Here is a 57,509-nt window from a genome sequence, read left to right as displayed (position 1 = left end):
TTATTGTTCGTACAGCAGCAAATTCAGAGCAAATGGATCGCTTACTAGAGCGCGAAAACTTCCACTTGATTGTATTAGATTTAATGTTGCCGGGTGAAGATGGTCTTTCAATTTGCCGTCGTTTACGTCAAAAAGAAAATGACATTCCTATTGTAATGCTCACAGCAAAAGGCGATGAAGTTGATCGCATCATTGGTTTAGAGCTCGGTGCAGATGATTATATTCCTAAACCATTCAATCCACGTGAGTTACTTGCGCGCATCAAAGCAATTTTACGTCGTCGTGCTAAAGAAGTGCCGGGGGCCCCTGCTGCCGAAGAAAACGAAATTAGTTTTGGTGAGTTTACTCTTAACCTTGCGACCCGCGAAATGAGTCATGGTGACAAAACAATGTCGTTAACCAGTGGGGAGTTTGCTGTATTGAAAGCCTTGGTAACACATCCTCGTGAACCGCTTAGTCGCGATAAGCTAATGAACTTAGCACGTGGCCGTGATTACAGTGCACTTGAGCGCAGTATCGATGTTCAGGTATCGCGCTTACGTCGTATGATTGAAGTTGATGCGGCTAATCCTCGTTATATACAAACAGTATGGGGCTTAGGCTACGTATTTGTGCCAGATGGTGAAAAATAATAGCAATGGGCATGTTTCCACGTAGTGCGTTTGGACAAACGGTATTTTTGGTTGCGGCCCTGCTGTTAATCAATCAAATAGTCTCTTATATCACGGTCAGTTTTTATGTTGTTAAACCAACTATAGAACAAGTAAACCTGATCCTATCTAAACAGGTGAAAACCGTGTTTATCGAATGGGAAGAGGGCGTTGAGGTAAGCAAAGAAGCCTCTGACAAGTTTTTTGAGATCACCGGTATCGAAGTGATGACCCAGCGCCAAGCGATGAGTGAGGGGTTAGCTGAAACTCGTGAGTACTCAATGCTATCGCGGAGCATGTCGAAAGAGCTTAATGGCTCTGCTCGGGTACGAATTAGTCAAACCGATCCACTGGTTTATTGGGTTGAAGCACCGCAAGCACCGGGTTATTGGGTGCGCGTGCCGCTCACCGGCCTGCAAGAAAACAACCTGAAGTTCTTAACCTTTTATTTATCGAGTATTGGCTTTTTAAGTGTACTCGGTGGGTGGTTGTTTGCCCGCCATCTAAATAGACCTTTAAAAGCATTGCAACAAGCTGCTGTGAAAGTCGGCGTGGGTGACTTTTCTACCAAATTAGAAGAGCAAGGCTCTACTGAAGTGATTGAAGTAACCCGTGCGTTTAACCAAATGTCGCGTGGTATTGCAGCTCTTGAGAACGACCGTCGGTTATTAATGGCAGGTGTTTCCCATGACTTGCGCACGCCGCTTACACGTATTCGCCTTGCCACCGAAATGATGTCGGACGATGAAGATTACCTTCGTGAAGGGATCATTCATGATATTGAAGACATGAATGCCATTATTGACCAATTCATTGAATATTTACGCCATCACAAACGTGAAGAGCTTGAGTTAGAAGATTTAAACGCGATCGTTTCTGAAGTTGTCGAAGCTGAACAAAAACATCACCGCACTATTACCTTTAAAGAGAACCCGAGCTTAAGCGAAGTGCCAGTGAGTATGGTAGCAATAAAGCGTGTTGTTACTAATATGATTGAAAACGCAATTCGCTATTCAGATGGTGATATAGAGGTTGAAACCCGCGTGAGCAGTAATAAAAAGTTTGCCATGGTCGTGGTTAACGATCACGGCCCAGGTATTCCCGAAAGCGAACTTGAAACTGTATTTGAACCGTTTAAACAAGGTGATGCCGCTCGCGGTAGCGAAGGCAGTGGCTTAGGGCTTGCGATAATAAAACGTATTGTCGATATGCACGGCGGCCGAGTACAACTACTTAATCGCCCAGAGGGAGGCCTCAGCGCGCAAATCTATTTGCCTTTTTAAAAGTATTTAGCTTTAAGCCTTAAGCTATGAGTTTCAAGCAGCCCGAGTGGGCTGCTTTTTTATTGCCATAAAAAAACGCGACATCAAATGCCGCGCTCTTTTTTACTTGAAGCTTAAAACTTACAGCTTTTAGCTTAGATTGCTTTAAATCGAATCGCTGTGCCGCCGCTGGTGGCAAGCTTTAATGTTAGCTTATCATCAGCAGTCACTATGCGTTTTTCTACTTTTAAGTCGTAAGGGTTATTTACCCATTCAGCTTTGTCGCCGTCACGGTAGATTTGCGCTTCAAACTTTTTACCTTTATCTAAGAAGTCTAACTTCACTTCTAAAGTGCGAGCTTTTTCGTCTGTAACAGCACCTAGATACCAGTCGTTACCTGAGTATTGATCACGCTTGCGTTCTTTACGTGCAAATACAACGAAATCGCCAACTTCACCTTGTAGTGCAATACTTTGTTGCCAATCAGTTGGTACATCCTGAATAAACTGGAATGCACCTGGCTTCGCTAAATAATTACTTGGTAAATCTGCGGCCATTTGAATAGGGCTGTACATTACAACGTATAGCGCTAATTGCTTCGCTAGGGTCGTTTGTGGGCGGTTGGTATCAGCACCTAAACCGTTAAAGCCCATATCAAAAATACCTGGAGTAAAGTCCATTGGGCCTGCAAGCATACGGGTGAAAGCTAGCATTGGAATGTGCTCTGGTGGGTTCGGCGGTGTACCCCATGCGTTAAACTCTTGACCACGGGCACCTTCACGAGCAATCCAGTTCGGGTATGTACGACGTAGGCCGGTATCTTTCACAGGCTCATGCGTGTTGATACTAATTTTATGTTTTGCAGCAAGTTTTACGTTGTGTAGGTATTCATTAACCATGAACTGACCATCGTGCCACTCTTTGCGGACAATGCCGTTCTCATCGATGCGCTTGATGTTACCACCGTCAGCGACATAACCTGTTTTAACTTGGCTTACATTTGATTTTTCGTATAACGCAAATGCATCTTCCATTTGGTTACGGTAGTTGGTCACATTGCCCGACGTTTCGTGGTGACCAATTAATTGTACGCCTTTTTCTTTGCCGTAACGTGTCAGCTCTTCAATATCAAAGTCGTCGTAAGGTTGTGTGAAGCTAAATACGTCACCGTTATAAAACCAGTCGCCATCCCAGCCAATATTCCAGCCTTCGACTAGCACGCCATCGAAGCCATATTTAGCAGCGAAGTCCATGTAATATTTAGTGTTTGCAGTGGTTGCACCATGAATTTTACCGCTACCCCAAGAATTTTCTTTGATGTGCATACCCCACCAAATACCTACGTATTTACCCGGTTTAACCCAAGATACATCACCCAGTTTATTTGGTTCGTTTAAGTTTAAGATGATATCTGAGTTGATTAAATCAACGGCTTCATCACCAATTTGAATTGTACGCCAAGGAGTATTAAATGCGCCTTGTTTTTTGACCGCTACACCGTCTGACCAAGGTGTTAGATCGGCTTGGAAGGTACCATCACGACGTTGATTTAAAACCATGCCTGCATAATCAACAAGGGCAGCTTCGTGAATACTGATATGCACACCCTCTTTATTTTTTATAGTAAATGGTGTGTGCACAAGTGCCGCTTTATGAAGTGGGGTGGTGTTATAAACATATTCATAACGGTTCCAACCACGAGCGGGGATCCACCAAGCTGTTGCATCTGATGAATCTGTAATAGCAAACTCTGTAAGCTCTTTAGTGATTTCTACATCATCATAACCAGCTTGTTTTGGTAATTCGTATCGAAAGCCGACACCATCATTAAAAGCACGAAAACGTACCGTAAACGTGCCACCTTGTGGTTGTGGCTTTTTAAAGGTAACAGCGACTTCGTTATGGTTATCAACCACAGTTTGGCGTTCACCCCAAGGTTGCTCCCAGCTACTTTTTACCGAATCAGTGGTTTGGCTGCTAATTTTGTAACCTTCGCTCATTGCTGGTTGTTGTTTAAAAACAAGGCCTAACGAAGAGTTAGCAATGACTTGTTTACCTGCAAAGCTGATTTCGTAGCTAGGTGTGTGTTGTTCATCTGAGATAGTTACTTTGATCTGCCCATCAGGTGAACTGACGGTTGTGGTTTGTGCTAGGCAAGTACCTGAAAAGGCTGCTAACATTAAGGCAGTTAATCGCATTGTTGTTCCTTGGCGGCTTATAGTTATGGATTGTTGTCATGTATTCACATATATCCTTAAAGCATAAAGTGACTTGCTGGTTAATACGAGAGATCTGCATACGTATTCAACAAAGTGAACGCGGCGATATCCAGCCCAGCACCTAAAAAGGTCTAGCAAAATGACAAGAATTACCCTGTTGCTACTACTATTGTTTAGTCAATGTTTATTGGCGCAGCAAATACAGATAGTTGATAAGCAGAATCAACCTGTCAAAAATGCCGTGGTTTGGCTTAAAGGCTCTAAACAACTTACATCTCTTGATAGTCATTACACTATGAGCCAAAAAAAACGTGCCTTTGTGCCTCATGTGTTGGCAGTGCCACAAGGGGCTAATGTTGAGTTTCCTAACCTTGATTCAATCATGCACCACGTTTATTCATTTTCTAAAACAAAGCAATTTGAGTTAAAGCTTTACCACGATAAACCAGAAAAGCCGATTAAATTTGCACAATCGGGGGTTGTTGAGCTTGGCTGTAACATTCATGACTGGATGCTGGGTTACATTGTGGTTGTCGATGGGGGTATTTATGGGCAAACAGATGAGCAAGGTATGGTTGAGTTAAGCTTACCAGAAGGTAAGTTTACTTTGGCAGTTTGGCATGACCGCTTTAATGATATCAGCATACCAGAAACCATCGATATTACTAACAATGCAAAGCCATTAAGCTACCAGCTAAAACAAGCCTTATTACCAAAACTAGAATTAAGCAGTGACGAGTTTGATGATTATGAATAAATGGCAAGCTTTAGCATTGGCGAGTGTTTTTGGGTTGCCCGCAGTGGCATTTGCTGAGCATGATGGGCTGGTAACAGTTTCGGTTGTGCGTGGTGACCAACTAGCTAGCTATCAGCGCAAAGGTATAGGCTTATACCGTTATGACCAAGAGCATGATGGTGTTGTGATATCCCAAGCTATGCTGAGTAGCCGTTTTGAGTTAACGAGTGATTGGTCTGCGCATACAGTGCTTAACGCCCATCCTGATCCTGAACTAACAGTCGGTTTTACTCAGGCTTATTTACAATATCAACCTCTCACTGCAAGTCGTTACAAATGGGCTGTTAAAGCGGGTGGCTTTTATCCAAAAATGTCACTTGAAAACCCACAAAGTGGTTGGATGTCACCTTATAACTACACTAATTCTGCTATTAATAGCTGGATTGGCGAGGAGGTGCGGGCCTTTGGTTTAGAGGCAAACATCAAGCGCCCAGGTAGAAAATTTAGAAGTAACCATAGTTTTGAAGGCTTTGCTGCGGTTTTTAAAGGTAACGATCCTGCTGGAACACTCCTGTCATGGCGAGGATTCGCTATGCATGACAGGCAAACCACGTTCAATGAACAAATCGACTTTGCTATTCCACATTCTTTTGAGTGGACGCAGTTAGATAAGCAAGCTGAGTATGTGGAGCCTTTCGAAGAAGTCGATGGGCGCTTTGGTTATTACGTCGGTGCACATTGGGATTATCAAAAAAAATCGCAATTACGTGTTTATTATTATGACAACAATGGCGATCCAGGTGCGTTGAATACCCGTACTGGTCAATATGCGTGGGATACACGTTTTTTAAGCGCGGCATGGTTGTATAAGTTTAATAAGCAAACCCGCATTATTGTACAGATCCTTAATGGTAAAACAGCGATGGGTACAAATCGTGGGGTAGACAATGATTTTTATAGTCATTTTGTTCTATTAAGTCACAAGTTGGACCAGCATCGTCTCACAATTAGGTATGATTATTTTAAGGTTAGCGATCATGATGATTGGCAATTTGATCCTAACCAAAGTCGTGGAGAAGCTTTAACCGCATGTTGGCGTTATCAACTGTCGACCAAGTGGCAAGTAGGTGCTGAATATTCAGTGCTGAGCAGTGACGCTCAAAATAGACCCGGTATGGGATTTAATGAGCATAACTCGCAGCAGCAATTGCAACTTTCAGCGAGTTGGCACTTTTAATTTCATACACTTTTTCAGTTTTTCTACTAACATTCTAATGAACGTGCTGATTAGAATTTAAATTAGGATAATGTATGAAGTTACAAAGCATTCGCGTCAAAAGTTCTTTGCCTATTGTGCTACTCGGCATTGCTATCGTCATTTTAATTGCTGGCTATACCTATCTAATTAACCTTCAAAAAGAAGCGATTGATGCACAGTCAGAACGCTTCTTAAATGCGGTTTCTGTGGTTGTTAATGCTGACCGAGACTTGTACCAAGCTAAAGTGGCAGAGCTGCAACTGGTTACCCAAATGAAAGGGAATAAGGGCCAACTTACTGACCATCAAGAAAATGCCGAGCAAGTTAAAGAGCGATTTAAGCAATATTTATCTTACATGTCGCCATACTCTGAGGTGACTGGTCAGTTTCGTAACTTTGATAGCGCATTTGATGCTTGGTATGGAGCATCAACAGCTTATATTAATAACCCAGCAAATGCTTCACAAAAACAAGCGTCGGAGCAAAGCTTTTCGGCACTACGTGATATTTTAGATAAAGCCGGAGAAGCGGCAGACAAAACCTCTCAAGCAGAAACAGAAAAGCTGATGGATAAAGTAATGGGCTTTAAAGTGATGCTTATGGTGATGATTACAGTGGTTTTAGCTGTTGCTGGTTGGTTTAGTTATTTTGTGCCGCGCCAGCTTACAAAACAAATTAACTTTGTCACAGAGCGGATTAACGAAATAGCCTCTGGAGATGGTGATTTAACAGGTCGTATCAATGTTAAAACGCAAGATGAATTTGCCGAGTTAGCAACCGCATTTAATCGCTTTTTAGATAATTTGCAGCAGTTAATCAAAGACATTTTAGAGCAAGCGAAAGAGCTACATAATCTAGGTAACGATTTAGATAACTTTGCAAATCAAAACCATCAAGTTAACCAAAAGCTTAGTCAAGCTTCTGAGTCGATAGTCAGTGCTGTACATGAAATGAGTGTAGCAAGTCGCGAAGTAGCCAATGTAGCGCAAAACTCATCTCATGAAGCTGATAATTCACAGCAGCTAGCTAAACAAGGTTTAGCTGCGGTTGATAATTCAAGCCGTAAAATTATTGCGCTATCAGACAACATGGATCATGCCAGCCAGCGTTCAACTGAGTTGCAACAAAGCTCTGATAACATCGCTAAAGTGCTTGAAGTTATTCGTGCTATTGCCGAGCAAACTAACCTACTTGCACTGAATGCAGCAATTGAAGCGGCCCGCGCCGGAGAACAAGGGCGAGGTTTTGCGGTAGTAGCTGATGAGGTTCGTACCCTTGCAACTCGCACGCAAGAGAGTACTAATGATATTCAAACTATGGTGGAGCAGTTTGCAACCAGCGTTGAGCAGTCACTGCAAGCTATTAACAGTGGTAAGCGCTATGCCGATGAAGCGGTTGAGTCATTCACACAAACCAATGATGTGCTTAACTCAATGCAAGAGTCATCAGTTAAGGTAAATGATATGGCGATGCAGACAGCGCAAGCGACTGAAGAGCAAACTGCTGTAGCAGATGAAATTAGCCAAAATTTATCAGACTTAAATGACCAAACCCAACAAGGGGGCGGCTTAGCAAGTTCAACACAAGAAGTGGCTAATCGTATGAACCAACTCACTGATGAGCTCAATCATTTAGTGAATCGATTTAAAGTCTAATCATAAGCCAACAAAAAAGGGCTCAATGAGCCCTTTTTTACATCTAACTAAAACGCTTACTTTTTCTCAAAAGCACGTTTCATATAATTTGGTGTCGCTAATGCGCCGTGGTGAATACCTGCATTATAGTACTCAGTGCTTTGTGCAAGTGTATTTGCATCATCTTCACGAAACCCTGCGAATTCTTCTGACTTACGAGCAAGGGTTACTGACCATAAACCGCTTGGGTAAATTGGTTGTGGGAAAGGCAGTGTTTGTAGGTCAACAAAACCCACTTCTGTCATTGCATCACGCATTTCTACTAATAGTGGCATATGCATAAGTGGTGATTCACTTTGCTGAATTAAGATGCCACCCGGGCGAAGTGCAGTTAAACAGCTAGTATAGAAAGCATGGTTGAATAAACCTTCGCCTGGGCCAACTGGATCTGTACCATCGACAATCACCACATCGATTGATTCAGGCGCTGCTTCACGCATGTATTTAATGCCGTCGTCAAACATCACTGTAGCGCGAGGATCTTGGTTTGATTCACATAGCTCAGGGAAGTACTTAAGTGACATTTGCGTCACAACTTCGTCGATATCGATTTGTGTTACGCTTTCAACACCAGGGTGTTTTAATACTTCGCGTAAAGTACCGCAGTCACCACCACCAATAATCACAACGTTTTTAGGGTTTGGGTGTGCAAGCAATGCTGGATGACTGATCATTTCGTGATAAAAAAAGTTTTCACGGCTACTTACCATCGTACAACCATCAATAATCATAAGATTACCGAAGTCAGTTGTCTCGTACATTTCTACTTTTTGAAATGGTGATTGCTGTTCATCAAGCTTTTTAGTTATGCGTAGTGAAAAGGCGCTACCATCACGGTCACTAATTTCAGTAAACCAGTTGTTTTGATCTAAATTGGCCATCTTGCTTATACACTTTTGGTTAATGGTAAAAAAGGGGTGCAATTCTGCCAGTGCTTGGCCAATTGCTCAATCAAATTTTAATCAGTATAGCGAATATTTTTTATCACTTTGGCATAGAGTGCATTTTTTGTTAGCGTGGGCAGCTCGGGCGTATTAAAATGTGCGTTTATATTTATTGAAATTACAGAAGACATTGCCATGACTTGGGGTTTAGACAAAGCACGCGAAACATATAATGTTGCTCATTGGAGTGACGGCTATTTTGATATTAACGCACAAGGTGAGCTGGTTGCTTATCCTGATGGCGATCAAACAAAAGCTGCGGTGTCTTTATCTGAACTAACCGAGCAATTCAAAAAGCAAGGTCTTACTTTACCTGTACTAGTACGCTTTACCGACATTTTACAAAATCGTGTTGATACCCTAACGAGTGCTTTTACCAAAGCTTGTAATGCCCGTGAATACCAAGGTAGTTATACCTGTGTTTACCCAATCAAGGTTAATCAGCAGCGCTCTGTGGTTAGTAAACTACTTGCTCATCCAAGTGGTTTAGTCGGCCTTGAAGCCGGCTCAAAGCCTGAGCTTATGGCGATTTTAGGTGTAGCACAAGAGCCAATTACCATTGTTTGTAATGGCTACAAAGACAGTGAGTTTTTACGCTTAGCCTGTATTGGTCAAGGTATGGGTCACAAGGTTCACATTGTTGTTGAGAAGCTCTCTGAACTAACCACTTTACTAGCTGAAATTGATGACTTAGGCATTGAGCCATCGATTGGTATTCGTATTCGCTTAAACTCAGTTGGTAAAGGTAAATGGCAAAATACCGGTGGTGAAAAAGGTAAGTTTGGTTTAACCGCAGGGCAAGTGCTGTCTGCTGTTGAGCTACTTAAGTCGCGTAATAAACTACATTTAATGCAATTAGTGCATTTCCATATTGGCTCTCAAATAGCCAATATCCGTGATATTCACCGTGCATTGCGTGAATGTGCTCGTCACTTTGCTGAGTTAACGCAGTTAGGTGTACCACTTAATACTGTGGATGTAGGTGGCGGTTTAGGTGTTGACTACGAAGGTTCTGGTTCTCGTAGTTCGTGTTCAATGAATTACAGTGTTGATGAATATGCACGTAATGTCGTTAATGCGTTTGCTGAAGTGTGCCAACAACATGACCTTAAACACCCAGCCATTATTACTGAATCAGGCCGCGCGTTAACTGCGCATCACGCGGTATTAATTACTGATGTTATCGATGTTGAACGTGCACCTAACCATGCAAACCCAGCTGCGCCTGAGGCTGGCAGTGTATTGGTGCTCGATGAAATGTGGCAGTGCTTACAGCGGTTAACTCCGCGCATGGCACTAGAAATTTATCACGATGCAATGCACTTATTTAGTGAAGCACATGATCAATACGTTCACGGTTTGCTGACTATGATTGAGTGGGCGAAGTTAGAGCAGTTGTACTTCACTATCTTACACCGTGTTCGTGCTTCTCTCAGTGAAAATGCCCGTGCCCACCGTGAAGTATTAGATGATTTAAACGAAAAACTGGCTGACAAGCTATTTGTTAATTTCTCATTATTCCAGTCACTGCCTGATGTTTGGGGTATTCAACAGTTATTTCCTGTAATGCCAGTTGAAAACTTACATAAGCCGTTAACGCAACGCGCTATTATTCAAGACATTACCTGTGATTCTGATGGTCAAATTCGTAACTATGTTGAAGGTACAGGTATTGAGAGCAGTTTACCTATTCCTGAGTACAAGCAAGGCCAGCAATACCACATCGCGATGTTCTTAGTGGGTGCTTATCAAGAAATTTTAGGTGATCTACATAACCTGTTCGGCGACACAGACTCAGTGCATGTAGAGTTAACAGATGCAGGCTATCAGTTAACCAACGCAATTAAAGGTGACAGCGTTAAGGACGTATTAAAGTTTGTTGATTATGATAGCGACATCCTTGCTGAAAACTTTGCAAAACGGGTTAACTCACTGGCAATTGATGAGCAATCTAAGGCACAATATTTATCAGAACTAAATGCAGGCCTTGCTGGCTACACGTATTTTGAAGATTAAGCGTTAAAGGAATAAGTAGTAATGTCCATGATCCGTTGTGTGTTCAGTTTTTTATTTTACACCCTTAATACACTTTTTTGGTTTGTGCCTATCTTTATTTGTGGTGTGATTAAACTCATACCAATCAAACCGTTACAAAAGCTCATGAGCTGGATAGCGAAGCAATGCGCCACTATGTGGGTGAGTTGTAACAGTATTAATCAAAATCTATTTGCTTCATATAAGCTGAACGTAACGGGTCTTGAGCAACTAAAAGCGAAAGACTGGTATTTAGTTATCGCTAATCATCAAAGCTGGGTAGATATTGTTGTGATGCAGCGTGTATTTAATCGTCGCATCCCATTTTTGAACTTTTTTTTGAAGAAAGAGCTAATATACGTACCTTTCTTAGGTCTTGCATGGTGGGCACTGGATTTTCCATTCATGACCCGCACTAGCAAATCACAATTAAAGAAAAACCCTAAATTGCGCGGTAAAGATTTAGAAACCACACGTAAAGCATGTGAAAAATTTAAAGAAATGCCGGTAAGTATCGTTAACTTTGTTGAAGGTACGCGTTTCACTGCTGATAAGCACGCGCGTCAGAATAGTCCATTTACGCATTTATTAAAGCCAAAAGCGGGCGGGGTTGCGTTTGTGATGCAAGCAATGGGTGAGCAAATTTCTAAAGTGGTGAATGTAACTATTCATTACCCAGACGGCATACCTAGCTTTGTGGACTTTGCTAGTGGGCGTGTAAAGCAGGTTGATGTGAAGGTTGAAGTCATGGAAGTGAGCCCTAATTTAATTGGTGATTATACAGGCGACGCTGATTTTAGAGTAAACTTTCAAGCTGAACTTAATCGTCTCTGGGATGAAAAAAATCAGCAACTAGCAGAGTTTAAAACACACGCGAAGTAGTTGCAGTTGACGTACTCGAGAGCACACATATGTTAAAGAAGTTTTTACCAAATTGGTTAACAGGCGTTCTAGTAAGCATTGTTTTGTTTGCCAACGTAATTATTTGGGGCACGCTTGTGCTGCTTTTTGGTGTGCTTAAATTACTACTGCCATTTAAAGTAGTTAGCGATATTCTGCACGGTGCTTATCGAGGTTGGTGTAAAGGTAACCGCTTAGCACTGTGGTTAGGTTGTGAGAATATCGATATTAATATTCAAGGCAGCGTTAGTAGGGATGGTTGGTACTTACTTATCTCTAATCATATGAGCTGGCTAGATATTGTCGTACTTAGTGCGATAGATGTTTTACCCGCACCAAAGTTTTTCTTAAAAGATGAATTAAAATATGTGCCCTTCATTGGCACTGGTGCATGGGCCATGGGCATGCCTTTTATGAAGCGGGTTAGTAAAGCGCAATTGGCAAAAAATCCAAAGTTAAAGGGCCTTGATGTTGAGCGTACCAAGCGCAGTTGCCGCGACTTTCGTAATCATCCAACAACTATTATCAACTTTGTTGAAGGCACACGCTTTACGTGCCAAAAACACAAAAAGCAAAATAGCCCATTTAGTTACCTTTTAAAGCCTAAAGCGGGCGGTATTGCCTTTGCTCTTGAGGTGTTAGGTGAGCAGTTTGATGCATTATTAAATACCTCGATTATTTATCAAGGCGAGGGTGATCACATCTGTCGTAACCTGATGCGTGGCCGCTTAAACGTGATTAAAGTGGATGTGCATTTACAAGCAATTAGCGCAGATATGATTGGCGATTATCAGCACGATCGTGCATTTAGAACGACTTTTCAACAGTATGTCAATAATTTATGGTTGCAAAAAGATGCGCAGCTACTAAGTTATCATCAGGCTAAAGAAGCGGATTACATTGCTAATATCAATAAAGAGGTTGAAGCGCCATGAAGCAAACTCACCTGCAAGAATTAGTGATGCCTTGGTTTGAATCAATGCCAGACGCGACACTTGTAAGTGCATTAACGGCGACAGCTATCGGCGTTGGCTCATTACTATTAATTTATATGTTTACCCGTCGTTTATTGTTGCCAGGCATTCAAAAGGTCGTTACTCGTCTGTCACCTGAGCGTATTGGTGCGCTTGCACCAATGCTCAATAAACTAAATCGCCGCTTTGCTGGTGCTTTGTGCTGTGTCCTTTATTTAGCAACTTTCGATTATGTTTATCCTGTTCATGATGTTGCTGCACTCGTTTTAAAAACAGTAGGTCAAGTTGCGCTCATTATTTATGGTGGCTTCATTTTAAGTAGTGTAGTGAGCATTGCCGGCGGTATTTATAATCAACTTGAATTTGCTCGAGACATTCCGATTCAAGGGTTAATCCAAGTTGTTAAACTGATCACTTTTATGGTTTGCGCCATTCTCATTGTGAGTATTTTGCTGGAGAAGTCGCCAACTTATATTCTCTCAGGCTTTGGTGCAATAGCGGCAGTGACCTTACTCGTATTTAAAGATACTATTTTGGGTTTTGTCGCCAGTATTCAAATTGCAGCTAACCGTTTAGTGACCTATGGTGATTGGATCCAAGTAGATAGCTATGGTGCTGACGGTGAGGTTATCGACCTTGGCTTAAACACGGTTAAAGTGCGTAACTGGGATAACACCATTACAACCATTCCAACCTACATGCTGGTTGCTGGGTCATTTAAAAACTGGCGTGGCATGCAAGAGTCTGGCGGTCGTCGTATCAAACGCTCTTTAAACATCGATATGAATAGTATTCGCTTAGTTGACGATGCGTTTCGTGAGCAAATAGACACAGCTATTCCACTGCATGACTATATTCGTGTTTCTAGCTTGCCAGATCCGGTAACCAACCTTGGCTTATTTCGTCGCTATGCAGAAGGTTATCTTAAGCAGCATGAAAAAATAAATCGTGATTTAACCCTTATGGTGCGTGAGCTACAGCCAATGAACCATGGTTTACCAATCGAATTCTATTGTTTTAGTGAAGACAAACGCTGGATTTCTTATGAGCACTTGCAAGCAGAGATAATGGATCATCTACTTGCAGTGTTGCCAATTTTCGCGCTTAGACCTTATCAGAGTGTTACAGGCCAGATAAGTGCGAGTGAGCCACAAACAGGGCTAAAGCCAAGTATTAAGGTTGCTAATCCTCCGCGCGAAAAAGCTTAAAACTGACCAATCAGTACGCTAAAAGCAATAAAGCCTAACAATAGCCACCAAATTGGTGGCTTTGCCATTCTTAGCCAAGTAAATGCGGCAACTACCAAGCCTACTTGCCACAGATTTTGCACTGCCGACTGCCAAATTGGTGAATAAAGGGCGGCGGCTAAAAAACCTACCACGGCGGCATTTAATGCTGCGATACTACCCGCAAAGCGTGGCTTATCAGCTAATTGTAACCAGCTTTTCATAAACGCTAACATTAATAAAAAGCCAGGTAAGAAGATTAGTAAAGTAGCAACAATCGCACCTATGAGTGGCGTATTTGGAGAAATCTGTGCGCCTAAGTATGTGGCTATGGTAAACATTGGCCCTGGTATGGCTTGCGCACTGGCATAAGCAGATAAAAACTGCTCGGTTTCAAGACTCGGCACACCCGCTTGTAAAATGGGTAACACAACGTGACCGCCGCCAAAGACCATGGCGCCAGTTTGATAGAATGGGGCAAACACAGAAAACCACTCACCTAAAGGTAAAAAGCTAACCAGTAACAAAACAGTAAATAAACCAAGCGGTAACCAAGCAATTTTGACTGATTTGTGTTGTTGATTCTCTGGTAGTTTAAGTTGAGGATAAAACCAACCTAAGGCTGCTGCTGCAATAAGTACTATAATTTGGCTCGATAACTGTGAAAACACAATCAGCGCAACGGTGCTCAGTACCGCGATAAGTTTGTGTAAGTGGTTTTTGCAAAAGCTCATTGCCATACTGTAGGTTGCATCGGCAACAATCACCACCGCAAAGAGTTTAAGCCCGGCTATCACCGCAAAGTAAATATCACCAAATTGGTGAGCACTAAGAGCCAAAAAGAACATAATTAAAAATGAGGGCAGGGTAAAGCCAATAAAAGCACATAGGCCACCTAATAAGCCTCCTTTTTCAACCCCCATTGCAAAGCTAACTTGGCTTGATCCGGGGCCAGGTAACGCTTGGCTTAGGCTAATAAGTTGCGCATAGCGCTCAGCGGTGAGCCATTTTAAGTTATCAACAAAATGACGTTTAAAGTAACCAAGATGTGCAGCTGGGCCGCCAAAGCTCATGCAGCCCAATAAAAAGAATTGTTTAAAGATAACAAATAACATTACTTTTGCCGTTACAGGATAGTTGTTTCTATTATGACAAAATTGTATGACATTTTTGTGGTTTTTATGACACTAGGCCGTCTACAATATAGAAAACGAGTGAACGTAGTTATGAGTATCACTATGAAGCAGTATTTTACAAGTTTGTTGTTACTACTGGCTAGCTCCTTTGCATTTGCAACTAATTTTGAAAAAGTTGTGGTGGCTGTTGATCATGCGCCGCCTTACGGCATGGTATCAGAGTCAGGCCAAGTTAGTGGGGCGATAGTCGATATCATGCGCGAAATGCAAAGCAGCCTTCCCATGAAACTTGAATTTGTCGCTTGCCCGTTTTCGCGCTGCTTAAAAATGCTCGAGCAAAATGAGCTAGATGTGATGGGCGGGCTTATCCGCACAGAGGCTCGTGAGCAAAAAATGCAATTTTTAACCCCACCCTACATGATGTTGTCATCTTCTTTTGTTTTTTATGCAAAAGCTGATAGCGAGTTTGCAGTAAATAACTATCAAGATTTAGTTGGTAAACGAATTGCGGTAATGCGAGGAGCGGCCCATTTTTCTCGTTTCGATAAAGATAAAACACTCACCAAAGTTGAAGCCTTAAGTGAACACAATGCCTTTGAAATGTTACTGAAAAATAGAGTTGATTTGGTCATTGCTGTTGAGGAAACCGCGGATCATTCAGCAGCCATTTTGCAAAGGCCATCACAAAGTGTAAAAAAGATGTCGTATCGTTTTGATGATGTGATTTTTGGGCACTTAGCATTAAGTAAGCAATTTGCTGAGTCTGAGTTTGCTCAAAAGATTCAAACTCAACTGAACAACCTAGTTCTCGATGGTCGCCTAACAAAAATAGTGGCGGAATATAACTTACCGGCTGTTTCAGCTGCGGCTATTGATAATTAACTCTTTCTTCATAGTTTGTTCATTGTTGTTTAATTATAATGGATAATAATTCGAAATTAATATTGCCATGGAGAGACACATGACTATTAGTAAATCAGTTTTAACAGTGGGCGTTTTGGCCGTTTTATTAACGGGTTGTGAAACAACTAACACAGGTAAAGGTGCAGCAATCGGTGCAGCAACTGGCGCTGTATTAGGTAAAGCAACAGGCGACCATGACGATAAACGTATCTTCATAGGTGCTGCAATTGGTGCATTAGCAGGTGCAGCAGTTGGCGATTACATGGATAAACAAGAAGAAGCATTTCGCGATGAGTTAGCAGGCTCTGGTGTTGAAGTGGTTCGTGAAGGCGACAATATTCGTTTAGTAATGCCATCAAACATTACTTTTGCGACTGATCAATCTTATATCTCGTCGGGTTTTCACAGTACTCTTGATGCAATTGCGCAAGTGATGAACAAGTATGAAAAAACCTACTTAAGTGTTGAAGGTCATACCGACAGCACGGGTAAAGATAGCTACAACATGACGTTATCTCAGCAACGTGCGCAAAGTGTAAAAGATTATCTAGTTAATCATCAGATCATATCTGCACGCATCAGCACGCGAGGCTATGGTGAAACCCGCCCTGTAGCGAGCAACGATACAGCTAATGGTCGTGCTTTAAATCGCCGCGTAGAAATTCAGATCGTACCGAATACACAAGGTTAGATATTACATCTAGATTTGTGGTCAGGTTTGATATGCCCTTTCAAACCTGACATTTCTCTTCTTATATCGACTCGCTTAATTAATCTCGATTAAACTGTAATTCGCACAATTGTTTATACAATGGGTTAGTCTCAAACAACTGTTGATGCGTACCCGTTGCAATAATTTCTCCTTTATCCATTACAACAATCACATCAGCATGTTTAACTGTTGCCAAACGATGAGCAATAATCAGGGTTGTTCTGTCTTTCATTAGATGCTCAAGGGCAGCTTGTACATGAAATTCACTTTGTGCGTCGAGTGCACTAGTTGCTTCATCAAGTAATAAAATTGCTGGGTCTTTTAAAATTGCTCGCGCCAGTACTATACGTTGTTTTTGCCCACCAGAGAGCCTGACCCCTTGCTCCCCCAAAAAGCTGTGATAGCCATCAGGAAGTTGCTTAATAAACTCATCGGCATGAGCATATTTAGCCGCCGCATATACTTGCTCGTCAGTGGCGTTTGGGTTGCCATAACGTATGTTGTGCATTACGTCTGAGCTAAATAAAATTGGGTTTTGTGCCACCATCCCCATTTGCTGGCGTAAGCAATCAAGAGAGAGTGCTTTTATGTCTATGCCCGCCAGCGAAATACTTCCTGAGCTTGGGTCGTAAAAACGTTGCAGTAATTCAAACAATGTTGTTTTACCAGCGCCCGATGGGCCAACGATTGCAACAGTTTGCCCTTGTTTTACTTGTAAGTTAAGCGCATTTAAAGCGGCTTTATCTGGCCTTGAAGGGTAATGAAAAGACACATCATTAAACTCGATAGCAGGGTGATTAAGCTTGTTTGTCTCAAGTTGTGCATCATGATTTTTATCTGGGCTTTTGATCATGCTTTCAACGGCAAGTAGCTCTAATAATCGCGCTGCTGCACCTGCGGCTCTTTGTAACTCACCGTACACTTCGGCAACCGTTGCTACAGACATCGCCACCATAATCGCATAAAACACGAAAGCACCGAGCTCACCACCTGTCATGGTGCCAGCTAATACGTCACTGCCGCCAACCCAAAGCATCACGCTAATAGCACTAAAGGTCAGAAATATAACCGCTGCAATCAAAAACGAGCGTTGTTTGATGCGGCTTTTTGCTACTTGAAACGCCTTGTTGGTTTCTTCGTTAAATGCTGCTTTTTCACGTTCTTCATGACTATAACTTTGCACGACTTTTATATTTTGAATGATCTCGCCTGCGTAGGTGCTGATATCGGCAATGGCATCTTGGCTTGAGCTTGCGAGTTTTCGTACCTTTCGGCCAAAAATCATCATCGGCAGTAATACCACAGGCACACAAGCAACAACCACAAGGGTTAGCTTTAAGTTAGTGATAAGTAGCATAGCCAAGCCACCGATGAGCATTAAGCTACTGCGTAATGCCATCGAAAAAGAGGAACCTATAATAGATTGCAACAAGGTGGTATCAGTGGTCAGACGCGACATCAGCTCGCCGCTGCGGTTTTCTTCAAAGTAGCTTGGGTGTAATGTAACGATGCGGTCAAACACGGCTTTACGAATATCGTTACTGACTCGCTCGCCAATCCATGACATTAAATAAAAGCGACAAAAAGTACCTACCGCTAATAAGCTAATTAAACCAATCAGTACCATCACTGCTTGCTGTAGCTGAGCTTGTGAGCCTGCAATAAAACCATGATCAATAACAAATTTAACACCTTGTCCAAGAGATAAGTTGACTCCGGCGGTAAGCAACAAGGCGCCAAGTGCTGCAAACACTACCCATTTATAGGGTTTTATAAAAGCTAAAATCGGTAATAAGCTGCTAAATGCGGCCTTTTCTTTATTGTTAGACATGCTAGATTCTTGTTGGTGAATAGGGTATAGATATGGTTATCAATGCTCTAAAAATCAACAGTTATTAAGGGATTAGTATGGAATCTACAACTATCAGCGGGCAATTCACTGTAAAATTAAACCCTATTGGCGGCTATGCAACAGGTAAGGATGGCGTTAATTTAGGACGCATGTCGATTGATAAACAGTTCTCAGGACCATTAGAGGCAACAAGCCAAGGCGAAATGCTCAGTGCCATGACTGCGACTCAAGGTAGCGCAGGTTATGTAGCGATTGAACAAGTTGTTGGTAGCTTAGAAGGTAAGCAAGGTAGTTTTGTACTGCAACATTTTGGCACCATGGATAAGGGGACTGACCGATTGATTTTAGAAGTGGTGCCAGACTCCGGCGCAGGAGAGCTTGAAGGTCTCAGTGGTAAAATGGCAATTCGAATTGAATCGGGTATTCATCATTATGACTTTGAATACCAACTGATGGACTAACATGCAAAAAGTGGTTGAGTTTAAAAAGAAGCGCTTTTTCGGTGGCATCGATATTGAGGCATTAAATCAACGGGTGTTCGAGTTAGGCCAAGCTGGTTGGCAAGTGAAAACAATTACCACTGCCACTGGGTTTTATGGTCAGATAACATCCGTTTTATTACTAATTGAGAATAACGAATAATGACACTAACTGAGTGGTTGAGTTTAGTTTTAATTTGCGTGATGGGTGCGATGTCGCCAGGGCCGAGTTTAGCTGTAGTATTAAAACATAGCCTACATGGCGGCATGAAAAACGGCATGTTAGCGGCGTTAAGCCATGGTATTGGGGTTGGTTTTTATGCGTGTGCCTCGTTACTTGGCCTAGGTGCGCTGATGACGCAGCTACCAACGCTTTATCAAGTGCTGGTATATGGCGGTGCAGCATACCTGGCATATTTAGGTATTCGTATTCTGTTAGCTAAACCTAGCTCGCAAACACTGAATGTTGAGCAGGCTAAGCCTAGTCCCCGCAGCGCGTTGCAAGATGGCTTTGCCATTGCCTTTTTAAATCCAAAACTAGCAGTGTTCTTTTTAGCGCTGTTTTCGCAATTTATTGATCCAGAGAGCCTGACTTTGCAGGTTGGCTTAATCATGTGTTTAACGGTATTTGTGCTTGATACAGGCTGGTATCTACTTGTTGCACTGTTAACTGAAATATCAAAAAAGCGTTTTGGTTTTACCAAGACAAATCCATGGCTCGAAAAATTGCTAGGGATAATCTTTATTGCCTTAGCTGTTCGCGTCGTTATTACCCTGTAAAACCCTCTATATTGCGATTACATCACGAATTAAAAAAGGGTTGTGATCGCTGCTTTCCCCAGCAAGCTCCTATTGCATACGTATTCATCACACAATATTTACCTTTTGGTTACACTTTATTGGTTGTTTTTTGACAACAACAATAACCACAAATACAACACTTCCAACGACAACAGGGTGGGAATCCAATGGGGAAATTCAAGCTAAGTGCACTTATGCTGGCTTTAGTGGCAGCAAATAGTGCAATGGCGGCGACGGAAGAAGAACGCACATCAGCGAAGGAAATCGATCCTGAGCTAGAAGTAATCGAAGTGCGCGGCTTTAGTCGCAGCTTAATTCAATCATTAAATCAAAAACGTTTTAGTGATACTGTCTCTGAGCAGCTATCAGCCGATGATTTAGGCGCATTGCCTGATGTGTCTATGGCTGATGCATTAACACGTCTGCCGGGGATCTCAGCGGTACGCACTGGTGGCCAAGCTGCCGAAATCAACATTCGCGGTTTATCAGGTGGATTTGTTTTTTCGACATTAAACGGTCGTGAGCAAGTATCTACCAGTGGTAGCCGTAGTATTGAGTTTGACCAATATCCGTCTGAGTTAATCAGCTCGGCGGCGGTGTATAAGTCGCCAAAAGCCTCACTCATTGAAGGGGGCGTAGCGGGGACAGTAGAGCTACAAACAGCCAGCCCATTGGATAACGACCAGCAACACAAATTTACTGCGAATGTACGTGGTATGTATAACGACCGTGCTTCAGAGGTATTTGATGCCACCGAATACGGCGACCGTATTAGCTTTTCTTATCAAGGCAAATTTCTTGACGATACGTTAGGTGTGGCATTGGGTTACGCGCGACTATTCCAGCCAAGTGTGGCGACGCAGTTTATCGGTTTTGCTTACAACGGCAATAAAGATGTTGATGGACTGGCCAATGATACTGATGGCCCAGTAGATAACCCTGCTAATGAATATATTAGCGAGGGTTTTGAGCTTCAGCACTTAGGTGGTGAAGAAACCCGTAATGGTTATTTAACCTCAATTGAATGGGCACCAGCCGATAACTTTAAACTAAAAGGGGATGCGTTTTTATCGCGTTTTGATAGCGAATCATTTGCCCGTGGTTTTCGGGTTAAGTTTGGTGGTCCTTCTGCGGTTTATGCTAACCCAGTACTTGACGGTAATGCGGTGATTGGTGGCGCGATTAACCGCACATCAAACAGCTTTACCCGTGTTGAAATCGTTAATGATGATAACCAAGACTTTGATGAAGTAGACAGCTACGGTATTAATGCCGATTGGCAAATTACTGAGCGTTTGAATGTCAATGCTGATGTGTCGTTATCTCGTGCTAAGAGTAATTTCCGTAATGGTTTACTGTGGGCATTGGTTGCAGAAGATGCCACCGTTGAGAACCCAGTGTTCGATACCAATGTATCGCTTAACTATCAATTAAACGGCTTAAACTTGCCTGATGTAGGTTTTAACCAAGCCGACGCATTTAGCGATATTGACCGCGTTATGGTGAGTAAATACGGTATTTATCCGTATGAAAATGAAGATGAAGTTAAAGCGTTCCGACTCGATTTTAAATATGAGTTAGAGAATAACTGGTTCAGCTCAATTGAATTTGGTGCGCGTTATTCAGACCGTGAATACAGTAATAATCGCTCTGTATTTGAGTACGGTAACGACGGCGCATTCTCTTCGACTCAACCACCGCTTCGCCTTACTGATGACATGGCTACAGTGGTAGATTGGCAAGGTGAGTTTAGCTATTTCCCATCATACCTAGCGATAGATTTAGATAAAGCGCTCAACGCGTGGTTCCCAAGTGGTATTCCGCAGCCAGTACAAACCTGGGGTAATGCCGATGGTGTTGTTGATTTAGATGGTGATGGTGAGCCAGATGCACAAGGTTATACCACTAACTATTCATGGACCATGTTACAAAGTGGTTCAGTGTATGAAGAAGTGGTATCAGCCTACCTGATGCTTAACATTGATACCGAAATTGGCACTCTACCAGTCACAGGTAACATTGGTATTCGCCGAGTAGATACCGATCAGTCAGCGACGGTACTCGAAAACGTCGGTGGCGATCCGCAACTCGGTGCGCAGTATATTGTTGATGACAATGGCATTGTTAACGACCTATATGCACCAAGCGTGTTAGGCATTAAATACACAGACTACCTGCCTTCATTAAACCTGAACTTTAAAGTGAGTGACGCGACACAAATTCGTTTTGCTGCGGCAAAAGTGATGGCGCGTGCTCCGATTAACCGTTTAGCGGGCGATGCCAGTGCATCGGTTAACAATGACGGCGAAATTAACGGTTCAAGTACCAATAACCCATTCTTAAAACCTTTCTATGCTGATCAATACGATATCTCGTACGAGCAATACTTTGAAGACACCGATGGTGCACTGGTTGTTGCTGCGTTTTATAAGAATATCGACTCATTCATAGATACGGTGGCCATAGAGAACTTTGACTTTAAAGGTAATGGTTTTAACGTACCAGAATACATAGTCGACCCAGTCAGCGGTGAGCAAATCGAAACCACTAATGGTGTGTACACCACTGCGGTTAACAATGCTAAGGGTGGTTATATTCGTGGTATTGAGCTTGCCTATACGCAAGTTTTCTCTTTTTTACCCTCACCGTTTGAAGGTTTAGGTATTAACGCTAGTTACTCATATACAGAGAGCGAAGTGCAGTCTATCACCGATTTAGGTGGTGATTCTGTATCGCAAGACTTACCTGGCCTTTCAAACAATGTTTTTAACGGCACACTTTTTTACAGCTATGAAAACTTTGAAACACGTTTGAATGTGCGTTATCGCGATGATTTCGTATCAGAGCAAGTTGCTGTCAATGAGCAAGTGGTGAATTTTGATGCGGAAACGGTTGTCGATTTCCAAACATCGTATCAGTTCACAGATTCATTCGGCATGTTATTACAAGTGAATAACTTAACCGATGAACCAACACAAAGCTACTTTGGAACAACCAGTAAAACAGGCACCACGCAATTCTTTGGTCGTCAGTTTTATCTAGGTTTTACCTATAACCATTGATCAGTGAGTTGGAGATAAAAATATGAAAATAATAGCTAATTTTAGCCGCTTACTGATTGCATGTAGCATGGTATTGCTAGCTGCATGTGGTGGTGGCGCAAGTAACGATATAGATTCAGGACAAGTATTATTGACCTGTAGTGTCCCACAAGTTCCCAATGAAGCGGGGACTGAGTGTGTTGATCCGCCACCGATTAGTTGTCCGGCACCAACGGTACCCGATGAGAATAATGAAAGCTGCGTAGTAGGCGCTGATCCCACTTTGCCTGATCCTGTGGTTTTCCCTGCAGATGACGAAGCCATCTTATTCTATAACCGCACCAGTGATGATGCCTACGAAGGTTATCGATTACACTCATGGAATAACGATGACTGTGATGCGTACGCAGCGCCGTTTGATGCCACTGATTGGGCCAATGGGCATGAATACGATGGTATTGATCCTAACTATGGCGCGTACTGGATTGTAAAACTAAAAGAAGGTTACAACGAGTGTGCTAACTTCATCGTGCATATTGGTACTGAAGGTTCTGGCAAAGCGTTTGGTGATGTTGATTTAAAAATGCCATTGATGCAGGACGATGAAAAGTTCCAACGTATGAACTTTACCATTCATGGTGAACCATCAGTATTTGAATATCCAATTGTTAGCTTAGGTGAGCGCCCGGTGAGTATTTCTGGTGCTTCAGCGCACTGGATTGATTTATCAACTGTGATTTACCAGCCAAGTAATGAGCTGACAAGCATCATTAAATTACACTCATCAAACAGTGCAGATTTAGCTGTCGATGAAGATACCGGTGAGTTAAATGGTCAAGTGCTTGAGCTTACATCGACATCTTTGAGCGATGAACAAGTCGCTAAAGTGCCGCACCTTGCTGGATGGAATGCATACCAAGGTAACTGGGATGCAGCCGCTGCAAAAGAGCTTATTAAACAACAACTGGTTGTGGCAGGCTATGATGCTGATGGCAAGCTTATTGAAGCCACTTATGTGCAAACCGCTAAAGCCCTTGATGACTTATACACCAGTGGCGAAAGTGACGCTAATGAAGCACAACTAGGTGTGCATTACGCCAATAATGGCATTGATGTGTCGGTATGGGCACCGACTGCAAGCAATATGAAATTAGCGCTTTATGATGCTAATAAAACAGAGCTTGAACAACTTGCTATGACCTTTGATAGCGCAACGGGTATTTGGTCTAGCAATGTCGATATCAGTCACGATCGTCATTACTACCGCTTTATGTTTGATGTTTATCATCCGACGACTAAGCAAATTGAAAGCTTATGGAGCACAGATCCTTATTCACTCAATGTTTCAACCAATGGTTTATATAGCCAATTGATTAACCTTGATGATGAAGATACTAAACCGACTGGCTGGGATGAGCGTATGGTGCCAACAATTGATTACCCGGAGCAAGCGGTAATTTATGAAGGCCATGTGCGTGATTTTAGTGTACGTGATGAAACCGTCAGTGAAGCAAACCGTGGTAAGTATCTTGCGTTTACTGAGCTTGATAGCGCACCAATGCAACATCTCAAAAAGCTGGCAGATAATGGCTTAACACATTTCCATTTACTACCACTGACAGATATTGGCACCATTGATGAAGATGCCAGTCAGCGTGTTGATATTACTGCAACCTTAGGTGATTTATGTAGCCGCATTGACGATGATGCCGATGCATGTAAAACCGAAGATAAGAGCGCTTTAATTGTTGATTTAATGGCGTCTTACCTACCTGGCTCTGATGATGCTCAAGCACTTGCTAATGCAATGCGTGGTGTTGATAGCTTTAACTGGGGTTATGATCCGCATCATTTTATTGCGCCTGAAGGCTCTTACGCTTCATCGCCTGAAGGTATTGCACGAGTCAAAGAAACGCGTGCGATGATCCAGTCTTTACAAGAAATTGGTTTACGTGTCGTGCTTGATGTTGTTTACAACCACACGACCTCATCAGGTGTTTGGGATAAATCAGTCTTCGATAAACTGGTACCAGGTTATTACCACAGATATAACGAAACATCAGGCGATATTGAGCGCTCAACCTGTTGTGAAAATACAGCAACAGAACATGTCATGATGGATAAGTTTGTTGCTGATTCTATGGTAATTTTAGCCCGTGACTTTGGTTACGATAGCTTCCGCTTTGATGTGATGGGGCATATGCCAAAAGCGTCAATTATGACCGCGCTTAGTGCAGTGCAAGCGGTTGACCCAGATACTTACTTCTACGGTGAAGGGTGGAACTTTGGTGAAGTCGCAGATAACCGTTTATTTGTGCAAGCTAAACAAATGGATATGGCTGGCACTGAAGTAGGCACCTTTAATGACCGTATACGTGAGGCAATTCGCGGTGGTGCATTCTTTAGCAATAATGCCACAGATGGCAATTTATCTGAGCAAGATACGTTGCGTTTATCACTGGCAGGTAACTTACAAAACTACATTCTTAAAGACTTTAAAGGTAATTCAGCAAAAGGCAGTAGCTTTAGTTGGAGTGGTCAGCCTGCGGCTTATGCACTCGATCCGGCTGACAGCATTAACTATGTCTCTAAGCATGATAACGAAACATTGTGGGATCAGCTGCAATATAAACATGGCACTAACTTAAGTATTGAAGAGCGTGTGCGTGTTCACAATATGGCTTTAGCTATGCCGCTGATGAGCCAAGGTATTCCATTTATGCAAATGGGTGCTGATCTGCTGCGTTCTAAATCAATGGATCGTAACAGCTATGATTCTGGTGATTGGTTTAACTTTGTTGATTTCAGTAAAGAAACCAACAACTGGAATGTAGGTTTACCGCCTGCGCAAGATAACCAAGCGAAGTGGGGCGAAATTGCACCTATTTCGGCAAATACGAATGCGCAAGCGATGGCTAGCGACATTGAATACGCAAGTAATGTATTTACTGAGTTCTTAGCAATTCGTAGTGCCAGCCCATTATTTAGTTTAACCACAGAGCAAGACATCTTAGACCGCGTTGGCTTCCACAATATTGGTAAGCGTCAACAACAAGGTTTAGTGGTGATGAGTATCGATGATGGTGTTGGTTTGACTGATCTAGATAGCCAATACGATGCCATTGTCGTGGTGATGAACGGCACTGAGCAAAGCTTATCGCATACGGTATCAACGGCTGCGGGTTTTGAGCTTCATCCTGTTTTAAAAGCGAGTGTTGACTCTAGTATGTCAGCGGCAAGCTTTATAGCTGGTGAGGGCGAAGGTACCTTTAATGTTCCGCCATATACTGTTGCTGTGTTTGTGAAACCACAAGCTGATGCACAAGGCGAAGGCCTAAGTGCCGATGCGACTGTGGGGGCACCTGATATCGTACCATTTGGTAGCACAACAGTTTATGTTCGTGGCTCGTTAAACGACTGGGGTACGGCAAATAGCTTTGAATATGTGGGTAATGGCGAGTACAAAATTGCCATTCCTCTAACAGCGGGTAGTTATGAGTTTAAAGTCGCTTCAGAAGATTGGTCTACCGTTGATTTTGGAGCGCTTTCTGCTGATGTTGCTGAGGTGATCGAAGGTGAAGATGAGCCGCTAACACGCAGTGGTGCCAATATGATCTTTACGGCGGCAATGGATGCTGTTTATGTGTTCTCATTCGATGCCACAGACACCGATAACCCAGTACTTAAGGTTTATAACGAAGAGCCATTTGTTGGCACTGCAATTTATGTACGCGGTAGCTTAAATGATTGGGGTACCAGTGACGAGCTGATGTATCAAGGTAAAGGTATTTATACCTTCACTAAACAGCTAACCGCGGGTAGCTATGAATTCAAAGTAGCCTCTGAAGACTGGAGTACGGTGGATTATGGCTCAGGTGAAAGCAGCGCGGCAGTCACTGTGGGTACAGAAAAATTGCTCGCAGTAAAAGGTGCAAACATGACAATGGATATTGCAAGCGATGGTCAATATCAGTTTGTGTTTGATGCCAGCAACCTTGAAGAGCCACTCATGAGCGTATTCAATCCAGAAATGTTTGGCGCAACTCAGGTTTACTTACGCGGTAGCGTTAATGGCTGGGGCACAGATAACCCACTGATTTATGCTGGTGATGCGATGTACAGTACCACCATGACATTAGAAGCAGGTGACTATGAGTTCAAAGTCGCTTCTGAAGATTGGAGTACCGTAGATTACGGTGGCAGTGGTGATGCCCCTGTTGCTGTGCTTGGCGAAGCTGCTTTACTAGAAGCGGTTGGCGCCAATATCGCCCTTAGTATTGCAGCTGCTGGCGATTATCGTTTTACAGTGCAAGGACCTGATCTGAGTAAACTAACAGTGACGGTTGAAGCAGTGGAGTAGCTTTCCCTGCAGTACCCTTAAGCCGGGCTTTTGCTCGGCTTTTTTTGTATTTAATGAAAAGTTTGTATATTGTCATAACTACTTATCAAGGAGCCTATGATGACAGAAACCAGTTTATTGAGTGCCAGCTTTGATCCAAAAGTAAAACAGTATTGGTTATTACTGGGTATTTTTACCTGTGTGATTAGTATGGTAGGTATCCCTTTCATTCCCATAGTTGCGTTAATAATCTGGCTGGTGGCAGGGCGTATTTTAGCGGCGATGTCAGCCACGTTGCTAACGCGTAAGTTAGTGGTAAAACGCGGTGTATTCTTTAAAGAAGAAAAATCGATCCCACTTGAAAAAATAACCGATGTGGCACTTAGCCAAGGTCCTTTGATGCGTCAATTTGGTCTTTATCGACTGAGTTTTGAAACGGCAGGTCAATCAGGGCAAGGTGCATTGGTATCATTACTCGGAGTGGTTGATGCAGAGGCCTTTCGCGAAGCAATCTTGAAACAAAAAGATGAGATGACGCAAAGCAGCAGTGCTAAAGCTGAGCATAAACCTGAAGATAGTCAGTTAGAACTGCTGCGTTCACTTACTTATAGCGTAAAAAACATTGAGCAAATGTTAGTTACGCTATTAGATGAAAAGCGTTAAGCCAGTTGTAAAGTAGGGTTACCAGCTTGTACGCTGATCGCTTTTTGACGCTCGCTAAGCAGTGTGTAATCGGCTGTTTTAACGCTACTTACATAATGCCACTGGGCAAGCGCTTGCTGTTGAGTAAAGGTGACCGTTAAGTAACCGCGTTCCACTAAATTGTTGTAAGCTAAGTCGTTAACCAGTAATGCAATAACTTGCTCAATTTGTGCGACAGCTTCGCTTGGTTGCGTATTCAACGCTAAGTAGTTCTCAAGACCCGGAGAAGAAACCGAAGATGTGGCAAACTCAACACCAGCTGCAGCTTTTGCAGAAACAGGGTTACTAGCATCAGTGACTAATTGTCCTGCCCAGCTGTTATGCGTATCACCCGCTAAAACCACCAAGTTCTTTTGCGCTGCAATTGCAGTCCCAAGTATTACCTCACGTTCATAAGCATAGCCATCCCATGCATCAAGATTATAAGGCGCTGTTGTTTCTACGCGTGCTCGCTGCTCACTAGTAACCGTTGGATCGCCAGCTAATACGCGCCCTTTAATTTGCGCAAGCTCACTAAATAACGTGTTTGCTTGAGCAAGTAATGCAGATGGGTCAGCACCGCTTGCTTGAGTCACTTGAATATTCATAAGTAACTGCAAAATCTCAAATGGCAAATGCATTTTGGTCATCAGCACTTGTTGCCCAAGTACTTGCCATTGTGTTGTTGCTGTTGTTAAACCATCAGTTAGCCATGTAAGTTGCTCGTTACCTAATAGGGCACGAGTCGGTGAGCTAATTGCTGCAACAAAGTCAGTTTGTCCTTGGCTGCTGGTTAAATTGAAATCTGCATAATTAACTTGCTCGTCGCGAGCTAAAACACGGGTATCGAGCATGTGTAACGACACTAAATTACCAAACTCGAAGCGTCGATAAATACGTTCTTTATCGGCTACATTACGGATAGGCATCCATTCAAAGTAGGCTTGTAGCGCATGCATTTTGCGCTCGCTAAATTCACCTTCGCCGTCGTTGTGATTTTCAGCGCCACTGCGCCATGTATCATTAGTTATTTCATGGTCGTCCCAAACAGTAATAAATGCACAATGACTATGGGCAGCTTGCAGGTTTTCGTCTTTACGATAATGGGCGTAACGTTTGCGATAATCCGCTAAAGAAATGATTTCGTCGCTATTGTCATCAGGTAATAAACGGCCAAGTTCGGCGGCATTTTCAGTGGCATAACCTGTATTACCATATTCGTAGATGTAGTCACCTAGGTGCAGTACTGCATCTAAATCGGTTTGTTTTGCGATTTCACCATACACATGAAAGTAGCCAGCAGGATAGTTAGCGCAAGAGACAACGGCAAATTTTACTTGTTCTATGTTGTCGGTTGGAAGCGTTTTACCTGCTCCAGTAGGTGAGGTTTTACCATTACTTATGAAGCGGTAGTAATAGGTAGTGTTAGCATCGAGACCTTGCAGATCAACTTTTAAGGTGAAGTCGGTTGCATCGCTTACCTGTGTTTCGCCATCATGGCTAATGGTTGTGAAGTTAGCATCTGTTGAGGCCTGCCAAACAACGTTAACACTCGTGACGTTTTCAAGTGGTGTTATGCGAGTCCAAATAATGAGACTGTCAGCGAGAGGGTCGCCACTGGCAACACCGTGATCAAAGCTGACAGGGATTTGCTTTGTGGTTTCGTCATCATCGTCATTAAGACTACAGCCCGTTAAACCGAAAGATAAAACGGCGGCTCCAAAACCAGCCGCCGATGCTTTTAAAAAGCGTCTGCGTGTAAAAGTCATTGCTCTGTACCTATAAGTAGAAAAGTACGAGCTTATCCGACCAGTGTTACTGTTCTATGAAGTTAAAACACCTGACAAATTTGTTCTGCATTACAGGTGATTACAGTGACATTTTCGTAGCCAACACGAGTCAAAGCTTCAGCACTGAGTGTGGCACGAGCACTACTTGCACAGTGTAAGTAAATGGGTCTTGCAGGATCTTTTTCAATTTCCATTAATTTCATTTCAAGTACACCGCGTGGGATATTAATTGCACCTGTTGCTGCTTTAGTTGCGTGTTCAGCAGGCTCACGTACGTCTATTAATAAACCGTGGTTTTCGCTTAATTCTTGTTTTGCTTGGTCAGCACTAATGCGGCGCTGGTTTGGGGCAACAATTTTCATTAAGTCAGGAATTGGTGTCAGCATACTAATCCTCCATGCCAAGTTTGCGTAAAATGGTGATCATTGGGCACCATTTCGTGAATGCCGATTGAATTAAGTTTAGAGCAATAAATACCGTAAACCAAATCCACAGCGGACTGTGAAACTGTTGTAGCAACAATGAAATACAGATCATTACACCAGCAATTAGGCGAAGCGCGTCATTTAGTTTCATAAAAAGACCTCGATAACAGAGTGATGTATTTAATATATTAGATAATACTACATTAGTAAATTCTAATATTAGACTTTTCTAATATATCAATCTATACTTTAGCGGTATTTTAAGAATATAGAGTAGTGTGATTATGAACATCGATTTTGCGGCTATGGCCGACAATGTGGAACAAGCAGAGCAAATGCTAAAGATATTGGCGAATAAAAATCGCTTGATGATCTTATGTTCGCTGCAAGATGGTGAAATGAGCGTGAGCGAATTAAACGAAGCTGTGCCGTTGGCGCAGTCAGCATTATCGCAACACTTAGCGGCACTAAGAAAAGCTCAGATAGTCGCGACTCGACGCGAAAGCCAAACTATCTATTATCGCGTGGTCGATAAAAGTGTTATGGCAATCCTTGAAACCCTTCATGGTTTATTTTGCAAAAGGTAGTTAAGCAATGAATGCTATCGATAATGCAGTAAAAAACAGCTTGAGCGGCCGCCTCCCTGTCATTATTTTTATTATGTCGGTGCTGCTTGGTTTAATGGCATTAAAGCAAACCCCTCGTGAAGAAGAGCCGCAAATTGTGGTTCCTATGCTTGATATATATGTGGCAGCACCAAACGTTGAAGCGCCAGAAGTAGCAAGGCTGGTAACTGAACCTTTGGAGAAGTTATTGGCGCAGTTAACGGGCGTTGAGCATATTTACTCGACCACACAAAGTAATGCTGCTGTTGTTACTCTTCGCTTTGAAGTCGGTCACGATCGCGAGCAAGCCATTCTCGACACTTACGCTAAACTCTATAGCTATCAACACACTATGGCGTCAGTGATCAGCTCATGGCAAATACGTCCGGTTGAAGTGAACGATGTACCCATTGTGATGCTGGGCTTATTTAGTAAAGATCCAAAACTTTACGATGATTATCAACTAACCCGCTTTGCTAACGAAATCGCTAACAGTTTACAGCGCATCGAAAATACCAGCGAAGTGAAAGTGATTGCAGGTAGAACTCGTCAATTAACGATTAACCTTGATGCAAGTGCTCTTGCTGCACACCAAACAACATTAACCGATGTGTATTATGCGCTTAGCGTATCTAACCAATTAGTGAATGTGGGCAGCGTTGTTGAGGGTAAGCAGCAAATTGCCTTACAAGTGGGTGATGTTTTACGCTCTCAATCTGCGATTGAACGGCTTGTTGTCAATGTGGTTAATGGTAAGAGTGTTTACCTAAGTGATGTCGCCGAGGTGAGTGATGGGCCAAGCGAAGCACAAAGTTATCAATGGTTGGCTAAATCAGATAATCAGCAACAACTTCCTTTAGTCACTATTAGTGTCGCTAAACAAGCAGGTACCAATGCGGTAGCTGTAGCCAATGAAGTGCACAGCATGATGGATAGCTTATCGGCTAATCTACTACCAGATGAACTGGGCTACACCGTACTGCGTGACTATGGCCAAACCGCGAATGAAAAAGTAAATAACCTTACATCGAGCTTAGTGTTTGCGGTATTTACCGTGGTTATTTTTGTTGGCGTATTTTTAGGTTGGCGACCAGCGATTGTTGTGGGGCTAGCGGTACCTATTTGCTACGGCATCACCCTGACACTTGATTTTGCCTTTGGCTATACGATTAACCGAGTCACGCTGTTTGCATTAATACTTTCTTTAGGTTTATTGGTTGATGATCCCATTACTGGGATAGACAACATAAGTCGCTTTTTAACAAAAAAAGGCGATAAAAAACAACGCATAGTTGATGCCATGAGCGAAATTCGTGTGGCGCTGTTTATGTCTACATTGACCATTATGGTGGCGTTTATCCCACTTGCGTTTATCACTGGCATGATGGGGCCGTATATGGCACCGATGGCATTTAATGTGCCGGTCAGTGTGATGGTTTCGACCATAGTGGCATTTTTTGTCACGCCATGGTTGGCCATGAAATTACTTAAAGCGCCAGTCGATGACAGCATGCAACTAGAAGCTAATCCCCATAGCTTATACGAGCGCATGTTATCGCCATTACTTGAGTCTAAAGGCCGCGCCAAACTCGTTCTATGGACCACATTAGCTTTGTTTGTCGCCAGTGCCATGTTACCCGTAATGCGTGCAGTGCCTCTAAAGCTATTACCGTTTGATAATAAAAACGAGTTGCAAGTTTTAATTGATATGCCAGAAGGCACAAGCCTTGAGCAAACCGCCGCTTTCACTCGACAAGTACAAACCATCACTTGGCAATTAAATGAAGTAAGTGAGGCGGCAGCCTATGTTGGTCAGCCATCAAGCATGGACTTTAATGGTATGGTGCGTGGTTATTATCGACGTGAAGCTGCTAATTTAGCTGAACTCAGAGTATTACTGCTCGATAAAACTGAGCGTGATCATCAATCTCATGGTGTGGTCATGCGCTTGCGTGCCGCATTAGCGCCACTGGCAACCGATGGCATTGTAATTAAAGTGGTGGAAGTGCCACCAGGTCCGCCGGTTTTAAGTACCTTAGTGGCTGAAGTTTACAGTGAGCCATTTGTTGATACAGACACGCACTATCAAGCAGCCCTTGCTGTTGCTGCAAGGTTAAAACAAGAGCCGCATGTGGTTGAAGTTGATACCAGTATTGCTGCCAATGCGCCGTTACAGCGTTTTGTTACCGATAAAAGTAAAGCGTCATTGTCGGCGGTGTCTACGCAAGATATTGCCCAGACCTTAGCCATTGCCTCACATGGACAAAATGTTGGGGTGTTATATGTTAGCGGCGAAACAGACCCTGTCGATATAAAGTTACAACTGCCTTATCAAGATCGTAACCAATTTGCTCAATTGCTGGCATTACAAGTTCGTGGTGATAGGGAGCTTGCAAAAACCAGTGATGAATTTGGGCTGCAAAGTGCACCACGTCCGCTGGTGGCGCTATCTGAGTTAGGTGAATTTCAGCATCAAGATGTTGCCAAGCCAATTATGCGTAAAGATCAGCGTAATGTTGTGTATGTAATGGCTGAGCTAAATGGCCGTACACCCGCTGAAATTATTGCTGACGTTAATGCCGACTTAGGCACCAGCGCTGACGAATTTAGCCAAACAGATTGGCAAAGTAGGCACTTTTTCAACAATGGTGGTGGCCAAGCTTGGCAATTACCTGCTGGCACTGACGTGACCTTTAGTGGTGAAGGTGAATGGCGAATTACCATTGATGTATTCAGAGATATGGGTATTGCCTTTGCGTTTGCGCTCACTGCAATTTTCATCATCTTACGCATTCAAACAAACTCTGCGAGTTTGTCACTGATCATCATGTCGGCTATTCCATTAACCGTAATAGGGATCATGCCGGGCTTTTGGCTATTAAATCAATTTGGAGAGCGCAGCATTGCTGGTGCTCCAGAGCCGGTGCTATTCACCGCAACAGCCATGATAGGCATGATTGCACTTGCCGGTATTGTGGTTCGTAACTCACTTATTTTAGTTGAGTTTATAAATCAAGCTCGCGGCCAAGGTATGGCAATTAAACAGGCTTTAATCGCCGCAGGCACCGTGCGTATGCGCCCTGTGTTACTCACAGCGGGAACCACCTTATTAGGTAACTTGGTGATCACCCTAGATCCGGTATTTAGCGGTCTAGCGATCGCAATTATTTTTGGTATTGTGGCATCAACATTGTTCTCATTATTTGTTGTGCCGCTGGTTTATTATTTAGTGTTTGCAAAGGATGCAGCCAAAGAGGAACAAGCTCATGCAGGGTAAATCGAAACTTATTGGTTCAATCATCGCGTTATCAGTGATTATTGTGGCGGTACTTTACATGGCGGGCAGTTTTTCTGATAAGCAAGCTGCAGGCATGAAAAACCCATCGGCAAATGATTACACTGGTCAGTTAGTGACTGTGACACTGGCAGATATTGCTCGTGATGAAGTTGTACCGGGCACCGTGATTGCAAAACAAAATACGCAAATCTCTTCTCGTGTAATGGCACAAGTTGAGCGTTTAAATGTACGCGCTGGCGATACTGTAAAACAAGGTGACGTGCTAATTACCTTGCAGCAAGATGACTTTAAAGCAGGACTTGCTCAAAGCGAAGCACAAATAAATGCTATTAATGCATCGCTAACTCAAGCTGAGAAACAACTAAAGCGTATTAACGACTTATACAAGCAAGGCTTGGTATCTGTTAGCGAATACGACGATGCAAAAGCAAGGTTCGATAATTTAACTGCGAACCTAGCGATTGCTAAACAGCAGCAAACACAAGCGCAAGTTGCACTGAGTTTTACGCAAATTAAAGCGCCGATTTCAGGTGTTGTGGTTGAGCGTTTTGCAGAGCCTGGCGATACCGCAACTCCTGGCACGCCATTACTCGCACTGTATAACCCACAACAATTGCAATTAGCATTTAATGTCAGAGAACAACAAGCAATTAAGTTGAATGTTGGTCAAACTCTAACGGTTAAACTACCTGCTTTATCTACGTCAATGCCTGCCACAGTGACAGAAATTGTGCCTGTTGCTGATAGTGCTGCGCGTAGTATGGAAATCCGTTTAGAAACAGATGCCCAAACTGGGTTAATGCCTGGCCTTTATGCACAATTACAATTACCGCTCGCCACTGAAAAAGGGGTGTTGATTGACTCAGGCTGGGTGCATCAATATGGCCAATTGAGCATGGTCTATTTACTTGAAAATAATCAGATAGTGCGTCGCTATGTACGCCTTGGCGAAATGGTCAATGGACAGCAGCACATCGTTTCAGGTTTAAACCCGGGTGATGTGCTGGCTGTTGATTTTAAAACTAAATAAAGGTCGCTATTTCGTCCAGCGACTTTTTCACTAAGGCATGCTCAGGGATGGTTGCATCTGTGCTTGGGTAGCCTGCAATAAGCAGCATGTAAGGGCGCTCATTATCTTTATCGCGGCCACAAATTTCGGTCAAAAAGCTCATTGGCTTTGGTGTATGCGTGAGGGTGGCAAGGCCAGCTCTGTGTAGTGCTTGAATTAAAAAGCCGGTTGCTAGGCCAACAGATTCATGAACATAGTAATTGGTATTTTTGTCATCGGCAGAAATACCGCCTTTCTTTTGACTAAACACGGCAATTAGCCAAGGCGCATGCTCAAGGTAGGGCTTACTGGCATCGGTGCCAAGTGGTTTTAAGGCATCTAACCATTCTTCACCCGCGCGACCTTCATAAAATGAGCGCTCTAGTTTTTCAGCGGCTTCTCGAATTTGTTTTTTCACATCGCTGCTGTGTATTGCTACAAAGTGCCAAGGTTGATGATTGGCACCGCTCGGTGCAGTGCCAGCCGCTCTAATACAGGTCTCGATTATTTCTTTTGGCACTGGGCGGTCGCTAAAACTGCGAATACTGTGGCGACGCTGACTCACGGCTAAAAACTCTTCGGCGCGTTTAAGCATCTCGTCATGAGGGTACTCAATAAAGTCATTGAGTGGTTGGTTTTTGTGTTCTTGCATGGCTTTTCGCTTCTTGTGTGTTGATGATTTTAATTATGAATATGTTGGTTTCGGCGGTACTCTTTTAATTCATTGCTTAACCAATCTTTTGCATTGAGTAACGACCCATTGCTGAGTCTTACTTTATAAGGCTTACCGCTCCATGAGCTTTTGCTCGCCAGATTTTCGATAAACTTTTCGGCGGTTTTTGCATAGCGGGTTGCTTTTCGATATTTCATAGCAAGGTGTTCGGCAGCGTCTTCGCTTGAGTGCTCTGTGCCGTTGCGAATAAATATGGCATCACTTTTAGCAACAAAATCAATAAGGTGATTTATCTCTTGTTCTGGGGTCGCTGCATAACTGAATTGGCTAATGCTCAATAACATTAACGCGATTAACCAATATTCTTTTATACATAATCTCATAGCGTTTGATGCTCTATCGTCAGGGTTGCAATAATTGGGTTATGATCAGAGCTTGCAAGCTCAGGCACAACGGTTGTTTCTATTTTGACACCGCGAACCCATACTTGGTCAAGCGCTAATCCAAATGCTTTGGTACGTTTATCATCTAAATAAATAGCTTCGTGTAAACCTAGTTGGGTTAATGTTTGCTGTAATAAAGCTTGGCGTTCATCACTCCAGGTATTGAGATCCCCTGCAAACACGATAGGTCCCTTGTGCATGCGCATGATACTAGCTGCATCGTCGAGCTGTTGTTTAAAGTCACTAACGCCAAAAGTAAAGTTGATGCCATGCAGGTTAATGCTCAGCAATAACTGTTGATCTGGCAGCGCATATTCAACGATATTAGTGGCTTTTGGGCTACGTAGCCAAGGCTCAACATGGGTGAGGGTGCAATGCACCGCGGCAGGCCAACGGCTGAGCGTCATAACCCCTGATTGCACGCCGCCGCTCTTATAGCCTTTAGCAAAGCGCCAGTAAGGTTTGAGCTTTGTAAGCGCAGGCTCTTCGATAGCTTCTTGCAGTAACACTATATCTGCATTGTCATTTAGCTTTTGCAAATCTGTGAGTAAGCCATCTATTTGTGCTTTGTAAATATTCCAACTCAATAATTTGAACTGATAAGGCAGGATATAATGTTCAGCGTAAGTTTGCATGCGACTTTGTGCTAACTGCTGTTGGCAATTAGCAAGGTCCACAGCGGTTTTGGTTATACCTTGCTGCTCATCTGAGCTAGGACCGCTTGAAAAACTATACCAAGACAGTGCACCCAAGCACACAAGTAATAAAAATATACGCAGATATGACGTCATAATGACCTTTATTTACTTTTCTTAAGAATTAGTCTTAGTTAGCCCCAGTTTAGTTCAAAGACTAAATGTTAGAAACTGTAGTATTTTCTACAATTTCTATACGCTTTCTTACCCAAAATAAGTACTCATGTTCTTATACTTACTGAGCTTAACAACTCAGACAAAGGAACTACTCATGAAACAAATGGCCTGTATGCTGCTTGCCTTATCGGTGACAGCGTGTTCATCAGTCACCATAGTGCCAGAAAAAACAACCAATAAATTAGCCACTAAAGCTGATTACCAAGATAGTCGCCCATTCTTTTTGTGGGGCCTCGTTGGTGAAGAGCGTGTTGATGTTAAGGCTATTTGCCAAGATAAAAAAGTTGCCCAAATGCAGTCACAACAAACAGTTGTAGATGGTGCACTAGGGTTAGTCACTCTCGGAATTTATGCTCCTCACACAGTAAAAGTATGGTGTGAGCAACAAGCACAGGAGCAACAACTATGAAAAGCCTACTAGTAACAGCTGTGTTAGTGGCAACCTTAAGTGGTTGCACAAATATCTACTTTGATAATGGCAGTGCTGCTCAAGCTAATAAAGCACCTGCGACAGAGCAATGGCATCATAACTTTGCCGCGGCGCTTTACGAAGGTTCAAAGCCTGTCGACCTATCTGAAGAGTGCCCAGACTCTGAGTGGCAAACCGTTCACACTTATAAGTCGTTCACCAATGGTTTAGCTGAAGTTGCAGTAAACCAAGTTGGGCCTATTTGGTACCCGAAAACAGTAGAAATAAGCTGTGCTCAAGTACCTTATAAGCCAGACTAGTTATTCATAACGTAGTGCATCAATTGGGTTTAAGCGTGCCGCTTTAATAGCGGGCGCTAAGCCAAACACAATACCAATCAATGAAGTAAAGCCAAATGACAGCATAATCGCCCAACCCGGTATGTAGGCATCTGGCATGCTCGGCACTAACACTGATATTAGTGCCGCAGCACCATACCCTATCGCTAAACCAATTAAACCACCAAAAAGTGATAGCACCACCGCTTCAACTAAAAATTGCAGCATAATAAAGCCAGGTGTTGCCCCTAATGCTTTTAAAGTGCCGATAACACGTGTGCGTTCTGTTACCGAAACCAGCATGATATTCATCACACCGATACCACCAACTACGAGGCTAATACCTACGATCCCCGCGGTAATAGCGGTTGCACTTCCGGTAAACTTATCAATATTAGCACGAGCTTTTTCGGCGGTTTCAAACTCAAAGTCGTCATCTTCGCCGTCTTTTAGTTTATGTAATTGACGTAAGATGCGGCGAATTTTAGCCAGTACTTGCGCTTCGTTAGCATCGTCTTTTAAACGAAACATCATTTGCACATTGGTATCAACACTGCCGCCTTCTAGCGCACTCATGGTACTTATCGGTATATTAATGTAATCGTCTTGGTCAAAACCTAATAAGCTACCTTGTTTTTCAGCAACGCCAATAATGCGAAACCACTCACCACCGAGTTTGATATATTCACCTACAGGGTTTTCAGGCAGGTTGAGCTTTTCGATAATTGAAGGGCCAATAAACGCCACTCGACGGCGTTTTTCATCATCTTCTGCGCGAATAAATCGGCCGAGTTCTGGGTAGGTGCGGTAAGCTTTTTGGTAGTCTTGCTCGGTGCCCATTACCCGTGAAGCATGACTTTTATTGCCATACTCAGCTGCACCAGAAAAGCGCCAAGTAAACATCAGCGCAGTAAAGGTTTCGGCTTCTTTAACGCGTGCTTTTAGGGTTAAAAAGTCGCTGTAGGTTAGCTTTGCTTGTTGGCCTACCATTTCTTTTTCTACGCTAGTGTAAGGCTTTATATTTGTCACATCGGGAGACATATCAGCAAGCTGATCATTAATTTGCTTGGTAAACCCTTGCATTACTGCCACTACGGTCACAACCGCTGCAACACCAATAATTATGCCTAAGCAGGTAAGGGCGCTGCGCATTGCATTGGCTTTAATTGCCATCAGCGCCGCTTTAGTGCCTTCCATAACAGCGATAGCAGATTTAAACATGTTGTTTTTCTCCTTCGCCTTTACGGGTATCACTAACAACCTTGCCATCAACCAAACGAATAACCCGTTGGCAGTGATCAGCAATATCTTGTTCGTGAGTAACCAAAATAATGGTGTGCCCTTCGTTATGAAGCTCATCAAACAGCGCCATGATCTCAGTGGTGGTTTTACTATCTAGGTTACCGGTAGGCTCATCACCAAGTAGAATGTGGGGCTTAGTAACCAATGCGCGAGCAATAGCGACACGTTGACGTTGGCCACCAGATAGCTGGCTCGAAAGGTGGTTTACCTTATCGCCAAGGCCAACCCGTTGTAATGATTCGAGCGCTTGTTGCTTTCGCTCTTTGGCAGCAATAAATCGATACACTAAGGGCTGCATGACATTTTCAAGGGCGGATGCTCGTGGTAATAAATTGAAACTTTGAAAAATAAAGCCAACACTTTCATTACGTTGATGAGCAAGCTCCGTTTCGGTCATGCGCTTTACTAGCTTATCTTTTAAATAGTAGTCACCACTGGTGGGAGTATCTAAACAGCCAAGCAAGTTCATCAGGGTTGATTTACCAGAGCCCGAAGGACCAATGATGGCAACATACTCATTTTGAGCAATTTCAATATTAATATCATCAAGGGCTTTGAAAACTTGTTCGCCCATTTTGTATTGTTTATTGATATTACAGAGTTTGATCACCGCAGACATTAGCTAGCACCTTTTTCAGGGCTGTTTTTAACGGCTACCGTATCACCCTCTTTTAGTGAGCTAAGTGGTCTAGCGGGGCCGATAACAATACGGTCACCCTTTGCAACTCCACTGGTTAGTGCTTGTTCGATATCTGACGAAATACCTACCGTTACCGCTGTTTTAGTTACTGTGTTATCTGCGTTAAGCTTCCAAACAAAGTAGCTATCATCCTCTTTTTGAATAGCTTCAATAGGCAGCTTTAAGCCATTTTCGGCAATGCTGGTAGCGATCTCTGCGCGGCAGCTCATTCCGGCATAAAGTTGGCGGTCAGTGGCATCAAGCAGTACTTTTACTTTAAATGATAAGCCTTGTGAACCTGCTTGATTTTTTGCCGATGTTCCAATGTTTATCACTTTGCCAGTGAAAGGTTGATTAGGGTAAGCGGCGGCATAGATGTCTGCATGTTGGTCTAGTTTGATACCGGCGATATCGGTTTCATCCACTCGAAGTTCGGCTAATATTGCGCTTGGATCGGCTACTAGCATCAAGTCTGAGCCAATAATGTTGGTTGTTCCCGCAATAACGGTTTCACCTTCTTTAATATTTACCGAAGCAAGTAGGCCACTCATTGGAGCGCGAAACACGCTTTTATTTAAACGGTCTTCAGCAATCAATAATGATGCTTGGGCTTGGTTGTAAGCTTCACGTTTTGCTTCAATATCTATTTTTGCTAAATCGCGGGCATTTTGTAGGTTTTCATACACTTCTTGGCCAGCAAGGCCAACTTCATAAAGCTCTTTTTGGCGGCTTAATTGACGCTCGATATTTTTTAATCGGGTTTCGCTATGCTTAATGTCGATTTCGGTCGCGCGAAGCACGGCTTTGTTGCGGGCAACTTCAGATTCAAACGCGGTCGTATCTAGGCGCATTAAAATATCGCCCTCAGTGACACTTTCACCTTCTTCTACAAACACTTTCGCAACACGGCCGGTCACTTCTGAGCGCAGTTGCACTTGGGTGTTAAAGACTAGGTTACCAGAGGCTAAAATTGAATCGGCAATATTACCTTGCTCAACTTCTGCAATATGCATTTCTGGTGCATCTTTATTGCCTGTGACTTGCTTTGATACTAGTAAAGCGACAAATGCCGTAACAGCTAGGCCAATAATAATGGCTTTTTTCATGTTACTTCCTTGGTGGTTAAGAGCGGCATATTGCCGCTCAAAGCAGAATTAAACGAGAGCGATTACAGTCCAAATACCATAAATAACAATACTTGGTAGAGCTGCAAACAGTAGCGCTTTATTGAAAGTGAAATTAGTCCAGCACTTTAAACCGATAGCTGCGATGAAAATGCCCCAAATAGAAAAGATATTGAGACTTTCCAATAAGGTGTACAGTGGGTGGCCAATTTCTAAACCAATTAAAAGTTGGTTAATTGAAGCATAATTAAATAATGATTGTGATATTTGGTCAGTGCTTGCAGTTAACACTAAGATGAGTAAACCAAGGCTTGAAATAATCATTGGCATCATGGTCCAAATGCCAAAGCCATACCACGCGCCATAGCCGTAGTTAGCTTCTGGGTCTTGCTTTGATACAAATAGGTAGTAACCTGCCATCAGAGCATTGATAATAGCTAAACCAATAATGCCACCAAACATTGCAAACCAAACTTGCATATCTATGGTTTGCTCCATGCTTTGGCGAATCATTTTTTGTTCTGCAATAGTGGCATCAACACTGGCTACAGCGACTTGTTGATCGATTAAATATTGCGGGTCAGCTTTATTGTAAAAAGCAAACATGCTGGCTGCGAGAATGCCGGCAAGTAAAATAAAGGCAACAAAAGACCAGCCTTTTGCTTCTTTTAAACCATTAAAGGCTTTACTCGGGCTGATAAAAATATCAACCAAAGCGGTCATAACATTTGATGATTTCATTTTTTATTCCTTGTTTTATAACATTTGTTTTTAGGTACTAAAATATCCTGTTTAGTAACAAATTAGCAATTTGTTTTGTAACTGTATGTTAACAGATGTGATTAGTAAATCTGTGATAAGGTTAAGCGGTTAATTTGAGTCGAGTTTATTAGGAAAAGTAGGTCGTTATGGCGAATTGTAATGTACGTTGTATTGATGAGTTGGTATTGGGGTTTTGGCGTTTGTTAGATTGGCAGATAACGCCACAGCAATGCTTAAGCTTTTTAGAAAATGCAATCGATATGGGGGTTTCACATACCGATCATGCTGACATTTACGGTGAATACGGTTGTGAAGCTGAATTTGGCAAAGCACTTAAACTAAAACCAAGCATTCGTGATGAAATCAAAATAATCACCAAGTGTGGTATCAAGCCTGCCTTTGCAAGCCTAGGGTTGCAAGGCAAAGCAAATCATTATGACTCAAGTGCCGCGCATATTATTGCCTCAGCACAGCAGTCACTTAAAAACTTCAATACTGATCGTTTAGATGTATTACTTATTCATCGTCCTGATTACTTGATGAATGCCGATGAAATGGCAGAAGCATTTAATACCCTAAAAGCAAATGGTGATGTGATTGATTTTGGTGTGTCTAACTTTACGCCATCGCAACTTAGCTTGTTGCAGTCGCGTTTAGACTTTGAGCTTGTGACTAATCAAATTGAGTTTTCACCTTACGAAATGAAAGCGCTTGACGATGGTAGCTTAGACCAATGCCAATTGCTTGATATCAAACCTATGCTTTGGTCACCATTAGCAGGGGGTCGTTTATTCTCAAGTGATGATGAAAAAGCGGTACGTTTACGTGCAGTGTTAGAGCAGGTTGGTGCTGAAATTGGTGCTACTGCCATTGATCAGGTTGTTTATGCTTGGCTGTTAATGCACCCGAGTGCACCGTCTGTGGTACTCGGTACGGGTAATATTGAGCGTGTTAAATCAGCTGTTGAAGCTAAGCAGCTTACTATGAATCGTGAACAATGGTATCGCATTTGGCAAGGCTCAACCGGTCATAGTGTGCCTTAAAACGTAAAGTCCAAAACGAGAAAAGGGCCTTACGGCCCTTCGTGTTGCAGCAAGTAACACATTCTTTATAAAGTGAAGTCAACCGCGTAAGCGACGTACACTTTTACATCTGAACCATCAATATCGTTGTCGGCAAGACCAAATGTAAAGCCATCTTTAGATACTGAAACACCGTAGTCGATGATGTCATCATCACCGATGAAATCACCAGAGTAATGGCCAACATGAAGAGCCATTTCTGCGCCAGTACTTCCTACTGGGAAGCTGTAGTCAGCATTTAAATAAAGTGAATCACCAAAATCTGTACCGTCACCGCTTGCTGCTGATGTTGCTAATATTGCTGCACCAAAGGTGAAGCTGCCCATGCTGATACTACCGTAGATTTCTGAAAAATCAGCATCAGCAGATGATGCTGCATCTGGATACGCATAATATATATAACCAACGTCATAGCTAACGGTTTCATTAATGTCACCGCCAAAACCAGCATAAAGATCTAACTCGTAAGTCATGTCTTCAGCCCAGCTTGCATTCGATACCCAAGTACCTGCATAAAAGCCTGATTCATTAGCGTAATCGATGCCGCCTTGGATAGCTGCATCGCCGCCTGTTTGTTCTTGGCCACGCCACAAGTAGTTAGAAGTCGCTGCTGCATTAGCTGTTACTTCAGCATAAGTATATGTAGAGCTTAACGTTAATAGCGCAATTGCGCTTGCTGCGAACGTTTTTTTTAGTTTTAGCATGTTTCTGTATCCTGTTGTTATGTTGATTTTGCCCTAGTTCAGGTTGCAGCCTGATTATTGTTTGCGGACATAATTATGTGTTGTCTGGATACGATGTAGCACTGGTTGTGCCAAGTTACTTTTGGAAGGGATATTTTATGCTTAACTACTTTAAAAACAGCCTATTAAGCTTACTATTTTTTAAAAATTAGTTTTCTTTGAATTATTCATGCGCACTTGCGTGGTGCAAAAAATAACCTGGTTGCACAATTGCGAAGCAACCAGGTTTTTCTTGTTTGAGAGTGACTTAGCCAAAAATTGCGCGCATTAAGCTAATAGTCTCTTCAACGCTACGACCTTTTTCAACTTCGCTGATGATAGAGTCACGTTTAGCCTTGATATGTTCAGGGATATCGTCACTTGCTAATGCACGGTCTACCAGTATCTCAGCTGATTCTTTGCCACGGCGTACCGTCTTTTTACCTGCTGAGCTCGTTGTACTCTTAGGTTTGTTTAACAACTTAATATAATTAGAGTTATCTGCGGTGCTCTTATCTGCATAATAGAAGAAGCTCGGTAATAGGGCTTTGATTTCAACTAAAGATTGCTCAAGCTCGTTTGCTGCGCTGGCCATTTTGAACCAAGGCATACTATGAATTGCTTCGACTATATCTTGCCAGTAGCGCTCAAAATCGCGGTTATTTAGCTTTGTAATGCCTAATGCCGCACAAAGGGCATCAAGTTTACTATTTACGATTGGTGTAAACACGTCAGGTCGGCGCATCGCAAGTAAGCGAGTAGCAGGAGCAAGCGTTGGTTTTTCATCGCTGCCATTAAATGCCATGAAGTAGGCAATCATAAAGTGTTGATAATGTTCTTGAGTTACCTCGCCCTCAAGTGGAATGTGTGCAAGAGCCTCATCGAACGCACCAGGTAAATCACTCAACATTTGGTGGAAACCTTTTGCGTTCTTGGTAGAAGCAAACCATTCAACGTCGAAGTTATAGCTGCTTGGGTCAAGTGAGGCACTGTGTTTACCTGAAAACGCTAAACGGTCTTCTGGGATCATCTCTTTCAGTGATTGCGATTTAATTGCAGCAATGTAATTAGCTAAGCGTAGTTGCTCATCAAGTGCTATTAGCTCTTTATGCTGCTCGATGAAGCCTGCGATAACCGGCCATGGCGCAACCCTTAAGGTTTTTAACTGCAAAAAGCTGATTGCAGAAATTAATAAGTCATGAAGTTTTTTTAGCGTAGGAAGTTGCTTATCTTCTAATAGATCGTAATTAATGCGATCGCGGCTTGCACTTAATAGCTCATAGCACCAACCTAAAAAGTCTTCAGGATGATTTTCTACTTTAACTGCCATTAGGTTTAAGCTGATATCAGAGGCTTGCTTGAGGATGTTTTGATAAATTTGACTTTCTTGCTCGCCAAGCGCCATTTTTGACGGTGAAATAAGCAGTTTCTTCATGCTTAATCGATACTCCAGTTTTGACCAAGTTGGGTTGTTTAATTTTAGTACACAGGGTGCAAAAACAACAGGGTCGTGCATCATACCGAAGTAATGAAATGATGCAATCTTACTGATAATTTATAAGTAAGATTGCCACTGATTTTTAGATTAATCGTTGTCATCGAGTGTAAATAATTGCTCAACGGCCACTTCAAAGTGAGCAGCAATTTTTAACGCAATAATCACTGAGGGTATAAAGCGGCCTGTTTCAACTGTGCTAATAGTTTTACGTGATACTGCAATGGCATCAGCAAGTTCTTGCTGCGATAACCTCTTATCTTTACGGAATTTAGCGATATTATTTTGCACTTTTACACCTAGTCTCTACTTTGCCAAATAATTGATACACCATATATTAAACACATCAAGGCAAGGTAAAATGTGGCCATCATGCTATGAGATACATTTAAAGCAAGTTCATCAGACAATAAAAAAATAGCCCCCATGCTAAAAAGTAATCCAAGGACAACATGTTTATAAGCGATGGTATCAATCGTATTTAAAAATTCATCCTTATACGTAAGACGATAGCCAAGTTTCCATGTAAATCCACCTCGAATCACAAACATAAAGAATGAACCAATAAATGCGGCACCACCAATAAACAGTAAAGGAACTGATGTTTGCTTGAGCATTGGGTAAACACTAATAATTAATAACGTGACTCCCATGAATATTGAAAACCATGCGTTATGACTCATAAACTTTTCTTCCGTTTTGATATCTTGCTTAGACATAATCGTTTCCTTTTATTTTCAACTCAAATGTAACCTACAGGTATCAATGTAACCCTAAGGTATCATTTGGTCAAGAACTTTTTGTAACCTATAGGTATCAAATAGTTTCAGCGCTGATTCATATTCTTGTACCTAAGCTTGTTTACAAACCTTTTTGTGTGTTGGGCAATGCAATTGCGCCTAACTCCCGCTATGATAAGAACATTGTTTGCCCATTTTTAAGGATGATTATGAAAACCTTACTGAAAATCGTTGGTGTCATTTTCGTATTACTAATTGTATTGGTAGTCGCAGCACCATTCCTCATACCTACAGACGCGATATTTAATAAAGTATCGGAGCAAGTAGAACAAACCACAGGTCGTAGTCTGACAATTAATGGCGATAAAAAGCTGTCGGTATTTCCATCATTAAAGCTCGAACTGAATGATGTACACTTTGCCAATATGCAAACTGGCTCGCAAAAAGATATGGCAAGCATGCAGCAACTTGCTATCCGTATCCCGTGGATGTCGCTATTTGGCGGTGAGTTTAAGCTAGATAAGTTTGTTATTAACGAACCAACGATTTTATTAGAAACCGATAAAAATGGTAAAGCAAACTGGCAGTTATTTGATGCCGTTGCTGAGCAACCACAGACAGAGCAGCAAAAAAGTTCTGGCGCTGTTAACTTACCAGATAACTTTGATATCGAACTTGGTGAAGTAGCAATCTATGGCGGCACTTTCACTTACCTAGATGGTAAAACCGGGGCCAAACAACAGATAAGTGATTTAGAATTAGCCATCTTATTACCTTCTCTTCGTAAGACTCTCGAGTTAAAAGGCGGTATTACTTATATGGGTGAGCGCTTTAACTTAGATGTCACGCTAGATACACCAGTAAAAGCGATTGAAGGCGAAACCTTTAATGTCAGCACAGAGCTTGATTCTCGCCTAGTCGATTTGAACTTTAAAGGTGCAATTGCAGAAATGGGCAATGACGTGCAAGGGCTTCTTTCTGTTAGCGGTGATTCAGTTAAAAACATTGCAAGCTGGCAAGGTGTTGAGCTTAATGCAAAAGAAAATGCGTTTAATGCCTTTAATATAAAAGGTTCAATGCATCTAAAAGGGCAGCAGTTTAAACTCACTGAGCTACTTGCCACGTTAGATGAGCTACAAATTAAAGGTAAAAGCGATATTAAGCTTGGTGACCGTTTAGCTGTGAATGCCGATATTGATTTAGGAATGCTTGATTTAAACCCTTACCTACCAGAGGGCGTAGCTAAAGAAGAACAAGCAGAGCCTGCAGCAGATGCGCCTGCACAGCCAATTGTTTGGGATGATACTGCAATTGATATGAGCGGCTTAAACGCACTAGATGCAAATGTAGTCGTGCGTTCAAGTGGCTTAAAAGCAAATGATATTACCCTTAGTGAAAACCAGTTAACAGTGAGCCTAAAAAATGCCGTGGCTAAAATCAGTCTAGATAAGTTTGTTGCTTACGAGGGTAATGGTAAAGGTGTAATCACGGTCAATGCCAAGCAAACACCTTATAAAATTAGTACTAACTTTTCTTTAGATAAAATTGATGCACAGCCATTACTGACTGATGCGGCCGGTTTCGATAAGTTGATGGGTAAAGGCTCTCTAAACTGGGATCTAACGACCACAGGCCAAAGTCAAAAGAGCTTCATCAATGCCTTGAATGGTAAGTTAGCCTTTGAGTTTGCTGATGGCGCAGTGAAAGGTGCCAACATTGCAGAAATGGTTCGTAAAGCCAAAGAGCTCATTAAAGGTAACTTAAGTGCGGTATCAGAAGGTTTAGATACTGGCTTTGATAACTCACAGCAAACAGATTTCTCGGCATTGCAGGGTAGCTTTGTATTCACTAACGGTGTTGGTGAAAATAAAGACTTGTCACTACTTAGCCCGCTTATTCGTATTACTGGCTCAGGTAAGGTTGATTTACCAATGACGACAGTTGATTACCGTTTAGTAACAGGTATTGTTGATTCAATCGAAGGGCAAGGCACGACCGATGACAGTACAGGGTTTAAAATTCCACTGCGTATCAAAGGTCCATTCCATGATGTTGGCTATAAGCTCGATGTAAGTGATGCGGCTAAAGAAGAAGTGAAAGAAAAAGCCAAAGATAAAATTAAAGACAAATTAAAAGGTCTATTTGGTAATTAATAAAAATTTAATTAAAGTCAAAAACAGGGCGCATTTGCGCCCTGTTTGTTTTATAATCAATAACAAACCAGCAAGCTGCTGTAATTCCTCAATGCAGGCATTGCGATTAATTCCAAATTAATTAAAAAATAACCTACCACTTCCTTGCCATTGCTGCTACAATTGCCCGCCCTTAAGAGACAACTTGCTTGTTTTTTGAGTGGAATTTAACCGAAATGTCTTGATTTTAAACAAAATTAAGGCGTGTTGTAATTTCTACACCGGAGGTCATTAACATGATCCAAATGCAAACTCAGCTGGACGTTGCTGATAACAGCGGCGCTCGCAAAGTGCAGTGTATTAAAGTCCTTGGCGGTTCGCACCGTCGCTATGCAGCGGTTGGCGATATCATCAAAGTTTCTGTAAAAGAAGCAATTCCTCGCGGTAAAGTGAAGAAAGGTGATGTTAAAAACGCGGTAGTTGTGCGTACTAAAAAAGGCGTTCGTCGTCCGGACGGTTCTTTGATCCGTTTCGATAGCAATGCGGCTGTTATCTTAAACGATAACTTACAGCCAATTGGTACTCGTATCTTCGGCCCTGTGACTCGTGAACTTCGTACTGAAAAGTTCATGAAAATCGTTTCACTAGCACCAGAAGTACTATAAGGAGTCTATCATGGCAGCAAAAATCCGTCGTGATGACGAAGTAATCGTACTAGCAGGCAAAGACAAAGGTAAGCGCGGTAAAGTGCTTTCAGTTGTTGCTGAATCTGGTCGAGTATTTGTCGAAGGCATCAACTTAATCAAGAAGCACCAAAAGCCTGTTCCTCAGTTGAACCAAGCTGGCGGTATTGTTGAGAAAGAAGCGTCTATCGACGTATCAAACGTTGCGATCTACAACTCGGAAACGGGTAAAGCAGATCGTGTAGGTTTCAAGATTGAAGATGGTAAGAAATTACGTATCTTTAAATCTACTGGTAAAACTATCTAATAGTTGGAGTAGAATGATGGCGAAACTGCATGAAGTATATAAAGACAAAGTAGTTGCTGAGCTTCAAGAGAAGTTTGGTTTCAGCTCTGTCATGCAAGTCCCTCAGATCGAAAAGATCACATTAAATATGGGTGTGGGCGAAGCTCTAGCTGACAAGAAGATCCTAGATAACGCTGTTGCGGATCTAGAAGCAATCTCTGGTCAGAAACCTCTAATCACTAAAGCACGCAAATCAGTTGCAGGCTTCAAAGTGCGTGAAGGTTACCCAATTGGTTGTAAAGTAACCCTACGTGGCGAGCGTATGTGGGACTTTTTTGAGCGTTTGGTTTCAATCGCTATCCCACGTATTCGTGACTTCCGTGGTGTAAGTGCTAAGTCTTTTGATGGACGTGGTAACTACAGCATGGGCGTACGTGAGCAAATCATCTTCCCAGAAATCGATTATGATAAAGTAGACCGTGTACGTGGTCTTGATATCACTATCACTACTTCTGCGAAAACAGATGATGAAGGCCGTGCGTTGTTAGAAGCGTTTAACTTCCCATTCAAGAAATAAGGGTAGGGTTATGGCAAAGAATTCTATGAAAGCGCGCGAAGCAAAGCGCACTAAATTAGTTGCTCAGTATGCTGAAAAGCGTGCGGCACTAAAAGCTATCATCAGTGATGTTAATACATCTGACGATGATCGTTGGGACGCGGTATTAAAGCTACAAGCTTTACCACGTGATTCTAGCCCTTCACGTCAACGTAATCGTTGTAACGTTACGGGCCGCCCACATGGTTACCTTCGCAAATTCGGCATGAGCCGTATTAAAGTTCGCGAAGCAGCTATGCGCGGTGAAATTCCTGGCCTTAAAAAGGCTAGCTGGTAATAGTATCACGGGAGTAAGACTATGAGCTTGCAAGATCCTATTGCGGATTTGTTTACACGTATCCGTAACGGTCAGTCAGCGAAGAAAGTATCAGTAACGATGCCAACTTCAAAACTGAAAGTAGCAGTAGCTAAAGTATTAAAAGATGAAGGTTATATCGCAGATTACGCTGTAAGCGGTGAAGCGAAGCCTGAGCTTTCTATCGAATTAAAATATTTCGAAGGCAAAGCTGTTATTGAAAATATCCAGCGTGTTAGCCGCCCTGGTCTACGTATCTATAAGAAACGTGACGAATTACCAAAGGTAATGGGTGGTCTTGGTATCGCTATCGTATCAACTTCTAAAGGCCTAATGACAGACCGCGCAGCACGTAGTGCCGGCGTTGGTGGTGAGATCATTGGCTTTGTAGCTTAATCGGAGGGGAACTATGTCTCGCATAGCAAAGGCACCAATCAATGTTCCTGCCGGTGTAGAAGTTACATTAAAAGGCCAGGACATCACAGTTAAAGGCAAAAACGGTGAATTAACTCGTACTATCAACGACGCTGTTGAAGTTCAAGTTAACGACAACGTTATTACAACTTTACCTCGTGAAGGCGTAGCTAATGCATGGGCACAAGCAGGTACTGCTCGCGCTCTAATCAACAACATGGTTGTTGGTACGCATGAAGGTTACGAGAAGAAACTTCAGTTAGTAGGTGTTGGTTACCGTGCAGCAGCTAAGGGCAAAGTATTAGACTTAACTCTTGGTTTCTCACACCCAGTTAATTTCGAAGTACCAGAAGGTATTACGATTGAAACACCAAGCCAAACAGAAGTTCTAGTTAAGGGCGTAGACAAGCAGTTAGTTGGTCAAACAGCTGCTAACATCCGTGCATACCGTAAACCTGAGCCTTATAAAGGTAAAGGTGTTCGTTACGCGGACGAGAATGTACGCCGTAAAGAGGCTAAGAAGAAGTAAGGTAAGACGATGGATAAAAAAACAGCTCGTCTACGTCGTGCTAAACGCACTCGTAGAAATTATATTGAACAAGGCACAACGCGTCTTGTTATCCACCGCACGCCACGTCACATTTACGCTCAAGTAGTTACTGCTGAGGGTACTGTACTGGCTGCTGCTTCTACTGTTGAAAAAGCAATTAGCGAAACAGTTAAAGGCACAGGTAACGTTGCGGCTGCTCAAGCAGTTGGTAAAGCGGTTGCTGAACGTGCAGCTGACAAAGGCATCGAAAAGATTGCTTTTGATCGCAGTGGCTTTAAATATCACGGCCGTGTGAAGGCGCTTGCTGATGCAGCGCGTGAAGCCGGTCTGCAATTCTAGGAGTAGACAATGGCTAACGTAGAAGCAAAGCAACAACAGCCTGATTTGGCTGAAAAGCTAATCGCGGTAAACCGTGTGTCTAAAGTGGTTAAAGGTGGTCGTATCTTTAGCTTCACTGCACTAACTGTAGTTGGTGACGGCGCAGGTAAAGTAGGTTTTGGTTATGGTAAAGCACGTGAAGTTCCAGCTGCAATTCAAAAAGCAATGGAAAAAGCACGTCGCAACATGATCAGTGTAGACCTTAACGGTAACACGCTACAGCACCCAATCAAGGGTCGCCACGCGGGTTCTAAAGTATACATGCAGCCTGCTTCTGAAGGTACAGGTATCATCGCCGGTGGTGCGATGCGTGCAGTACTAGAAGTAACTGGTGTACAGAACGTATTGTCAAAAGCATACGGTTCAACTAACCCGATCAACATCGTTCGTGCAACGATTGCTGCTCTAGAGAACATGAACTCTCCAGAGTCAATCGCAGCTAAACGTGGTCTTAGCGTTGACGAAATCACGGGGTAAACCATGGCTAATAAAACTGTAAAAGTAACACAAGTAAAGAGCTCTATCGGTCGTTTACCGAAGCATAAAGCTACATTACGTGGTCTTGGTCTACGTCGTATCAATCACACTGTTGAGTTAGAAGACACAGCATGTGTGCGTGGTATGATTAACCAAGTTTCTTACATGGTAAAGGTTGAGGGTTAATTCGATGCGTTTGAATACACTTTCACCTGCTGCTGGTGCAAAAACAGAAAAGAAACGTCTAGGTCGTGGTATTGGTTCTGGTCTTGGTAAGACTGGTGGCCGTGGTCATAAAGGCCAAAAATCACGTTCTGGCGGTAAAGTTCGCGTTGGTTTCGAAGGCGGTCAAATGCCTATGCAACGTCGTCTACCTAAATTTGGTTTCACTTCACGTAAATCATTAGTATCTACTGAAGTTAACCTTTTTGAAATCGCTAAAGTTGATGGCGATGTAGTAGACGTAAACGCGTTACAAGCAGCTGGTCTAGTTAAAAAGAACATCCAGTTCGTTAAAGTAGTAAAATCTGGCGAAGTTTCACGCGCAGTAACCGTTAAAGGTCTTAAAGTGACTAAAGGTGCTCGCGAAGCTATCGAAGCTGCCGGAGGCAAGGTAGAAGACTAAGGAAGTACTAATGGCTAAACCAGGTCAAGATATGAAAAGTGCACAAAGTGGGCTTTCGGAATTGAAGCGTCGATTACTATTCGTACTAGGTGCTATCATTATTTACCGTCTAGGTTCATTCGTGCCGATCCCTGGGATTGACGCCGCTGTACTTGCCGATTTCTTCGAGCAACAAAAGGGCACCATTGTTGAAATGTTTAACATGTTCAGCGGTGGTGCGCTTGAGCGAGCCTCAGTGTTGGCACTGGGTATTATGCCGTATATCTCGGCTTCGATTATTACGCAACTATTAACGCATATGTATCCGCCGTTTATAGAGCTTAAGAAAGAAGGTGAGCAAGGGCGTAAGAAAATCAGCCAGTATACACGCTACGGCACGCTTGTGCTTGCTACTATCCAATCTATCGGTATTGCTACAAGCTTACCGGGCATGATGGACGGGTTAGTTGTTAACCCAGGTATCGGTTTCTACTTCACTGCTGTAGTGAGTTTAGTAACAGGTACTATGTTCCTTATGTGGTTGGGCGAACAAATTACAGAACGTGGTATCGGTAACGGTATTTCGGTTCTGATTTTTGTTGGTATCGTAGCTAACCTGCCGTCTGCTATTGGTTCGACAGCCGAAATGGCGCGCCAAGGTGATCTGAATGTACTTGTACTGTTATTGATTGCTGTAATCGTATTCGCTGTTACTTACCTAGTTGTATTCTTCGAACGTGGACAACGTCGTATCGTTGTAAACTATGCGAAGCGTCAACAAGGTCGTCAGGTATTTGCTGCTCAAAGCACGCACTTACCGTTGAAAGTAAATATGGCGGGTGTTATTCCACCAATCTTTGCTAGCAGTATAATTCTGTTCCCTGGTACAATTGCAAGCTGGTTCGGCCAGGGTGAAGGTCCGGTCGCTGATGTGCTACAAGCAATCGCAACAACGTTGACTCCAGGTCAACCTTTATATGCGATGGTTTTAGCTGCGGCTATTATCTTCTTCTGCTTTTTCTACACCGCGTTGGTATTTAACCCGCGTGAAACAGCAGATAACCTGAAAAAATCTGGCGCATTTATCCCAGGTATTCGTCCAGGTGAGCAGACATCTAAATACATTGATAAAGTGATGACACGCCTGACATTGGCAGGTGCTTTGTATATAACCTTTATCTGTCTGGTGCCCGAATTCATGACTATGGCATGGCAAACGCCATTCTATTTCGGCGGTACATCAATTTTGATTATCGTTGTTGTAATCATGGACTTTATGGCACAAGTACAGACGCATCTGATGTCACATCAGTATGATTCTGTGCTGAAAAAAGCAAACCTTAAAGGCTACGGCCGATAAGGTCATTTTACGGAGTTGAGCAATGAAAGTACGTGCTTCCGTTAAGAAAATATGCCGTAACTGTAAAGTTATTAAACGTGCTGGTGTAGTACGCGTAATTTGCAGTGAGCCTAAGCACAAGCAAAGGCAAGGCTAATTAAACAGTCGTGCAGGCTGAGTTATTTACTCGGCCTGTGTTTTTAGTTGTGATTTGGTCTTCGTTTGAGTATCCTTACGGGCTTTTCAAACAGATGATAACCAAATTCAAATATAGGAGATGTGTTAGTGGCCCGTATCGCTGGCATTAACGTCCCTGATCATAAACATGCAGTTATCGGTTTAACTGCTATTTATGGCATAGGTAAGACTCGCTCTAAGGCTATCTTAGCAGCGACTGGTATCGCCGAGACCACAAAAATCGGTGAACTTTCAGACGAAACACTTGACGTATTGCGTGAAGCAGTTGGCAAGTACACTGTAGAAGGTGACCTTCGTCGTGAAGTTACATTAAATATCAAGCGCCTTATGGACCTTGGTTGTTTCCGTGGCCTACGTCACCGTCGTTCGTTACCACTTCGTGGTCAACGTACTAAGACTAACGCGCGTACTCGTAAGGGTCCTCGCAAGCCTATCAAGAAATAAGGTGGGGTAGATTATGGCTAAAGCACCAATTCGTCGTAAGAAGGTTAAAAAGCAAGTTGCTGATGGTATGGCTCATGTTCATGCTTCTTTCAACAACACTATTGTAACAATTACCGACCGTCAAGGTAATGCACTATCATGGGCTACAGCAGGTGGTTCAGGTTTCCGTGGTTCACGTAAATCTACTCCATTCGCTGCTCAGGTTGCTGCAGAGCGCGCAGGTACTGCTGCTCAAGAATACGGTTTAAAAAATCTAGAAGTTTTCATTAAAGGTCCAGGTCCAGGTCGTGAATCTGCTGTACGTGCTTTGAATGCTGCTGGTTACCGTATCACCAACATCACTGACGTGACGCCAATCCCTCATAATGGTTGTCGTCCACCGAAGAAACGTCGCGTTTAACAATAGGTTAGGAGAAATAACATGGCAAGATATTTGGGCCCTAAGCTCAAGCTGAGTCGTCGTGAAGGTACTGACCTGTTCCTTAAGAGCGGCGTAAGAGCTATCGACTCTAAGTGTAAACTTGAGACTGCACCTGGTCAGCACGGCGCTCGTAAAGGTCGCTTATCTGATTACGGTTTACAGCTACGTGAAAAGCAAAAAGTACGTCGTATCTACGGTGTATTAGAAAAGCAATTCCGTAACTACTACAAAGAAGCTGCTCGCCTTAAAGGTAATACAGGTGAAAACTTGTTACAGCTTTTAGAGCAACGTTTAGACAATGTTGTATATCGCATGGGTTTTGCTAGCACACGTGCTGAAGCACGTCAGTTAGTTAGCCACAAAGCGATCTTAGTTAATGGTCGTGTTGTGAACATTCCTTCATACGTAATCTCACCAGAAGATACTGTTGTGATTCGTGAGAAGTCTAAAACACAAGCACGTATCATCGCTGCTCTAGAGTTGGCTGAGCAACGTGAAAAGCCGACTTGGGTTGAAGTTGACGGTAAGAAAATGGAAGGTAGCTTCAAGCGCCTACCTGAGCGTTCAGATCTGTCTGCGGACATTAACGAACAACTAATCGTCGAACTTTACTCTAAGTAAAGTTAAGAGTTAAGAGAGGATAAAATGCAGGGTTCTGTTACCGAATTCCTAAAACCAAGGTTAGTCGATATCGACGCTATCAACCCAACGCGTTCTAAAGTAGTTTTAGAACCATTAGAGCGTGGCTTCGGTCACACTTTGGGTAATGCCTTACGCCGTATACTGTTATCATCTATGCCTGGATGTGCAGTAACTGAAGTTGAAATCGACGGTGTATTGCATGAGTACAGCGCGAAAGAGGGCGTACAAGAAGACATCATTGAAATTCTGTTAAACCTTAAAGGTCTAGCAGTAACTTTAGAAGGCAAAGATGAAGTTTTTCTGACCCTGACTAAATCTGGTGTAGGCCCTGTGACTGCGGCTGATATTCAGCACGATGGTGATGTAACTATCGCCAACCCAGATCACGTTATCTGTCACCTTACGACAGATAGCAGCGAGATCAGCATGCGTATTCGTGTTGAGCGCGGTCGCGGTTATGTGCCGGCATCTAGTCGTTTATCCTCTGATGACGATGAGCGTCCAATTGGTCGTCTGCTGCTTGATGCATCATTCAGCCCAGTTGAACGTATTGCGTACTCGGTTGAATCAGCCCGTGTTGAGCAACGTACAGACTTAGACAAGTTAATCATTGATATGGAAACAAACGGCACTTTAGATCCTGAAGAAGCGATCCGCCGTGCGTCTACTATCTTAGCTGAGCAATTAGATGCATTCGTAGATTTACGTGATGTAACTGAGCCAGAAGAGAAAGAAGAGAAGCCAGAATTCGATCCTATTCTACTTCGTCCAGTTGATGATCTTGAACTAACAGTACGTTCAGCAAACTGTTTGAAAGCCGAGCAAATTCAATATATCGGTGATTTAGTTCAGCGCACTGAAGTTGAGCTTCTTAAAACGCCTAACTTAGGTAAGAAGTCTCTAACTGAAATTAAAGACGTGCTAGCTTCACGTGGTCTATCTCTAGGTATGCGCCTAGAAAACTGGCCACCTGCAAGCCTAGCTGAATAATCTAAATCACTATATTAGTTTAGTTAGAAGGATAGGGTCATGCGCCATCGTAAGAGTGGTCGTCAATTAAACCGTAACAGCAGCCATCGCAAAGCGATGTTCAGCAACATGGCTGGTTCTTTGGTGAAACATGAAATCATCAAAACAACTTTGCCTAAAGCTAAAGAGTTGCGCCGTGTAATTGAACCTTTAATCACACTGGCTAAGACTGACAGTGTAGCAAACCGCCGTTTAGCGTTTGCTCGCACGCGTGATAATGAAGTAGTTGGTAAATTATTCAGCGAAATCGGTCCACGTAATACAGACCGTCCTGGTGGTTACACTCGTATTCTTAAGTGTGGCTTCCGTGCTGGTGATAATGCACCAATGGCTTATATTGAACTAGTTGGTCGCCCAGCGACAAACGAAGAAGTTCAAGAAGACGCGCAGTCTGCAGAGTAAGTCGTAAAGACACCAAAAAGCCGAGCTTATGCTCGGCTTTTTACTTTCTGAAATTCATTATTACTAAAATACTTCTACCAACCCCATATCTTTACTATACAGTCTTGAAGCAACTAGCAACTAGCAACTAGCAACTAAGATCACATATAAAGATCAATATAGTGCTCGTTAGTAGTTACATCTTCTCTTATACAAGTTAAAAACAAGCGTGTTTATAAACTTCATTGGCCAAATAGCTATAATACGACCCTATTTAGTGTGCTTTTTGCCCGTTTCGTTCGTATTTTGCTCGAACAGTCATTTTTTTCATAAAAACTTCAAAAAACAGTTGATCTCAATTCGGATCTCCCTATAATGCGCATCCATCGACACGGCGGACTGCTTGCAAACAAGCAAAACGACGAGTAGATTGAGTCAAGTAAAACTGAGTTTTGAAAAATTAAACTTTTCTCAAAATTAAGTGTTGACAAAAATAACGGCTTGCGTAGAATGCACAGCCCTTGAGACGCAAAAGTATCTCAAAACGTTCTTTAACAATATAAAGCAATCATCTGTGTGGGCACTCGTACAGATTGAGTTCTAACAGCAGATTCTAGTTCGCTAGATGACGCAAACAAATTTAGAGTCTCAATTGAACTGAGTGACCAACGGAAACAAGTTTACTTGTTTCAGCACAGTCAATTCGATATCGAAAGATATCAAAATTCAGAATTCATTGAGCATGTCCTTCGGGACAGAAAAAACTTTTAATTGAAGAGTTTGATCATGGCTCAGATTGAACGCTGGCGGCAGGCCTAACACATGCAAGTCGAGCGGTAACAGAGAGTAGCTTGCTACTTTGCTGACGAGCGGCGGACGGGTGAGTAATGCTTGGGAATATGCCTTATGGTGGGGGACAACAGTTGGAAACGACTGCTAATACCGCATGATGTCTACGGACCAAAGTGGGGG

At 42.7% G+C, this 57,509-nt stretch carries 59 protein-coding genes and 1 rRNA gene (1 of these 60 running past the window's edge); 42 read left to right on the top strand and 18 right to left on the bottom strand.

Going from position 1 to position 57,509, the window contains the following annotated elements; all coding sequences use genetic code 11:
- On the top strand, positions 1-632 hold the 3' portion of the coding sequence (ompR, locus tag NH454_RS14320; RefSeq protein WP_063702407.1) for a two-component system response regulator OmpR. 88 nt of this gene lie to the left of the window's left edge; 632 of the gene's 720 nt are visible here — the last part of the coding sequence; its start codon lies off the left edge, out of view; the stop codon is at positions 630-632.
- A gap of 5 nt (positions 633-637) precedes the next feature.
- Positions 638-1,933: a two-component system sensor histidine kinase EnvZ gene (envZ, locus tag NH454_RS14315; RefSeq protein WP_054562852.1), complete on the top strand. Its 1,296-nt coding sequence runs from the start codon at positions 638-640 to the stop codon at positions 1,931-1,933.
- A 134-nt stretch (positions 1,934-2,067) separates the two neighbouring features.
- Here envZ and NH454_RS14310 read toward each other — a convergent pair whose 3' ends face one another.
- Positions 2,068-4,110: a glycoside hydrolase family 97 protein gene (locus NH454_RS14310; RefSeq protein WP_253039413.1), complete on the bottom strand. Its 2,043-nt coding sequence runs from the start codon at positions 4,108-4,110 to the stop codon at positions 2,068-2,070.
- Between the two features lie 160 nt (positions 4,111-4,270).
- Here NH454_RS14310 and NH454_RS14305 point away from each other — a divergent pair, with 160 nt between their 5' ends.
- From NH454_RS14305 to NH454_RS14295, 3 genes are all read left to right on the top strand, one after another.
- Positions 4,271-4,888 carry a methylamine utilization protein gene (locus NH454_RS14305; protein ID WP_253039412.1) on the top strand — a complete coding sequence of 206 codons (618 nt, stop codon included), beginning with the start codon at positions 4,271-4,273 and terminating at the stop codon, positions 4,886-4,888.
- Complete coding sequence (locus NH454_RS14300; protein WP_253039411.1) at positions 4,875-6,104, top strand: hypothetical protein; 1,230 nt, start codon at positions 4,875-4,877, stop codon at positions 6,102-6,104. Before NH454_RS14305 ends, NH454_RS14300 begins: the two co-directional genes overlap by 14 nt.
- Before the next feature lie 74 nt (positions 6,105-6,178).
- On the top strand, positions 6,179-7,780 hold the full coding sequence (locus NH454_RS14295) for a methyl-accepting chemotaxis protein (RefSeq protein WP_252950691.1): 1,602 nt from the start codon (positions 6,179-6,181) through the stop codon (positions 7,778-7,780).
- Between the two features lie 56 nt (positions 7,781-7,836).
- Here NH454_RS14295 and speE read toward each other — a convergent pair whose 3' ends face one another.
- Positions 7,837-8,700, bottom strand: a complete 864-nt coding sequence (gene speE / locus NH454_RS14290) for a polyamine aminopropyltransferase (protein WP_055198615.1) — start codon at positions 8,698-8,700, stop codon at positions 7,837-7,839.
- A 198-nt stretch (positions 8,701-8,898) separates the two neighbouring features.
- Between speE and speA the strand changes: the two genes are divergently transcribed.
- From speA to NH454_RS14270, 4 genes are read left to right on the top strand one after another with little or no spacing between them, the layout of a single operon-like run.
- Positions 8,899-10,779, top strand: a complete 1,881-nt coding sequence (speA, locus tag NH454_RS14285) for a biosynthetic arginine decarboxylase (RefSeq protein WP_253039410.1) — start codon at positions 8,899-8,901, stop codon at positions 10,777-10,779.
- Positions 10,780-10,800: 21 nt separating this feature from the next.
- A complete protein-coding gene (locus tag NH454_RS14280) occupies positions 10,801-11,679 on the top strand; it encodes an acyltransferase (RefSeq protein ID WP_138558483.1) in 879 nt (292 codons plus the stop codon).
- A gap of 29 nt (positions 11,680-11,708) precedes the next feature.
- Entirely contained in the window at positions 11,709-12,632 is a 924-nt protein-coding gene (locus tag NH454_RS14275; protein WP_135922877.1) for an acetyltransferase, read from the top strand.
- On the top strand, positions 12,629-13,879 hold the full coding sequence (locus NH454_RS14270) for a mechanosensitive ion channel domain-containing protein (RefSeq protein WP_135922876.1): 1,251 nt from the start codon (positions 12,629-12,631) through the stop codon (positions 13,877-13,879). The genes NH454_RS14275 and NH454_RS14270 overlap by 4 nt, the downstream gene beginning before the upstream one ends.
- On the opposite strand, the gene chrA is transcribed toward NH454_RS14270, so the two are convergent.
- Positions 13,876-15,012, bottom strand: coding sequence for a chromate efflux transporter (gene chrA, locus NH454_RS14265; RefSeq protein ID WP_253039409.1), 1,137 nt, complete (start codon positions 15,010-15,012; stop codon positions 13,876-13,878). The two genes, NH454_RS14270 and chrA, sit on opposite strands and share 4 nt — an antisense overlap.
- A 123-nt stretch (positions 15,013-15,135) precedes the next feature.
- Between chrA and NH454_RS14260 the strand changes: the two genes are divergently transcribed.
- Positions 15,136-15,915, top strand: a complete 780-nt coding sequence (locus tag NH454_RS14260; RefSeq protein WP_138558485.1) for a transporter substrate-binding domain-containing protein — start codon at positions 15,136-15,138, stop codon at positions 15,913-15,915.
- A 79-nt stretch (positions 15,916-15,994) separates the two neighbouring features.
- On the top strand, positions 15,995-16,627 hold the full coding sequence (locus tag NH454_RS14255) for an OmpA family protein (RefSeq protein ID WP_135922873.1): 633 nt from the start codon (positions 15,995-15,997) through the stop codon (positions 16,625-16,627).
- Positions 16,628-16,706: 79 nt separating this feature from the next.
- Here the strand turns inward: NH454_RS14255 and NH454_RS14250 are convergent, their stop codons facing one another.
- Positions 16,707-18,479, bottom strand: a complete 1,773-nt coding sequence (locus NH454_RS14250) for an ABC transporter transmembrane domain-containing protein (protein WP_253039407.1) — start codon at positions 18,477-18,479, stop codon at positions 16,707-16,709.
- Between the two features lie 77 nt (positions 18,480-18,556).
- On the opposite strand from NH454_RS14250, the gene NH454_RS14245 reads away from it, so the two are divergent.
- The 6 genes from NH454_RS14245 (at position 18,557) to NH454_RS14220 (ending at position 27,823) form a co-directional block, all read left to right on the top strand.
- Positions 18,557-18,961 (top strand): DUF3224 domain-containing protein, encoded by a 405-nt coding sequence (locus NH454_RS14245; RefSeq protein ID WP_062564809.1) that lies wholly within the window; start codon positions 18,557-18,559, stop codon positions 18,959-18,961.
- Between the two features lies 1 nt (position 18,962).
- The gene (locus tag NH454_RS14240) at positions 18,963-19,142 is read left to right on the top strand and encodes a DUF4177 domain-containing protein (protein WP_135922870.1); all 180 of its coding nucleotides are present in this window, start codon (positions 18,963-18,965) and stop codon (positions 19,140-19,142) included.
- Complete coding sequence (locus tag NH454_RS14235; protein WP_253039405.1) at positions 19,142-19,759, top strand: LysE family translocator; 618 nt, start codon at positions 19,142-19,144, stop codon at positions 19,757-19,759. The genes NH454_RS14240 and NH454_RS14235 overlap by 1 nt, the downstream gene beginning before the upstream one ends.
- Before the next feature lie 188 nt (positions 19,760-19,947).
- Positions 19,948-22,842 carry a TonB-dependent receptor gene (locus NH454_RS14230; RefSeq protein ID WP_253039403.1) on the top strand — a complete coding sequence of 965 codons (2,895 nt, stop codon included), beginning with the start codon at positions 19,948-19,950 and terminating at the stop codon, positions 22,840-22,842.
- A 22-nt stretch (positions 22,843-22,864) separates the two neighbouring features.
- Complete coding sequence (locus NH454_RS14225; RefSeq protein ID WP_253039401.1) at positions 22,865-27,181, top strand: alpha-1,6-glucosidase domain-containing protein; 4,317 nt, start codon at positions 22,865-22,867, stop codon at positions 27,179-27,181.
- Between the two features lie 99 nt (positions 27,182-27,280).
- Positions 27,281-27,823 carry a PH domain-containing protein gene (locus tag NH454_RS14220; protein WP_138558501.1) on the top strand — a complete coding sequence of 181 codons (543 nt, stop codon included), beginning with the start codon at positions 27,281-27,283 and terminating at the stop codon, positions 27,821-27,823.
- On the opposite strand, the gene NH454_RS14215 is transcribed toward NH454_RS14220, so the two are convergent.
- From NH454_RS14215 to NH454_RS14205, 3 genes are all read right to left on the bottom strand, one after another.
- On the bottom strand, positions 27,820-29,610 hold the full coding sequence (locus NH454_RS14215; RefSeq protein ID WP_253039400.1) for an alkaline phosphatase D family protein: 1,791 nt from the start codon (positions 29,608-29,610) through the stop codon (positions 27,820-27,822). The two genes, NH454_RS14220 and NH454_RS14215, sit on opposite strands and share 4 nt — an antisense overlap.
- Positions 29,611-29,672: 62 nt before the next feature.
- Positions 29,673-30,017: a rhodanese-like domain-containing protein gene (locus tag NH454_RS14210; RefSeq protein WP_063702368.1), complete on the bottom strand. Its 345-nt coding sequence runs from the start codon at positions 30,015-30,017 to the stop codon at positions 29,673-29,675.
- 1 nt (position 30,018) lies between these two features.
- Entirely contained in the window at positions 30,019-30,207 is a 189-nt protein-coding gene (locus NH454_RS14205) for a DUF2892 domain-containing protein (protein WP_054562832.1), read from the bottom strand.
- A 133-nt stretch (positions 30,208-30,340) separates the two neighbouring features.
- Here NH454_RS14205 and NH454_RS14200 point away from each other — a divergent pair, with 133 nt between their 5' ends.
- From NH454_RS14200 to NH454_RS14190, 3 genes are read left to right on the top strand one after another with little or no spacing between them, the layout of a single operon-like run.
- A complete protein-coding gene (locus NH454_RS14200; RefSeq protein ID WP_063702365.1) occupies positions 30,341-30,643 on the top strand; it encodes a metalloregulator ArsR/SmtB family transcription factor in 303 nt (100 codons plus the stop codon).
- A 7-nt stretch (positions 30,644-30,650) separates the two neighbouring features.
- A complete protein-coding gene (locus NH454_RS14195) occupies positions 30,651-33,938 on the top strand; it encodes an efflux RND transporter permease subunit (protein ID WP_253039399.1) in 3,288 nt (1,095 codons plus the stop codon).
- On the top strand, positions 33,928-34,989 hold the full coding sequence (locus tag NH454_RS14190) for an efflux RND transporter periplasmic adaptor subunit (protein ID WP_253039398.1): 1,062 nt from the start codon (positions 33,928-33,930) through the stop codon (positions 34,987-34,989). The genes NH454_RS14195 and NH454_RS14190 overlap by 11 nt, the downstream gene beginning before the upstream one ends.
- Here the strand turns inward: NH454_RS14190 and NH454_RS14185 are convergent.
- The 3 genes from NH454_RS14185 to NH454_RS14175 are packed head-to-tail and all read right to left on the bottom strand — an operon-like array spanning position 34,982 to position 36,914.
- Entirely contained in the window at positions 34,982-35,659 is a 678-nt protein-coding gene (locus NH454_RS14185; protein ID WP_253039397.1) for a nitroreductase family protein, read from the bottom strand. The genes NH454_RS14190 and NH454_RS14185 overlap by 8 nt on opposite strands.
- A gap of 29 nt (positions 35,660-35,688) precedes the next feature.
- Entirely contained in the window at positions 35,689-36,063 is a 375-nt protein-coding gene (locus NH454_RS14180; RefSeq protein ID WP_135922863.1) for a DUF5329 domain-containing protein, read from the bottom strand.
- Positions 36,060-36,914 carry an endonuclease/exonuclease/phosphatase family protein gene (locus NH454_RS14175; RefSeq protein WP_235382568.1) on the bottom strand — a complete coding sequence of 285 codons (855 nt, stop codon included), beginning with the start codon at positions 36,912-36,914 and terminating at the stop codon, positions 36,060-36,062. Before NH454_RS14175 ends, NH454_RS14180 begins: the two co-directional genes overlap by 4 nt.
- Before the next feature lie 175 nt (positions 36,915-37,089).
- On the opposite strand from NH454_RS14175, the gene NH454_RS14170 reads away from it, so the two are divergent.
- Entirely contained in the window at positions 37,090-37,404 is a 315-nt protein-coding gene (locus tag NH454_RS14170; RefSeq protein ID WP_135922861.1) for a Bor family protein, read from the top strand.
- Positions 37,401-37,724, top strand: a complete 324-nt coding sequence (locus NH454_RS14165; protein WP_135922860.1) for a hypothetical protein — start codon at positions 37,401-37,403, stop codon at positions 37,722-37,724. The genes NH454_RS14170 and NH454_RS14165 overlap by 4 nt, the downstream gene beginning before the upstream one ends.
- On the opposite strand, the gene NH454_RS14160 is transcribed toward NH454_RS14165, so the two are convergent.
- The 4 genes from NH454_RS14160 to NH454_RS14145 are packed head-to-tail and all read right to left on the bottom strand — an operon-like array spanning position 37,725 to position 41,588.
- Positions 37,725-38,963 (bottom strand): ABC transporter permease, encoded by a 1,239-nt coding sequence (locus tag NH454_RS14160; RefSeq protein WP_063530017.1) that lies wholly within the window; start codon positions 38,961-38,963, stop codon positions 37,725-37,727. It abuts the gene before it with no gap.
- On the bottom strand, positions 38,956-39,663 hold the full coding sequence (locus NH454_RS14155; RefSeq protein WP_138558495.1) for an ABC transporter ATP-binding protein: 708 nt from the start codon (positions 39,661-39,663) through the stop codon (positions 38,956-38,958). Before NH454_RS14155 ends, NH454_RS14160 begins: the two co-directional genes overlap by 8 nt.
- Positions 39,663-40,829 carry an efflux RND transporter periplasmic adaptor subunit gene (locus NH454_RS14150; RefSeq protein ID WP_135922858.1) on the bottom strand — a complete coding sequence of 389 codons (1,167 nt, stop codon included), beginning with the start codon at positions 40,827-40,829 and terminating at the stop codon, positions 39,663-39,665. The genes NH454_RS14155 and NH454_RS14150 overlap by 1 nt, the downstream gene beginning before the upstream one ends.
- Positions 40,830-40,877: 48 nt before the next feature.
- Complete coding sequence (locus tag NH454_RS14145) at positions 40,878-41,588, bottom strand: YIP1 family protein (RefSeq protein WP_253039396.1); 711 nt, start codon at positions 41,586-41,588, stop codon at positions 40,878-40,880.
- Between the two features lie 167 nt (positions 41,589-41,755).
- Here NH454_RS14145 and NH454_RS14140 point away from each other — a divergent pair, with 167 nt between their 5' ends.
- Positions 41,756-42,652 carry an aldo/keto reductase gene (locus tag NH454_RS14140; protein ID WP_138558497.1) on the top strand — a complete coding sequence of 299 codons (897 nt, stop codon included), beginning with the start codon at positions 41,756-41,758 and terminating at the stop codon, positions 42,650-42,652.
- Between the two features lie 65 nt (positions 42,653-42,717).
- Here the strand turns inward: NH454_RS14140 and NH454_RS14135 are convergent, their stop codons facing one another.
- The 4 genes from NH454_RS14135 to NH454_RS14120 form a co-directional block, all read right to left on the bottom strand.
- The gene (locus NH454_RS14135) at positions 42,718-43,395 is read right to left on the bottom strand and encodes a TorF family putative porin (RefSeq protein WP_135922855.1); all 678 of its coding nucleotides are present in this window, start codon (positions 43,393-43,395) and stop codon (positions 42,718-42,720) included.
- Between the two features lie 286 nt (positions 43,396-43,681).
- Positions 43,682-44,848 carry a hypothetical protein gene (locus NH454_RS14130; protein ID WP_235382562.1) on the bottom strand — a complete coding sequence of 389 codons (1,167 nt, stop codon included), beginning with the start codon at positions 44,846-44,848 and terminating at the stop codon, positions 43,682-43,684.
- A 150-nt stretch (positions 44,849-44,998) separates the two neighbouring features.
- Positions 44,999-45,199, bottom strand: coding sequence for a helix-turn-helix transcriptional regulator (locus NH454_RS14125; protein ID WP_253039395.1), 201 nt, complete (start codon positions 45,197-45,199; stop codon positions 44,999-45,001).
- Between the two features lie 8 nt (positions 45,200-45,207).
- Complete coding sequence (locus NH454_RS14120) at positions 45,208-45,627, bottom strand: hypothetical protein (RefSeq protein WP_138558499.1); 420 nt, start codon at positions 45,625-45,627, stop codon at positions 45,208-45,210.
- Positions 45,628-45,857: 230 nt separating this feature from the next.
- Between NH454_RS14120 and NH454_RS14115 the strand changes: the two genes are divergently transcribed.
- The 19 genes from NH454_RS14115 to NH454_RS14025 all read left to right on the top strand — a co-directional run.
- On the top strand, positions 45,858-47,801 hold the full coding sequence (locus tag NH454_RS14115; protein WP_253039394.1) for an AsmA family protein: 1,944 nt from the start codon (positions 45,858-45,860) through the stop codon (positions 47,799-47,801).
- Positions 47,802-48,076: 275 nt separating this feature from the next.
- Entirely contained in the window at positions 48,077-48,445 is a 369-nt protein-coding gene (gene rplN / locus NH454_RS14110) for a 50S ribosomal protein L14 (protein WP_010378257.1), read from the top strand.
- Between the two features lie 10 nt (positions 48,446-48,455).
- Entirely contained in the window at positions 48,456-48,770 is a 315-nt protein-coding gene (rplX, locus tag NH454_RS14105) for a 50S ribosomal protein L24 (protein WP_054554391.1), read from the top strand.
- Between the two features lie 16 nt (positions 48,771-48,786).
- Positions 48,787-49,326 (top strand): 50S ribosomal protein L5, encoded by a 540-nt coding sequence (gene rplE, locus NH454_RS14100; RefSeq protein WP_058586187.1) that lies wholly within the window; start codon positions 48,787-48,789, stop codon positions 49,324-49,326.
- Between the two features lie 10 nt (positions 49,327-49,336).
- Entirely contained in the window at positions 49,337-49,642 is a 306-nt protein-coding gene (gene rpsN / locus NH454_RS14095; RefSeq protein ID WP_135922850.1) for a 30S ribosomal protein S14, read from the top strand.
- A gap of 21 nt (positions 49,643-49,663) precedes the next feature.
- Positions 49,664-50,056, top strand: a complete 393-nt coding sequence (gene rpsH / locus NH454_RS14090; RefSeq protein WP_063702326.1) for a 30S ribosomal protein S8 — start codon at positions 49,664-49,666, stop codon at positions 50,054-50,056.
- 13 nt (positions 50,057-50,069) lie between these two features.
- On the top strand, positions 50,070-50,603 hold the full coding sequence (rplF, locus tag NH454_RS14085; RefSeq protein WP_054554387.1) for a 50S ribosomal protein L6: 534 nt from the start codon (positions 50,070-50,072) through the stop codon (positions 50,601-50,603).
- Between the two features lie 9 nt (positions 50,604-50,612).
- Entirely contained in the window at positions 50,613-50,963 is a 351-nt protein-coding gene (rplR, locus tag NH454_RS14080; protein ID WP_036974021.1) for a 50S ribosomal protein L18, read from the top strand.
- Between the two features lie 9 nt (positions 50,964-50,972).
- Positions 50,973-51,479 carry a 30S ribosomal protein S5 gene (gene rpsE / locus NH454_RS14075; protein WP_036974018.1) on the top strand — a complete coding sequence of 169 codons (507 nt, stop codon included), beginning with the start codon at positions 50,973-50,975 and terminating at the stop codon, positions 51,477-51,479.
- Between the two features lie 3 nt (positions 51,480-51,482).
- Entirely contained in the window at positions 51,483-51,665 is a 183-nt protein-coding gene (gene rpmD / locus NH454_RS14070; protein WP_016710201.1) for a 50S ribosomal protein L30, read from the top strand.
- 4 nt (positions 51,666-51,669) lie between these two features.
- Complete coding sequence (gene rplO / locus NH454_RS14065) at positions 51,670-52,104, top strand: 50S ribosomal protein L15 (protein ID WP_135922849.1); 435 nt, start codon at positions 51,670-51,672, stop codon at positions 52,102-52,104.
- Between the two features lie 10 nt (positions 52,105-52,114).
- Positions 52,115-53,443, top strand: coding sequence for a preprotein translocase subunit SecY (gene secY, locus NH454_RS14060; RefSeq protein WP_036974013.1), 1,329 nt, complete (start codon positions 52,115-52,117; stop codon positions 53,441-53,443).
- Between the two features lie 22 nt (positions 53,444-53,465).
- On the top strand, positions 53,466-53,579 hold the full coding sequence (rpmJ, locus tag NH454_RS14055) for a 50S ribosomal protein L36 (protein WP_002959476.1): 114 nt from the start codon (positions 53,466-53,468) through the stop codon (positions 53,577-53,579).
- A gap of 128 nt (positions 53,580-53,707) precedes the next feature.
- Positions 53,708-54,064, top strand: coding sequence for a 30S ribosomal protein S13 (gene rpsM / locus NH454_RS14050; protein WP_036974011.1), 357 nt, complete (start codon positions 53,708-53,710; stop codon positions 54,062-54,064).
- Positions 54,065-54,077: 13 nt separating this feature from the next.
- Positions 54,078-54,464, top strand: a complete 387-nt coding sequence (gene rpsK, locus NH454_RS14045; RefSeq protein WP_036974009.1) for a 30S ribosomal protein S11 — start codon at positions 54,078-54,080, stop codon at positions 54,462-54,464.
- Positions 54,465-54,485: 21 nt separating this feature from the next.
- The gene (gene rpsD / locus NH454_RS14040; RefSeq protein ID WP_135922848.1) at positions 54,486-55,106 is read left to right on the top strand and encodes a 30S ribosomal protein S4; all 621 of its coding nucleotides are present in this window, start codon (positions 54,486-54,488) and stop codon (positions 55,104-55,106) included.
- A gap of 24 nt (positions 55,107-55,130) precedes the next feature.
- Complete coding sequence (gene rpoA, locus NH454_RS14035; RefSeq protein WP_004589198.1) at positions 55,131-56,117, top strand: DNA-directed RNA polymerase subunit alpha; 987 nt, start codon at positions 55,131-55,133, stop codon at positions 56,115-56,117.
- Between the two features lie 39 nt (positions 56,118-56,156).
- On the top strand, positions 56,157-56,558 hold the full coding sequence (gene rplQ, locus NH454_RS14030) for a 50S ribosomal protein L17 (protein ID WP_004589197.1): 402 nt from the start codon (positions 56,157-56,159) through the stop codon (positions 56,556-56,558).
- A gap of 747 nt (positions 56,559-57,305) precedes the next feature.
- A 16S ribosomal RNA gene (locus NH454_RS14025) occupies positions 57,306-57,509 on the top strand; the annotation flags it as partial.

Source organism: Pseudoalteromonas sp. Ps84H-4 (assembly GCF_024124645.1).
Classification (GTDB): domain Bacteria; phylum Pseudomonadota; class Gammaproteobacteria; order Enterobacterales; family Alteromonadaceae; genus Pseudoalteromonas; species Pseudoalteromonas lipolytica_C.
Note: the sequence above shows the minus strand (reverse complement) of the source record. Positions and strands in the feature narration are given on the sequence as shown.

Bases quoted from the DNA above. Each gene is read 5' to 3' on its own strand.
- envZ (WP_054562852.1), top strand. From the start codon at position 638: ATGGGCATGTTTCCACGTAGTGCGTTTGGACAAACGGTATTTTTGGTT.
- NH454_RS14310 (WP_253039413.1), bottom strand. From the start codon at position 4,110: ATGCGATTAACTGCCTTAATGTTAGCAGCCTTTTCAGGTACTTGCCTA.
- NH454_RS14305 (WP_253039412.1), top strand. From the start codon at position 4,271: ATGACAAGAATTACCCTGTTGCTACTACTATTGTTTAGTCAATGTTTA.
- NH454_RS14300 (WP_253039411.1), top strand. From the start codon at position 4,875: ATGATTATGAATAAATGGCAAGCTTTAGCATTGGCGAGTGTTTTTGGG.
- NH454_RS14295 (WP_252950691.1), top strand. From the start codon at position 6,179: ATGAAGTTACAAAGCATTCGCGTCAAAAGTTCTTTGCCTATTGTGCTA.
- speE (WP_055198615.1), bottom strand. From the start codon at position 8,700: ATGGCCAATTTAGATCAAAACAACTGGTTTACTGAAATTAGTGACCGT.
- speA (WP_253039410.1), top strand. From the start codon at position 8,899: ATGACTTGGGGTTTAGACAAAGCACGCGAAACATATAATGTTGCTCAT.
- NH454_RS14280 (WP_138558483.1), top strand. From the start codon at position 10,801: ATGTCCATGATCCGTTGTGTGTTCAGTTTTTTATTTTACACCCTTAAT.
- NH454_RS14275 (WP_135922877.1), top strand. From the start codon at position 11,709: ATGTTAAAGAAGTTTTTACCAAATTGGTTAACAGGCGTTCTAGTAAGC.
- NH454_RS14270 (WP_135922876.1), top strand. From the start codon at position 12,629: ATGAAGCAAACTCACCTGCAAGAATTAGTGATGCCTTGGTTTGAATCA.
- chrA (WP_253039409.1), bottom strand. From the start codon at position 15,012: ATGTTATTTGTTATCTTTAAACAATTCTTTTTATTGGGCTGCATGAGC.
- NH454_RS14260 (WP_138558485.1), top strand. From the start codon at position 15,136: ATGAAGCAGTATTTTACAAGTTTGTTGTTACTACTGGCTAGCTCCTTT.
- NH454_RS14255 (WP_135922873.1), top strand. From the start codon at position 15,995: ATGACTATTAGTAAATCAGTTTTAACAGTGGGCGTTTTGGCCGTTTTA.
- NH454_RS14250 (WP_253039407.1), bottom strand. From the start codon at position 18,479: ATGTCTAACAATAAAGAAAAGGCCGCATTTAGCAGCTTATTACCGATT.
- NH454_RS14245 (WP_062564809.1), top strand. From the start codon at position 18,557: ATGGAATCTACAACTATCAGCGGGCAATTCACTGTAAAATTAAACCCT.
- NH454_RS14240 (WP_135922870.1), top strand. From the start codon at position 18,963: ATGCAAAAAGTGGTTGAGTTTAAAAAGAAGCGCTTTTTCGGTGGCATC.
- NH454_RS14235 (WP_253039405.1), top strand. From the start codon at position 19,142: ATGACACTAACTGAGTGGTTGAGTTTAGTTTTAATTTGCGTGATGGGT.
- NH454_RS14230 (WP_253039403.1), top strand. From the start codon at position 19,948: ATGGGGAAATTCAAGCTAAGTGCACTTATGCTGGCTTTAGTGGCAGCA.
- NH454_RS14225 (WP_253039401.1), top strand. From the start codon at position 22,865: ATGAAAATAATAGCTAATTTTAGCCGCTTACTGATTGCATGTAGCATG.
- NH454_RS14220 (WP_138558501.1), top strand. From the start codon at position 27,281: ATGACAGAAACCAGTTTATTGAGTGCCAGCTTTGATCCAAAAGTAAAA.
- NH454_RS14215 (WP_253039400.1), bottom strand. From the start codon at position 29,610: ATGACTTTTACACGCAGACGCTTTTTAAAAGCATCGGCGGCTGGTTTT.
- NH454_RS14210 (WP_063702368.1), bottom strand. From the start codon at position 30,017: ATGCTGACACCAATTCCTGACTTAATGAAAATTGTTGCCCCAAACCAG.
- NH454_RS14205 (WP_054562832.1), bottom strand. From the start codon at position 30,207: ATGAAACTAAATGACGCGCTTCGCCTAATTGCTGGTGTAATGATCTGT.
- NH454_RS14200 (WP_063702365.1), top strand. From the start codon at position 30,341: ATGAACATCGATTTTGCGGCTATGGCCGACAATGTGGAACAAGCAGAG.
- NH454_RS14195 (WP_253039399.1), top strand. From the start codon at position 30,651: ATGAATGCTATCGATAATGCAGTAAAAAACAGCTTGAGCGGCCGCCTC.
- NH454_RS14190 (WP_253039398.1), top strand. From the start codon at position 33,928: ATGCAGGGTAAATCGAAACTTATTGGTTCAATCATCGCGTTATCAGTG.
- NH454_RS14185 (WP_253039397.1), bottom strand. From the start codon at position 35,659: ATGCAAGAACACAAAAACCAACCACTCAATGACTTTATTGAGTACCCT.
- NH454_RS14180 (WP_135922863.1), bottom strand. From the start codon at position 36,063: ATGAGATTATGTATAAAAGAATATTGGTTAATCGCGTTAATGTTATTG.
- NH454_RS14175 (WP_235382568.1), bottom strand. From the start codon at position 36,914: ATGACGTCATATCTGCGTATATTTTTATTACTTGTGTGCTTGGGTGCA.
- NH454_RS14170 (WP_135922861.1), top strand. From the start codon at position 37,090: ATGAAACAAATGGCCTGTATGCTGCTTGCCTTATCGGTGACAGCGTGT.
- NH454_RS14165 (WP_135922860.1), top strand. From the start codon at position 37,401: ATGAAAAGCCTACTAGTAACAGCTGTGTTAGTGGCAACCTTAAGTGGT.
- NH454_RS14160 (WP_063530017.1), bottom strand. From the start codon at position 38,963: ATGTTTAAATCTGCTATCGCTGTTATGGAAGGCACTAAAGCGGCGCTG.
- NH454_RS14155 (WP_138558495.1), bottom strand. From the start codon at position 39,663: ATGTCTGCGGTGATCAAACTCTGTAATATCAATAAACAATACAAAATG.
- NH454_RS14150 (WP_135922858.1), bottom strand. From the start codon at position 40,829: ATGAAAAAAGCCATTATTATTGGCCTAGCTGTTACGGCATTTGTCGCT.
- NH454_RS14145 (WP_253039396.1), bottom strand. From the start codon at position 41,588: ATGAAATCATCAAATGTTATGACCGCTTTGGTTGATATTTTTATCAGC.
- NH454_RS14140 (WP_138558497.1), top strand. From the start codon at position 41,756: ATGGCGAATTGTAATGTACGTTGTATTGATGAGTTGGTATTGGGGTTT.
- NH454_RS14135 (WP_135922855.1), bottom strand. From the start codon at position 43,395: ATGCTAAAACTAAAAAAAACGTTCGCAGCAAGCGCAATTGCGCTATTA.
- NH454_RS14130 (WP_235382562.1), bottom strand. From the start codon at position 44,848: ATGAAGAAACTGCTTATTTCACCGTCAAAAATGGCGCTTGGCGAGCAA.
- NH454_RS14120 (WP_138558499.1), bottom strand. From the start codon at position 45,627: ATGTCTAAGCAAGATATCAAAACGGAAGAAAAGTTTATGAGTCATAAC.
- NH454_RS14115 (WP_253039394.1), top strand. From the start codon at position 45,858: ATGAAAACCTTACTGAAAATCGTTGGTGTCATTTTCGTATTACTAATT.
- rplN (WP_010378257.1), top strand. From the start codon at position 48,077: ATGATCCAAATGCAAACTCAGCTGGACGTTGCTGATAACAGCGGCGCT.
- rplX (WP_054554391.1), top strand. From the start codon at position 48,456: ATGGCAGCAAAAATCCGTCGTGATGACGAAGTAATCGTACTAGCAGGC.
- rplE (WP_058586187.1), top strand. From the start codon at position 48,787: ATGGCGAAACTGCATGAAGTATATAAAGACAAAGTAGTTGCTGAGCTT.
- rpsN (WP_135922850.1), top strand. From the start codon at position 49,337: ATGGCAAAGAATTCTATGAAAGCGCGCGAAGCAAAGCGCACTAAATTA.
- rpsH (WP_063702326.1), top strand. From the start codon at position 49,664: ATGAGCTTGCAAGATCCTATTGCGGATTTGTTTACACGTATCCGTAAC.
- rplF (WP_054554387.1), top strand. From the start codon at position 50,070: ATGTCTCGCATAGCAAAGGCACCAATCAATGTTCCTGCCGGTGTAGAA.
- rplR (WP_036974021.1), top strand. From the start codon at position 50,613: ATGGATAAAAAAACAGCTCGTCTACGTCGTGCTAAACGCACTCGTAGA.
- rpsE (WP_036974018.1), top strand. From the start codon at position 50,973: ATGGCTAACGTAGAAGCAAAGCAACAACAGCCTGATTTGGCTGAAAAG.
- rpmD (WP_016710201.1), top strand. From the start codon at position 51,483: ATGGCTAATAAAACTGTAAAAGTAACACAAGTAAAGAGCTCTATCGGT.
- rplO (WP_135922849.1), top strand. From the start codon at position 51,670: ATGCGTTTGAATACACTTTCACCTGCTGCTGGTGCAAAAACAGAAAAG.
- secY (WP_036974013.1), top strand. From the start codon at position 52,115: ATGGCTAAACCAGGTCAAGATATGAAAAGTGCACAAAGTGGGCTTTCG.
- rpmJ (WP_002959476.1), top strand. From the start codon at position 53,466: ATGAAAGTACGTGCTTCCGTTAAGAAAATATGCCGTAACTGTAAAGTT.
- rpsK (WP_036974009.1), top strand. From the start codon at position 54,078: ATGGCTAAAGCACCAATTCGTCGTAAGAAGGTTAAAAAGCAAGTTGCT.
- rpsD (WP_135922848.1), top strand. From the start codon at position 54,486: ATGGCAAGATATTTGGGCCCTAAGCTCAAGCTGAGTCGTCGTGAAGGT.
- rpoA (WP_004589198.1), top strand. From the start codon at position 55,131: ATGCAGGGTTCTGTTACCGAATTCCTAAAACCAAGGTTAGTCGATATC.
- rplQ (WP_004589197.1), top strand. From the start codon at position 56,157: ATGCGCCATCGTAAGAGTGGTCGTCAATTAAACCGTAACAGCAGCCAT.